The organism is Streptomyces longispororuber, assembly GCF_024448165.1.
Taxonomy (GTDB): Bacteria; Actinomycetota; Actinomycetes; order Streptomycetales; family Streptomycetaceae; genus Streptomyces; species Streptomyces longispororuber_A.
The window spans coordinates 1-56,622 of sequence record NZ_JAMOLN010000039.1 but is presented as its reverse complement, the minus strand read 5'-3'; the positions used below and the strand labels follow the sequence as shown (position 1 = coordinate 56,622).

Genomic DNA, 56,622 nt, shown 5'->3' with positions numbered 1-56,622 from the left:
CACACCCGGCCGCCCGGCGGAAAACCCCTGACGGAGGCGGTGACGCACTGTTGACCCCCGTCGCCCCACCCGCATAGCGTCGACCACGAGGGAAAGCGCTTGCTATACCGGGCGCCCCTTGACCAGGCACCGTCACCGCACCCCGATGGAGTGTTGATCGCGCCCATGCGCAGCACACCCGCACCGGATCGCTCCGGACCCCGTACCCACCGTCTCAAGGCCGCCGTCGTCGGTACCGGCGGCATCGCCCGCGGCAGTCATCTGCCCGCCCTCCGGCAGCTCGCCGAGGAGGGGGAGCTGGAGGTCGTCGCCGCCGTCGACATCGACGACGAGGCCGTCCGCCGGTTCTGCACCGACGGCGGCATCCCGCACCCGTACACCGATCTCGCGCGCATGCTCGACGAGCAGCGCCCGGACCTCGTGACCATCTGCACGCCCCCGACCCTGCACCGCGAACAGAGCGTCGCCGCCCTGGAGTCCGGGGCCTGGGTGTGGTGCGAGAAGCCGCCGACGCCGTCCCTCGAGGAGTTCGACGCGGTCGAGGCCGCGGAGGGGGCCGAGGGCGGGCCGTACGCCGCCATCGTGTTCCAGCACCGGTTCGGGTCCGGCGCCCGGCACGTGCGCGAGCTGCTGGCGAAGGGCGAGGTCGGGCGGCCGCTCGTCGCCCACTGCCAGACCACCTGGCACCGGGACACCGCGTACTACTCCGTGCCGTGGCGCGGGCGTTGGGCCACGGAGGGCGGCGGACCCGCCATGGGACACGGCATCCACCAGATGGATCTGCTGCTCGACATCCTCGGGCCGTGGAGCGAGGTGCGGGCGATGGCCGGGCGGCTCGTGCACGACGTCGAGACCGAGGACGTGTCGACCGCGCTCGTCCGGTTCGAGAGCGGCACCATGGCCACCGTCGTCAACAGCGTCCTCAGCCCGGACGAGGTCAGCCGGATCCGCATCGACTGCGAGCGCGCGACCCTCGAACTGACCCATCTGTACGGGTACGGGAACGCCGACTGGACCGTGACGCCCGCGCGGGACGTGCCCGAGGAACTCGCCGCGTCCTGGCGGGACTTCGGGCCCGACGTGCCCAGCTCCCACCTCGCCCAGCTGCGCGAGCTCGTCGCCTCGATGCGGGCGGGCGAGCGGCCGCGCAGCAGCGGACCCGACGGCCGCACCAGCCTGGAGCTGATCTCCGCGCTCTACAAGTCGGCGTTCACCGACGTCACCGTCCGCTCCGGCGAGATCGGCCCCGGCGACCCGTACTACACCGCCCTGCACGGCGGCGCCCCCGGCTGGGCGCCCACCCAGGAGGCACCCCATGAGTGAAGGTCTGCGCGTCGTCCATGCCCACGGCGACCGGATCACGGTCACCGAACCCACCACCGGCGTCGACCTGTTCGCGTACGTCTACCGGCCCGAGGCGGCGTGGGAGGCACCGAAGCCGTACCTGCACCCGGTCAGGACGCTGAGCGGCGCCGCCGTCACCGACTACCGGCCCAACGACCACCGCTGGCACAAAGGCCTGCAGATGACCGCCTCGCACCTGTCGGGGCAGAACCTGTGGGGCGGCAACAGCTATGTGCACGGCGAGGGGTACCTCCGGCTGCCCGAGCGCGTCGGGTCCATGGCGCACGTCGCCTTCGACGAGGTCCGGGCCGACGGGGACGGAAACCTCGTCATCGCCGAGCGGCTCACCTGGCATCCGCACGACGGCGAGCTGTGGGCCGAGGAGGAGCGCCGCGTCGAGGTGCGCGACGTCGACCCGGCCGCCGGGACCTGGACGCTGACCTGGACCAGCGCCGTCACCAACCGCCGCGCGGAGCCGCTCCGGTTCGGCAGCCCGACCACGCACGGCCGCGAACTGGCGGGCTACACGGGGCTGTTCTGGCGCGGCCCGCGCGCCTTCCGCGACGGCCGCATCCAGACCGCGGACGCCGAGGGGCCGCAGGTCATGGGTGCGCAGGCGCCCTGGCTCGCGTACAGCGGCGAGCACGACGGCAGTGACGGACACGCCACGCTCGTCTTCGAGCACGCCCCGGAGAACGACCACGCGGGGGAGCGCGGCGCCCACCCCGCCCACTGGTTCGTGCGCAACGACCCGTTCGCCGCCGTGGCACCCTCCTTCGCCTTCCACGACGAGCTCGTCCTGGCGCCGGGGGACACCCTCACCCGCCGCTACCGCGTCGTCGTCGCCGACGGCGCCTGGGAGCGGGACGAGATAGCCAAGTACCTGGCGGAGCACCCGTGGTGACCCCGGCCGTGCCCTACGAAGGGCTGCCGGGCGGCGTCGCCGTCTCGCACCTCGCCGTGTACGACTGGCCGGCCGCCGACGGGCTCTGCGGCGGCACCCCGCACCTGCACCTGACGTGCAGCGAGGGGTACGTCGTCACGGCGGGGCGCGGCGCCGTGCAGACGCTCACCGCCTCCGGGTTCGAGCAGACGCCGCTCGCGGCCGGTACCGTCGCCTGGTTCACCCCGGGCACGATCCACCGTCTCGTGAACGAGGGCGGGGGCCTGCGCATCGTCGTCCTGATGCAGAACAGCGGGCTCCCGGAGGCGGGCGACGCCGTGCTCACGCTGCCGCCCGCGTACCTGACCGACCCGGACACCTACGCGGCCGCGACCACCATTCCCGCCGACGCCCCCGAGGCCGAGCAGGAACGGTTCGCGCGGGCCCGGCGCGACCTCGCCGTCGAGGGATACCTGCGGCTGCGCGAGGAACCGAAGGAGCTGGCCGCCTTCCACGAGGCGGCGGCCGCGCTGGTCAGGCACCGGCTGGACGCCTGGCGCACGCGCTGGGAGCGGGGCGCCGCCGCGGCCGCCGCCGCGACCGGGCAGCAGCTCGACCGGCTCGCGGCGGGTGACGCCGGGCATCTCGCGGAAGCGGCCGTGCGGTCCGAAGTCCCGTCCGCGTACGGCAAGTTCGGGATGTGCGGTCGGCTGGACGTGTACCGGCTCGACTGACCGGTGCTACCCGGCGTCCGGCCCCGACGTCGTCCAGCCCGGGGCCTGGGGGTGCGCCTTGAGGTCCTCGTGGCGCACCGCCTCGCCGCAGGCCGCGCAGGTCACCGCGGGCACCAGGTCGTGCCCGCAGCGGTGCTCGATCACCATGGGGCGGTCGCCGTCGCGCAGATGGCGGTCGCCCCAGGCCATCAGCGTCATCAGGACCGGCTCCAGTTCGAGGCCCGCCGTCGTCGGCCGGTACTCGAAGCGCTGCGGCCGCTCCTGGTACGCCACCTTCTCCAGCACGCCCGCCTCGACCAGGCGCTTGAGGCGTGTGGCCAGGACGTCGCGGGGGGCCCCGATGTTGCGCACGAGCCGGTCGAAGCGGCCGTTGCCCAGGCAGACCTCGCGCAGCACGAGCAGGGAGTGCTTCTCCCCGACGACGGCCAGGGTGTCGGCGATCGAGCAGGGGCGGGGGTCCTTGGCTGCAGCGGGCATGCGCCCAGTGTAGAGGCCCGTTCCCGGGTGGGTTTGTTTTTCCAACGCGCAGAGCTATGGTGAGTTGGAAATTCCTACTCGTGCGTAACCCCATCCGCCACGGAGGCCAGCGCCATGCGTGACGCCGTCATCGTCGAAGCCGTACGCACCCCCGTCGGAAAGGGCCGGCCGGGCGTCGGCGCCCTGTCCGGCACCCACCCCGTCCAACTCCTCGCCCACACCCTGCGCACCCTCGTCGACCGGGCCGGGATCGATCCCGCGCTCGTCGACGACGTCATCGGCGGCACCGTCGACCAGGTCGGCGAGCAGGCCATGAACACCACCCGCTACGCCGTCCTGTCCGCCGGTTTCCCGGAGTCGGTGCCCGCCACCACGGTCGACCGGCAGTGCGGCTCGTCCCAGCAGGCCGTGCACTTCGCCGCGCAGGGCGTCCTGTCCGGCGCGTACGACATGGCCGTCGCCTGCGGCGTCGAGTCCATGAGCCGGGTGCCGATGTGGTCCAACGTGCCCGCCGGGGCCGACCCGTTCGGCCCCGGCATCACCGAGCGCTACCCCGAGGGTCTGGTCCCGCAGGGCATCAGCGCCGAACTCATCGCCGCGAAGTGGTCCCTGTCGCGCGAGCAGATGGACACCTACGCCGCGGAGTCGCACCGCAGGGCCGCCGCCGCGTGGGACGGCGGGCTCTTCGACGCGGAGGTCGCGCCGCTGGAGGGGGTGACGCGGGACGAGTCGGTGCGGCCGGGGACCTCGGTGGAGGTGCTGGGCGGTCTCAAGTCCGCGTACTACGACCCCGGGTTCGCGGAGCGGTTCCCGCAGATCGAGTGGAACGTGACGGCGGGGAACGCGAGTCCCGTCAACGACGGGGCATCCGCCGTGCTCATCACGACCAGCGAGCACGCGGCCCGGCTGGGCCTGCGGCCGCTCGCCCGGCTGCACTCCTTCGCCGTGACCGGATCCGATCCGCTGCTCATGCTGACCGGGGTGATCCCGGCGACCGAGAAGGTGCTCGGGAAGGCGGGGCTCGGCCTCGCGGACATCGACCTGTTCGAGGTCAACGAGGCGTTCGCCGCGGTCGTCCTGGCCTGGCTGCAGGAGACCGGGGCGGATCCGGACCGGCTCAACGTGCACGGCGGGGCGATCGCCCTCGGGCATCCGCTGGGCGCGAGCGGGACCCGGCTGATGACGACACTGGTGCACGCCATGCGGGCACGCGGGGCGCGGTTCGGACTGCAGACCATGTGCGAGGCCGGGGGACTGGCCAACGCCACGGTGCTGGAAGCGCTCTGAGGCAGGGACGCCCGACCGGGTTCAGGCGTCGCCGCGGAACGTGTGGCGCTTGAACCAGGCGACCAGGACCCCCGCCAGACCCGTCACCGCGATGAAGCCCATCGCGATCAGGAACGCCGGGGACGTCGGCGTCGACGCGCGGGCGCCCGCCACCACGTACGCCGCCGTGTTCGGGATCGAGCCGAGCGCCGTGGCCAGGAGGAAGGGCAGCCAGCCCATCCGGGAGACCGCCGCGCAGTAGTTCGCCGCCCAGAACGGGACGCCGGGGAAGAGGCGGGCCGCCAGCATCGAGCGGAAGCCGTGCCGGCTGAGCTGGCCGTCCGCCGCCTTCAGCCACCGCCCGCGCAGCAGCGGACGCAGCGCGTCCTGGCCGAGGAGCCGGCCGAGCCCGAAGGAGACGCCCGCCCCGACCACCGTCCCGCCGATCGCGCCCAGCAGCCCGAGCTGCGAGCCGAACAGGGCACCCGCCGCGAGGTTCAGCAGCGGGCGCGGCACGAACGCCACCGTGCACAGCCCGTACGCCACCGCGAACAGCACGACCGCCGCCGCACCGCCCACCTGCGGCGGCCAGCCGTCCGCGAGCAGCCGCTGCGGCTCGAAGAGCAGCACGCCCGTCGCGCCCGCCGCCAGCAGCACCACCAGGAGCGACAGCCGTGACCAGGGGGACAGCAGCACCCTGGTGCAGCGCGCGGCGAGCCCGGCGGGACGGGCGGGGACGGTCTCGAACATCCGGGGAGAGTAACCGACACATACGTAAGATCGCCGTAGGTTGTGTCTCACTTCTCCCGCTGTTCCCGATCGGTCCAGGGAGGGTCACGTGCCCGTCACCGCACCGCCACCCAGCGAGCTCGCCGACACGCTTCTCGCCCGGCTGCCCGCCGTCTACGGGGCCGCCGCCGACGCCGAGCGCGCCGCGCAGATACGCGCCTACATGAAGGACGTCGCGCCCTTCCTCGGCCTCACCTCGCCCGTCCGCAGGGAACTGTCCCGGACCGTCCTCGACGGCACGCCCCGCCCGGACGAGACCGATCTCACCGCCGTCGCGCTGCGCTGCTGGGCGCTGCCCGAGCGCGAGTACGCCTACTTCGCCGTGGACTACCTGCGCCGCCACGTGCGGCGCCTGTCGTCCGGCTTCCTGCCCGTCGCCCGCCGGCTCGTGACGACCGTGCCGTGGTGGGACACCGTCGACCTGCTCGCCGCGCACGTCGTGGGCGGGCTCGTCTCCGCCGACCCGAAGCTCCTCGCCGCCATGGACGCCTGGATCGACGACCCGGACCTGTGGGTGGCCAGGACCGCGCTGCTGCACCAGCTCCGGTACAAGGACGCCACCGACGCGGAGCGGCTCTTCGCGTACTGCCTGCGGCAGGCCGGGCATCCGGACTTCTTCATCAGGAAGGCGATCGGCTGGGCGCTGCGCGAGTACGCCAAGACCGACCCCGACGCGGTGCGGTCCTTCGTCGCCGCGCACCGGGACGTCCTCGCCCCGCTCTCGGTACGGGAAGCCCTGAAGAACGTCGGCCCCTGACCTGCCGGTCAACTGCCCCGCGGGGCGCGGAAAACCATTCGACGCCCGGCGCCAGGTCGGCGATGATCTGCCTCATGTTCCGGTACGCCTTCCTCGCAGCTCCGTCCGCAGTCGCGGACGCGGCTCAGGCTGCCGGTTTCCGCACAGCTCTGCTCGCAGCAGCCGCTGACGGCGCGCGACGCTGACCCTCTCCGGACAATCCGGCGGACCCCGCAGGGGGAGGGTCGGCCGGATTCAGGGGTCCCCGCCTCCCGCCTGGAGGCCCTCACTTCTCTTCTGAAGTTCTTTCAGTTGTTCCGGAAAGGGACCACCCAGCCATGCCCAAGACGGCATACGTGCGCACCAAGCCGCACCTGAACATCGGCACCATGGGCCACGTCGACCACGGCAAGACCACCCTGACCGCCGCCATCACCAAGGTCCTCGCCGACCGCGGCGCGGGCACCTTCGTGCCCTTCGACCGCATCGACAAGGCGCCGGAGGAGGCGCAGCGCGGCATCACCATCAACATCGCGCACGTCGAGTACGAGACCGACACCCGGCACTACGCGCACGTCGACATGCCGGGCCACGCCGACTACGTCAAGAACATGGTCACCGGTGCCGCCCAGCTCGACGGGGCGATCCTCGTCGTGTCCGCGCTCGACGGGATCATGCCGCAGACCGCCGAGCACGTGCTGCTCGCGCGGCAGGTGGGGGTCGACCACATCGTCGTCGCGATCAACAAGGCGGACGCCGGGGACGAAGAAGTCACCGACCTCGTCGAGCTGGAGGTGCGCGAGCTGCTCTCCGCCCACGGGTACGGTGGCGACTCCGTACCGGTCGTACGGGTCTCCGGGCTCAGGGCCCTGGAGGGCGACCCGCGGTGGACGGCGTCCATCGAGGCGTTGCTCGACGCGGTCGACACGTACGTGCCGATGCCCGAGCGGTACGTGGACGCGCCGTTCCTGCTGTCGATCGAGAACGTGATGACGATCAGCGGGCGGGGCACCGTCGTCACCGGCGCCGTCGAGCGCGGGCGCGTGCGGGTCGGCGACCGGGTGCGGGTGTACGGCGCCGAGTCCCTCAAGGAAGGGGAGACCGTCGTCACCGGCGTCGAGACCTTCGGCAAGCCGATGGAGGAGGCGCAGGCCGGTGACAACGTGGCGCTGCTGCTGCGCGGGGTGCCGCGGGACGCGGTGCGACGCGGGCACGTCGTCGCCGAGCCGGGCAGCCTGCGGCCGGCGCGGCGGTTCACCGCACAGGTGTACGTCCTGTCGGCGAAGGAGGGCGGCAGGACCACGCCGGTCGCCACCGGCTACCGCCCGCAGTTCTACCTGCGCACCGCGGACGTCGTCGGGGACGTCGACCTGGGCGAGGTGGCCGTCGCCCGGCCCGGCGACACCGTCGCCATGACGGTCGAGCTGGGCCGTGACGTGCCGCTGGAGTCCGGTCTCGGCTTCGCGATCCGCGAGGGCGGACGGACCGTCGGCGCGGGCACCGTGACGTCGGTCGAGTGAACGACCGTGCGGCCGGGACCCCGGGGTCCCGGCCGCACGCCGGTGCGTCACACTGACCGCGGACACGACGGTCGGGGCGGAGCAGGCGGAGGTCGCGGTGGCGGGCAGGGCACTCGTACTCGGGGGCGGCGGGCTCGCCGGCATCGGCTGGATCTCCGGGATCCTGCACGGCCTCGCCGAGGCGGGCACCGACCTGTGGGACGCCGACACCGTCATCGGCACGTCGGCCGGGGCGGTCGTGGGCGCCCAGCTCACCTCGGGACGGCTGACCCCGCTCTCCCTCTACGAACGTCAGCTCGCCGCCCCGACGAAGGAGCTGACCGGAGACTTCGGGGCGAGCGCGACGTTCAGGTACGCCCGCGCCGCGCTGTCGTCGCGGACCATCGAGTCGTACGGGCGCAAGCTCGGCCGGATGGCCCTGGCCGCCCGCACCCCCGACGAGGCGGCCCGCCGCGCGGTGATCGCGGGCCGGCTCCTGTCCCACGACTGGCCCGACCGCCGGCTCCTGGTCACCGCCGTGCAGGCGCACACCGGGGAGTTCCGGGTCTTCGACGGCACCTGCGGGGCCGGTCTCGTCGACGCCGTCGCGGCGAGCTGCGCGGTGCCCGGGGTCTGGCCGCCGGTGACGCTCGACGGCGCCCGCTGGATCGACGGCGGCACCCGCTCGCCGGCCAACGCACAGCTCGCCGAGGGGCACGAGCGGGTGGTGGTCGTCGCGCCCATCGCGGCGGGCGGCGGCGTCCTGCACGCGGCCCGCACCCAGGCCGCCCGGCTCGCCGACGCCGGCACCCGCGTCACCCTCATCACCCCGGACCGCGCGGCCCGCCGCGCCTTCGGCAACAACAGCCTCGACCCCCGCCACCGGGCCCCCGCCGCCCGCGCCGGCCGCGAACAGGCGGCGGCCCACGTCGCGGCGGTGGCCAGGACCTGGGGGTGAGGGGCGGGCGTCCCGGCACAATGGGTGGGTGAACGCACCCGATCCCGAGCCGATACCCGTCACCCGTGCCGTCGACCACGGCACCGCCAAACTGATGCCCGACGTGGACCGGCGGCGGGCCTGGCTGCTGACGGTGGACGGGGCGCCCCAGTCGTACGTCGACCTCGACGAGCCCGCCCACCTGGAGTTCGAGTACGCGCGACGCCTCGGGCACGTCCTGGACTGCGTCGGCGCGGACGACGGGCCGCTGGACGTGCTGCACCTGGGCGGCGGCGCGCTGACCCTGCCCCGGTACGTCGCCGTCACCCGGCCCGGGTCCCGGCAGGACGTCGTCGAGGCGGACCGGGGACTGCTCGCCCTGGTCACCGAGCACCTGCCGCTGCCGGACGGGGCGGGCATCGACGTGCACGGCGCGGACGCCCGCGCCTGGCTGGAGACCGCACCCGCGGACTCCGTGGACGTGCTCGTGGCCGACGTGTTCGGCGGCTCACGCGTCCCGGCGCACCTGACGACCGAGGCGTACGCGCGGGAGGCGGACCGGGTGCTGCGGCCCGGCGGCACCTACGCGGCGAACCTCGCGGACGGCGCGCCCTTCGCCTTCCTGCGCTCCCAACTGGCCACGTTCTCGACGGTGTTCGAGCACGTCGCGCTGGTCGCCGAGCCCGCGGTGCTGCGCGGCCGACGGTTCGGCAACGCGGTGCTGGTCGCCTCGCAGACGCCGCTCGACGTCACCGAGCTGGCCCGGCGCACCGCCCGCGACGCGTTCCCCGCCCGGGTCGAGCACGGGGCGGCGCTGCGCCGCTTCGTCGGCGACGCGCGGCCGGTCACGGACGCCGCCGCGGTGCCGTCGCCGGAGCCGCCGGGCGGCTCGTTCAGCGTGGGGTGACCTCCACCGGCGCGGCCGACGCCGGCTCCGGCGACGGCTCCGCCGAGCCCGCGACCTTCACGGTCTCGCGCCGCCGCAGGTTCCGTACGTCGGGGACGAACAGCACCGCGCACGTCGCGAGCACGACGAGCGCCGCGCACCCCCACAGCGCCGGGGTCCGCCCGAACGCGGACTCCGCGGGGCCGGCGAGCGCCGTGGCGAGCGGCACCATGGCCACCGAGCCGAACCAGTCGTAGGCGGAGACCCGGGACAGCTTCTCCTCCGGGATCTCCTGGTGCAGGGCTGTGATCCAGGAGACGCCGAAGATCTCGATGGTGACGCCGCTGACGAACATCACGGCGACCAGCACGCCCAGCGGCACCGGCACAGCGAGCGCCGCCGACGGCAGGGCCAGCGAGAACACCGACAGGGTCGCCGCGAACAGCAGCCGCTGCGGTTTCCACCGCATCATCAGCAGCCCGCCGAGGATCGTGCCCACGCCGAACGCGCCGAGCGCGAGCCCCCACGGCCCGGCCCCGCCCAGCTCGTCGCGCGCCACCAGCGGCCCGAACACCGACTCGGCGGCGCCCACCACCGCGACGACCACCGAGAACTGCGCGACGATCGTCCACAGCCAGGGCCGCCCGACGAACTCGCGCCAGCCGTCCCGCATGTCGGCGAGCAGCCCGCCGCCCGCCTCGCGCGGTGCGATGTGGCCCACCTTGAGGAAGCACCGCAGCGCACCCGCCACCGCGAACGCCGCCGCGTCGACCGCGAGCACCCAGCCGGGCCCGATCGCGGCGACCATCGCGCCGCCGAGCGCGGCACCGCCCACCGCCGCGCCCGACATGCCCATCCGGAACAGGGCGAAGGCGCGGCTGGCCTGCTCGCCCGAGACGGAGGCCATCAGCATGCCCTCGGCCGCCGGATTGAAGAACGCCTGGCCCGTGCCGCCGAGCGCGCTCAGCGCCATCATCTGCCACAGCTGCGGCTCGCCCGCGATGACGAGCAGGGCGAAGGCGCCCTGCGAGAGGAAGTTCAGGGCGTTGGCCGCGACCATCACGTGGTGGCGCGGCAGCCGGTCGGCCACCGCGCCGCCCACCAGCAGGAAGACCACCAGGAACAGCGTGCGCGCCGCGGCCACCAGGCCGACGTCGCCGCCGTCCCCGCCGGCGTCGAGCACCGCGAACGCCGACGCGATGAGCGCGCCGTGCGCCCCGAGCGTCGTGACGAACGCGGACACGGCGAGCAGGGTGTAGTTGCGCCCGGCCCAGGCGGGGCGGCGGCGCGAACGTTTCGGCAAGGACGGCGGGGCGGCGGCGGAGGTCACTGAGGGACTATCGCCGCCGCACGTCCATTTGCCAAACCGATTACCCGCGGCTCAGGACGCGGTGGGGTCCTTGAAGTAGCGGACCGAGTCGACGATCTTCTGGATCGTCTCGTCGGACACCTCGCCCTTGACGCCCTTCGCGGCCCACAGGTCCCAGGAGACGTAGTCGCCCTCGGCGTTCTGGAAGGCGAACACGGTCGCCTTGCCCTCGCTGGCGCACTTGCCCTTCTTGGGGTTGTTCTCGGAGTGCGCGGTGATCAGGCTGCCCTTGATGCCCTGGGCGTTGGTGAAGTCCTTCGCCTTGCCCAGCTTGACCGACTTGAGGTCCGGCTCCGTGTACCCGCCGTAGATCCACCACGGCACCCGGTTCTCGGCGGCCTGGGCGGCGGTCTTCGCACCGTTCTCACCGCGCGTGCCGACGCCCGCGAGCGCGGTGTCCTCCTGGCGGCCGTCCTTGTTCGCGTCCTCGGTGCACCACTTGGACTTGAACCACGCGGGTCCGGTCACGGTGGTCCGGCCGCTGTCGCCCTTGTACTTGTACTCGAAGCCGACGCTCTGGTCGGCGCCGCCCGGGTCGACCTCCCAGCCCGGCGGGACGTCGAAGACCGTCTTGAAGTTGGTGTTGACCACGGGCTGCCAGCCCTCGACGACCGGCTTGACCGCGTTGTCACCGCCGCGCGGGTTGTCGTCCGTGGACGCGGTCGGGCTCGGCTGCTGGGTCGCGGACTTCGTCGTCTTGGGCTTCGGCTCGTCGCCGCCCTTCGCGTCGTCGTCCTTGTCCCCGCCGAGCACCAGGAAACCGGTCACCCCGGCCGCGACCACCACGGCCACCGCGGCGACGATCGCGACGAGCTTCGTCCTGTTCCCGCCACCGCCGCTCGGCGGCTGCGGGGCGCCGAGCGGTGTCGTCGGCGCGTTCCAACCCGGCTGCTGCTGGTACGGGTTCGGCTGCTGGTACCCCGGCTGCTGATAGGGGTTGGGCTGCTGGTACCCCGGCTGCTGGTACGGGTTGGGTGTCGGCGGATTGTTGGGATGATTCGGGTTGTTCGCGTCCTGCGGGTTCTGCTCGCCCCCGGGCGGCTGCTGTCCTGGCCACATGGCCGTAAACGATAGAGGGTCGTGGGGCCGCTGACGTCCCGGCCCTGTACCGGACGTGCAACGGTTGCCCCCGCAGCGTCAGGACGCCTCGTCGTCCACCATCCGCACCGTGGCCGCAATCCGGCGGATCGTCCCGTCCGGTACCTCGTCCCGCACGTCCGCCGCCCCGACGAAGCTCCACGAGAGGATGTCGCCGTCCGGGCTCTTGAACGAGAACGTCGTCGCCCTGCCCTCCGTGGCGCACCGGTTCTTCCTGGCCACGCCGTGGGACTCGGCGGAGACGAGGGTGCCGGAGAGGCCCGACGCGGTGGTGAAGGACTCGGCGGTGCCGGTGGTGACCTGGTCGCGCCGCTGCGCGTAGCCGCCGAAGACCCAGTCCGCGGCGTCCCGCCGGGCCGCCGCCGCGGGGGTCCTGGCGCCCTGGCCGCCCCGGGTACCGGCGAAGCCGAGCGGCGAGTCCTCCTTGGTGCCGTCCTGGTCGGTGTCGACCGAGCACCACTTCTCCTGGAGGAAGGCGGGGGCCCGCATCGCGATGAGGAGTTCGGCGTCCGGGTGCGCCGGGTCGCCCACCGAGGTCACCCAGTCCTCCGACTGCGGGGCCCACTCGGGCGGCACGTCGAAGGCGACCTTCGCCTTCGGGTTGACCACCGCCCGCCAGCCCTCGACCGTGGCCGCGACGCCGCCGTCCCGCCGGGGATCGCCGGTCGGGGCCGCGGAGGTGGCCGGTGCGGCGGTGCCGGTGGGGCCGGGCGCGGGGCCGTCGTCCCCGCCGCGCACGACCACGACGCCCGTGACGCACGCCGCCACGACCACGGCCGCCGCGACGACCGCGAGGACGGCGGTCCGGTTGCCGGCGCGCCGGGGCGGGAGAGGGGGCGGCGTCGGCTGCCCGCCGTACGGATCCGGCTGCGGGTACGGATTCGGCTGCGTCGTCCGCGGGTGGTGCGTGCCGTCCCCCGGACCCTGCTCTCCTGGCCACATGGGGAGTCACCCTAAGGGGTGACGCCGGATGCTACTAGCGGGTAACCTGCGCGGCATGAGCGCAGATCAGATGTCCATCGGCGAGATGCTCGCCGCCACGGTTCCGATGGCCCGCACCCTGAACCTCGACTTCGTCGAGACCACCCCGGAGCGGGCGGTCGTCGCGCTGCCCGACCAGGCCGACTACCACAACCACGTGGGCGGACCGCACGCCGGAGCGATGTTCACGCTCGGCGAGTCCGCGAGCGGCGCCATCGTGCTCGCCGCCTTCGGGGAGCAGCTCTCCCGCGCGGTGCCGCTGGCCGTCAGCGCCGAGATCGCCTACAAGAAGCTGGCGATGGGAGCGGTCACCGCGACCGCGACCCTGGGACGCCCGGCCGCCGACGTCGTAGCGGAGCTGGACGCCGGGCAGCGGCCGGAATTCCCGGTGGGCATCGAGATCCGGCGCGCAGACGGCGCGGTGACCGGCGAGATGACCGTCGTGTGGACGTTGCGGCCCAACAGCTGAGGGTGTGACCAGGGACGGAAGGTGCCGGCGTCAGGTGGACGCAGGGCACCTTCTTGTCGCGACTGACCGGCTGTCGGGAACGTCGGCCGGGATGGTCATGGCCTGCTGAGGGAAGGGGCCCGGCGGGGGAGGTGGTCGCTGTGCTGCCGGCTCTGTTCTGGGTGCTGCTCCTCTGGGTGGTGCTGTTCCTGGTGCGCCCGCTGAACTGGGGAACGATCTACATCGGCCTCGTCTTCACGCTGTTCTACCTGGGTGTGCGGCTGGGGCGGCCGTGGGTCGCGGTCGTGGGCGGCATCGGGGTCGTGGCCTTCCTGGCGTGGGGGATCTGACGGCCGGTCTGCCCACGAGGAGATCGGCGAGGGCCACGAAGGTGCCCGCCCTTCTCGTGCACTCCATTGACACGAGTCAACGCCGGACGTAGTTTCCCGCTCGGCCCTCCATCGCCTGACGGGGAGTCAAGTCCGCTTTCTCGCACAGCGCGTTCACGTGTCGAACGAAGGAGTGGTCACTGACATGCGAAGCCACCGCATGCGCACGCTGGTCGCCGCCCTGGTGACCGTGGCCGCCGGGCTCGTCCCGGTGGCGGCCGCCCGGGCCGCGGAGCCCGGCGGCACCCTGGTGCACACGGCGACCGGATGGGTGCGGGGTGAGCGCACCGCCGAGGGGCGGCAGTTCCTCGGCATCCCCTACGCCCGGCCGCCCGTCGGTGAACTGCGCTGGCGCGAACCCCGGCCCACTGAGCGCTGGAGCGGGGTGCGCGATGCGACCGGCTTCGGCAACAGGTGCGTACAGACGGCGAGTTGGGACCCCGGCTACGAGGACCCGACCTACACCGAGGACTGTCTCGACCTCAACGTGTACGCACCCGACGGCTCCGCGGGACGGCCCGTCATGGTGTGGCTGCACGGCGGCGGGCTCACCGCGGGCGCCGGCGCCGACATCGTGCCCGACACCTTCGCCCGCACCACCGGCACCGTCGTCGTCACGGTCAACTACCGCCTCGGCGCGCTGGGTTTCCTCGCCTCGGCCGGACTCGACGGCACGGCGTCCGACGGCGTCTCCGGCAACTACGGCCTCCAGGACCAGCAGGCCGCGCTGCGCTGGGTGCGCGGCAACATCGCACGGTTCGGCGGCGACCCGGCCCGCGTCACCGTCGCCGGCGAGTCCGCGGGCGGCCGCTCCGTGTGCACCCAGCTCGCCTCGCCGACCGCACGCGGCCTGTTCCGGACCGGGATCATCGAGTCGGGGGCGTACGGGGACTGCGCGGCCCGCACCCACCGGGAGGCCCGCGCGGCCGGGGCCGCGTTCGCCCGGAAGCTCGGCTGCGACGGGCCGGACGCCGTGGCGTGCCTGCGGCGCAAGCCGGCCAGGGAGGTCCTCGACGCGCAGGCCGGATTCGACTGGGGGCCGGTCGTCGGCGGGGCCTTCCTGCCCGAGCAGCCGGCCGCCGCGATCGCCGCGGGCCGCTCCGCGCGCGTCCCCGTCCTCAACGGCGCCAACCAGGACGAGGGCCGGCTCTTCGCGTACGGCGCGTACGACGGACAGGGCCGGCCGCTGACGGCCGCCGGCTACCCGAAGGCCCTGACGGACGCGTTCGGGCCGGCGGCCGGGGCGCGGGCCCTGCGGGAGTACCCGGTGGACCGCTACCCGTCGCCCACCCACGCGTACGCCGCCGCGGCCGGTGACCAGCTGATGGCCTGCCCGGCACTCCGCCTCGACGAGCGACTGGCCCGCAGCGGCCTGCCGGTCTACGCGTACGAGTTCGCCGACCGCACCTCGCCGCCGTTCGCGTCGATCAGGGAGGCCGGCCGGACCTTCGACTTCGGTGCCACCCACGTCAACGAGGTGCAGTACCTCTTCAAGCACTTCGGCCTCGCCACCCCGCTCGACGCGGAGCAGCGGGTCCTGGCGCGCCGGATGGTCCAGTACTGGGGCTCCTTCGTCCGGGGCGGCGAACCCCGGGCGCAGGGTGCGCCCGCGATGCCCGACGGGCGGACGCACCCGGGCCGGGTGCTGTCGCTGCGCACTGCCTCCGTGGGCGGGATCACGCTCTCCACGACGGTTCACACCGAACACCGATGCACCTTCTGGGACTCGGTGGCGTCATAGGGAGCAGGTAGGCTGCCCGGCGTGCGTGTTCAGAGGGGGAGCGCACGTCGGGCACACGGATTTTCGGGTACGGGAGGCGACCGCGTTGCACGTCCAGGAATGGCTCGACACGATTCCGGCGGTCGCCATCTACGCGTTGGTGGCCGGGGTCATCGGTCTGGAGAGCCTGGGCATCCCGCTGCCCGGCGAGATCGTGCTGATCTCCGCCGCGCTGCTGTCCTCGCAGCACGGGGACGTGAACCCGCTCGTGCTCGGGGTCTGCGCCACCGCGGGCGCGGTGATCGGCGACTCCATCGGGTACGCCATCGGCCGCAAGGGCGGCCGGCCGCTGCTGGCGAAACTGGGGAGCAAGTTCCCCCGGCACTTCGGTCCCAGCCACGTGGCGACCGCCGAGCGCTCCTTCGAGAAGTGGGGCATGTGGGCCGTCTTCTTCGGCCGCTTCATCGCCCTGCTGCGCATCTTCGCCGGCCCGCTGGCCGGTGTTCTGCACATGCCGTACTGGAAGTTCCTCGTCGCGAACTTCCTGGGCGGCGTGGTGTGGGCGGGCGGCACGACCGCCGTCATCTACTACGTCGGGGTCGTCGCCGAGGACTGGCTGAAGCGGTTCTCGTACGTGGGCCTCGGGGTCGCCGTGCTGATCGGGCTCGCGTCGATGCTGATCGTGAAGCGGCGGGCGGCGAAGATGGCCGCCGAGCACGAGGCCGCCGAGCCGGAGCCGGCCGTCGCGGCCGACTGAGGTCGCCGGCCGCTCCCGCCCGCTCGCCGTGCGGGACGCCTACCGGTACTCGGCCCGGTGGGCCTGGGCCAGCTCCACGTAGACCGTGCCGTTGAGGGTGACGCCCTCGCGCTCCTCCTGCGTCAGTTCCCGCCTGACCTTGGCCGGGACGCCCGCGACCAGGGAACCCGGCGGGACCACCATGCCCTGCGGCACCAGCGCCTGGGCCGCCACCAGCGAACCGGCGCCGATCACCGCGCCGTTGAGGACCGTCGCGCCCATGCCGATCAGGCAGTCGTCCTCCACGGTGCAGCCGTGCAGGACCGCGTTGTGGCCGACCGAGACGCGCTCGCCGATCGTCACCGGGAAACCGGCGTCGACGTGCACGGTGCAGTTGTCCTGGATGTTGCTGTCGGGGCCGAGCACGATCGGCTCGAACTCCGCGCGCAGCACCGCGCCGTACCAGACGCTCGCACCGGGATGCAGGGTGACGTCGCCGATCAGGGCGGACGTCGGCGCCGTGAACGCCGACTCGTCGACCTTCGGTTCCCTGCCGCCGAAGCCGGTGACGAGTGCCTCGTGGGCCGTGTTTCCCATGGGGGTGTCGCTCCCTGTGTGTCGTGCCTGCGTCGCGCCTGAGCGAACCGTACCTGTGGGGTGAAGATCACAGGCCGTCGAGGTGGGGGCGGACGGTACGGGTGAGTAACGTAGCGCCGTGCCGAAGACCTGGAACGCGTTCTCGTCCCGCGGGTCGTCCGTCAAGGGCGGGCTCGCCCACCGTGCCGTGCAGGCGGGCTGGCGCTGGGCGCAGCGCAAGGGCGCGGTCACGGCCGAGCAGCCCGGCGGGCACCGGTTCGGCGCGATCGGGCACGGCACCAAACTCGCGTTCCCGCAGGGCACCGTCTTCGGGGAGCCGTGGATCCGGCTCGGCGCGCACTGCATCATCGGCGAGCAGGTCACGCTGACCGCCGGGCTGATGCCCGACCTGGACCTGGGGTCCGAGCCGATCCTGACCATCGGGGACGGCGTCGTCATCGGCCGCGGCAGCCACGTCATCGCCGACACGACCGTGACCGTCGGCTCCGACGTCTACATGGGCCCGTACGTCTACATCACCTCCACCAATCACTCCTACGACGACCCGCACGAGCCCATCGGCAAGCAGTGGCCCCGGATGGAACCGGTGGCGATCGGGTCGGGCTGCTGGATCGGCACCGGCGCCGTGATCCTGCCCGGCGCCCGGATCGGGCGGAACGTCGTCGTCGCGGCGGGCGCCGTGGTCCGCGGCGCCGTGCCGGACCACGCCGTCGTGGCGGGGGCGCCGGCCCGGGTCGTCCGGACCTGGGACGCCGAGGCGGGCTGGCAACCGCCGCTGCGCACCCCGGCCCCGCAGCCGATCCCGTCCGACGTCACCCCCGAACAGCTCCTCGCCCTGGCCGAGTTGGAGGAGGGCGCGTAGCCGACCCGGTGGGCGGGGCAGGAGGGATCTGGGAGACGGGCCCTAGCCGCGCAGCGCTTGCGCCGCCGCGGTGGTCACCGCCGCCGCGACCGCGGCGAGCGCGGGGGAGTCCAGCTTCCACTGCTGCCAGTACAGCGGGTGGTCGACCGGGCGGTCCGGGGCCAGCTGGACCAGCCGGCCCCGCGCCAGCAGCGGTTCCGCCTGCGCCTCGGGCACCATGCCCCAGCCGAGACCGAGCGCGACGGACTCGACGAACCCCTCCGACGTGGGCACCGCGTGCCGCACCGGGCTCGCCGCGCCCCGGCCGCCGAGCAGTGCGCGCACGAACGCGTCCTGGTGGCCGTCGCTGCGGTCGAACGTCATCACCGGGGCATCGGGGAGCGCGTCCCGCAGCGGGCCGCCGAGGTACCGGTCCACGAACTCGGGGCTCGCCGCGGCGACGTAGCGCATCCGTCCCAGGAGCCGCACCGAACAGCCCGTCACCGGCTCGGGCGACGAGGTCACCGCCGCCATCACCAGGCCCTCCCTGAGCAGTTCCGCCGTGCGGGACTCGTCCTCGCGGTGCAGCTCGAAGCGGAGCCGCGGGATGCCCGACACCCGGGTGAGCGCAGTCAGGAACCAGGTCGCCAGGGAGTCGGCGTTCACCGCCACCGCCACCCGGGTCGGGCCGTCGTCGTCGCTCAGACCGAGCTCGGCGTACGCGTCCCGCTCCAGCCGCGCGAGCTGACGGGCGAATCGCACGACGACCTCGCCCGACTCGGTCGGCCGCACCGGCTTGGTGCGTACGAGCAGCACCCGTCCGGTCCGCTGCTCCAGCGCCTTCACCCGCTGGCTGACCGCCGACGGCGTCAGGTGCAGGGCGGTCGCCGCCGCGTCGAACGTGCCCTCGTCGACCACCGCGAGCAGGGTCCGCACCTGATCGAGCGGGAGCTCAGGAATCATCACGAGCGCTAATGCTACGTAAAAATCTTTAGCTGTACGCGCGGTGATCCGCTGCTTAGCGTCGAGGACATGACCGCTTCACTCACCGCCGCTGCCGCCGGATTCGGCACCGGCCTCTCGCTCATCGTCGCCATCGGAGCCCAGAACGCGTTCGTGCTACGGCAGGGGATCCGCCGCGACGCGGTCCTCGCCGTGGTCGGGATCTGTGCCCTCTCGGACGCGCTGCTGATCGCGCTCGGCGTCGGTGGCGTCGGGGCCGTGGTGGTGGCGTGGCCGGGGGCGGTCACGGCGATCGGCTGGATCGGCGGCGCGTTCCTGATCGGCTACGGCGTTCTCGCCGCCCGCCGCGTCGTGCACCCGGCGGGCTCGCTGCGGGCGGAGGGCGAGGCGGCGGGCTCACGGCGCCGCGCGGTGCTCACCTGTCTGGCGATGACCTGGCTCAACCCGCACGTCTACCTCGACACCGTGTTCCTGCTCGGTTCCGTCGCCGCCGGACACGGATCGAGCCGCTGGACCTTCGGACTCGGCGCGGTGCTCGCCAGCCTGTGCTGGTTCGCCGCCCTCGGCTTCGGGGCCCGGCTGCTGGGCCGCTTCCTGGCCAGGCCGGTCGCCTGGCGGGTGCTCGACGCCCTGGTCGCCACCACGATGATCGCCATGGGGATCATGCTGCTCGCCGGAACCTGAGCAGGCGGTACCCGACGTCCCCGGCCGTACTGCGATAGTGAACCCTGGCATCGAAAGATGTAGCGACCAACCAGGATGACCGACCGGGGACCCGTGGACACCAGCGAGAGCAGCACCGGCACCGAACAGCAGGAGCCGTCCGGACCGTCCCGGCGCGGCTGGCGCCGCTGGGCCATGGACACCCGGCCCCTGCGCATCCCCGCCTACCGGCGGCTGTGGACCTCCACCATCGTCACGGCCGTGGGCAGCCAGCTCACCGCCGTCGCCGTGCCGAAGCAGATCTACGACATCACCGGTTCCTCGGCGTGGGTCGGCGCGGCCAGCATGGCCGGCCTGCTGCCGCTCGTCGTGTTCGCGCTGTGGGGCGGCGCGATCGCCGACAGCATGGACCGCCGCAAACTGCTCCTCGTCACCAACAGCGGGATCGCCGTCACCTCGGTGCTGTTCTGGCTGCAGGCCCTGGTCGGGCTCGACTCCGTGGGCACGCTGATGGTGCTGCTGGCGGTGCAGCAGGCCTTCTGGGGTCTGAACGCCCCGGCCCGCAACGCGTCCATCGCCCGGCTGGTGCCCGAGGGCGAACTGGCCGCGGCCAACGCCCTCGGCTCGACCGTCATGCAGACCGGCCAGGTCGTCGGGCCGCTCCTGGCGGGCGTCCTGATCCCCGTCATCGGCCTGCCCGAGCTCTATCTGATCGACGCCCTCGCGCTGTGCGTCACCGTGTGGGCCGTGTACCGGCTGCCCTCGCTGCCGCCGCTGGACACCACCGTGAAGCGGCGGGCGGGCGTCCGGGAGATCGCGGCCGGTTTCCGCTACATCTCGATGCACAAGGTGCTGCTGCTGTCGTTCCTCGCCGACATCATCGCGATGGTCTTCGGGATGCCGCGCGCCCTGTTCCCCCAGCTCGCCGCCGAGACCTACGCGCCGTACGGGGAAGGGCTCGCGCTCGGCCTGCTGTTCGCGGCGATCCCGATCGGGGCGGTGGTCGGCGGCCTGTTCTCCGGCACGTTCTCGCGGGCGAAGCGGCACGGCTGGATGGTGATCGGGGCGGTCGTCGCGTGGGGCGCGGCGATCACCGGGTTCGGGCTGAGCGACAGTCTGTGGCTCGCCGTGGTGTTCCTGGCCGTGGCGGGGATCGCCGACATGGTCTCGATGGTGTTCCGCGGGGCGATCCTGCTGTCCGCCGCCACCGATGAGATGCGCGGCCGGATGCAGGGCGTCTTCACGGTCGTCGTCGCGGGCGGGCCGCGCCTCGCCGACGTGCTGCACGGCACGGCGGGCTCGGCGTTCGGCCCGCGTGCGGCGGTCGTCGGGGGCGGCCTCCTGGTCGTCGTCGCCATGCTGGGGCTCGCGTTCGCGGTACCGGCGTTGCGCAAGTACCGGATCTGAGGGACGGGTCCCGGGTCCGGGGGACAGGCCCGGCGGATTCCCGGGCCTGAGGGGCGAGTTCCCGGCTCAGCCCGTCGCCAGCAGCACCGTCCCGATCAGGGCGAGCCCGGCGCCTGCGGCCTGCACCCCGCGCAGCCGCTCGCTCAGGACGCCGCGCGCCGCGAGCGCGGTGACGACGGGGTAGAGGGACGCCAGTACGGCGGCCACCGTGACCGGGCCGTGCTGCGCGGCCATCGAGTACGTGCCGTTGGCGGCCACGTCCGCGAGGCCCACGAACGCCAGGGCCGGCAGAGCGCGCACGAGCAGCGCGGGTCCGCCCTCCACCGGCAGCACCGGCGCCCCGCGCCGCGCCGAGACGAGGAGCGCCGCGCCACCCGCCGCCACGTTCGTCACGCGCTGCACGAACAGGGCGAGGAAGAGGCCGGTGAGGGTGGTCGACGCCTCCGCGATCAGGGCCATCACCGCGCCGAAGCCGAACGCCGCCAGCAGCGTGAGCAGCACCGCCTGCCGCTGCACGGGAGCGCCCTTCAGCTGCGGGCCGCCCGCGAGGACCACGCCCGCGACGGCGACCAGGATGCCCGCGAACTGCAGCAGTCCCGGCCGCTCGCCGAGGACCAGCCCGACCCCCACCGGCACAGCGACGCCCAGCGAGCCGAGCGGCGAGACGACCCCCATCGGGCCGAGCGCGAGCGCCTTGTAGAAGGCGAGCATGGCGACGGGACCGACGAGCCCGGCGCCCACCGCGAACCACAGCTGCGGGCCCGCCTCGCTCCAGCCGCCCGTGGCGAGCACGATCGCGCCGAGCACGACCGTCGCGATCGACTGCGAGACGACCACCACCGTGAGGGCCGGCGTGCGCCGCGTGAGCAGCCCGCCGCCGAAGTCGGCGAGGCCCCACAGCAGGCTCGTGGCCAGGGCGAAGAGTGCTGTCATGCCGGACCTCGCAGTACAGTTTGCTGAACGTTCGGGTGCACCACACCGTAGTTCACTGAACTGAACGACGTCATCCAAAATATTGCACAACGGCTAGCCTCGTCGACCCACTCTCATGGACGGAACGTGTCGGACCTCGACCTCCTGACCCAGTCGCTCGCCCGCAACGTGAAGCACTGGCGCGCCGAGCGCGGCTTCACCCTGGACGCGCTGGCCGGCCGGGCCGGCGTCAGCCGCGGCATGCTCATCCAGATCGAGCAGGCCCGCACGAACCCGAGTATCGGCACCGTCGTCAAGATCGGTGACGCGCTCGGGGTCAGCATCACCACGCTGCTCGACTACGAGCAGGGGCCGAAGGTGCGGATCGTGCCGGCCGACCAGGCGGTGCGGCTGTGGTCCACGGAGGCCGGCAGCTACCACCGGCTCCTCGCCGGGACCGAGGCGCCCGGGCCGCTGGAGATGTGGGACTGGCTGCTGCAGCCCGGCGACGGCAGCCCGTCCGATCCGCACCCCCAGGGCACCGTCGAACTCCTCCACGTCACCGAGGGGGAGTTGACCCTGGTCGTCGACGGCGTCGCGCACCAGGTGCCCGAGGGCGCGAGCGTCACCTTCGAGGCCGACGTGCCGCACGAGTACCGCAACGACGGTGCCGTACCGGCCCGGTTGGTCATGGCCGTGTCGGTGCCGTTCGAACGCTGAGACGCCCGGATACGGTGCGCGCGACGCCTGTTAGCGTGCGGCCATGCGCGCACCCATCGGCACCTTCGACCACGTCCTCGCGGCCCCCGACGCCCTCGAACTGCTCACCCGCCCCGTCGCCGACGCCGTGCGGCACTGGCGCGGCCCGGTGCCCGCGCAGGACCTGATCCATGTCGACACCGACCCCGAGTGGGCCGACACCGCGACCTTCGTCGAGCACTACGGCCCCGAACTCCTCGCGCAGTCCGCGAACTGCGTGGTCGTCGCGGGCAAGCGGGGCGGCGAGGCCACGCTCGCCGCGTGCGTCGTGCTGTCCACCACCAAGGTCGACGTCAACGGTGCGGTGCGACGCCAACTCGGCGCCCGCAAGGCCTCGTTCGCCTCGATGGACACCGCGGTCGGCGAGACGGGCATGGAGTACGGCGGCATCACCCCGATCGGCCTCCCCGCGGACTGGCCGGTCCTCGTGGACGCGGCCGTCGCCGACCTGCCGCACGTCCTCATCGGCAGCGGCACCCGCCGCGGCAAACTGATCGTCCCGGGCAAGGCCCTCGCCGAACTCCCCGGCGCGGTGGTCCTGGAGGGCCTCGGCGTCACGGTCTGAACGACCCACCGCCCGGCCCGCGCGGCGCGCGCCCCGTGCTCTCCCGCACCACCAGCCGCGTCGGTACCAGCGTCGTGCCCCGCTCCGCCTCGCTCTCCCTGACCTGGCGCAGCGCGCTCTCCACACAGCGGCGGCCGACCTCCGCGAAGTCCTGGTGGACCGTGGTGAGCGGAGGCAGGAACGAGCCCGAGTCGGGGATGTCGTCGAAGCCGATGACCGAGACGTCCTCGGGGACCCGGCGGCCGCGCTCGTCCAGCGCCCGCAGCAGGCCCAGCGCCATCTGGTCGTTCGCCGCGAACACCGCGGTGCAGTCGGCCTGTTCGGCCAGGCGCAGGCCCGCGCGGTAGCCGGACTCGGCCGACCAGTCGCCCCGCACCGGCGGCGGCACGGCGCGCCCCGCACTCTCAAGTGCCGTGCGCCAGGCGTCCGTTCGGCGCTGCGCCGCGAAGGACTCGGAGGGGCCCGCCAGGTGCCAGACCGTGCGGTGGCCCAGGTCGAGAAGATGGCGCACCGCGTCGCGGGTGCCGCCCGCCTGGTCCGTGTCCACCACCGCGTACCGGTCGCCGGCGTCGGAGTCCGCGACCACCACCTTCACGTGCGGCGGCAGCGTCAGGCTCGCCGAGTCGAGCAGGTGGACCTCCATGATGACGATGACCGCGTCCACGGCCAGTTCGCCGAGGCGGGAGAACGCGCCGCGCACCTCGTCCTGGGTCGGCACCGCGACCGGCAGGAGCGTGACCGCGTAGCCCTCCTGCGCGGCCGAGGTCGCGATGGCCTCCAGTGTGCGCATGTTGCCCGTCGTGGACAGCGTGAACGTGATGACGCCGATCGTGCGGAAGTCGCCGCGCTTCAGCGCCCGCGCCGCGCTGTTGGGGCGGTAGCCGAGGTCCTTCATCGCGGCGAGGACCCGGTCCCGGGTCTCCTCGTTCACCCCGGGGAAGCCGTTCGAGACGCGGGAGACCGTCTGGGACGAGACGCCCGCGACCCGGGCGACGTCGGCCATCGACGCGTTCTGTGTCCGGCGCGTGCCGCGCTGCGGGGCGCGCCCGTTGGTTGTCACCGTGTCCCTCACCGACTCTTGACCGTCGTCCTCGGGGCAGTGTAGACATGCCGCCACCGAATGTTTACGTAAACATAGCAGCCGCCGGACCCTTTGCGCCCAGGGATGTTTACGCAAACATCGAGCCCAGTGACCCATGGACGAGTGAGGGACGCGAGATGACCACGCTGCAACCGCCGGTCGCCGTGAGGCGGCGCCGCTCGTGGACGGGATGGGGGTTCATCGGCCCCTTCGTGCTCGTCTTCGCCCTGGTCTTCCTCGCGCCGCTCGCGTACTCGGTCTATCTGAGCCTCTTCAGGACCCAACTCATCGGCGGCACCACCTTCGTGGGCCTGGACAACTACCAACAGGCGCTCCAGGACAGTCAGTTCTGGGAGGGCGTGGCCCGCGTCGGGCTCTTCCTGCTGATCCAGGTGCCGATCATGCTGGGCATCGCCCTGCTCGTCGCCCTCGCCATCGACAGCGGCCGCCTCTACGGCAAGGACTTCTTCCGCATCACCGTCTTCCTCCCGTACGCGGTCCCCGCCGTCGTCGCCACCCTCATGTGGGGCTTCATGTACGGCACCCGCTACGGCCTGGTCGGCGACCTCGACGACGCGCTCGGCACGAAGCTGCCCGACCCGCTCTCCGCCGACCTGGTCCTCGCCTCCATCGGCAACATCGTGACCTGGGAGTTCGTCGGCTACAACATGCTGATCTTCTTCGCCGCGCTGCGCGTCGTACCGCACTCGCTGTACGAGGCGGCCGAGATCGACGGCGCCGGACAGTGGCGCGTCATCACCGCCATCAAACTCCCGGCGATCCGCGGCGCCCTCGTCATCGCCACGATCTTCTCGGTCATCGGCAGCTTCCAGCTCTTCAACGAGCCCGCGATCCTGCAGAAGCTCGCGCCGAACGCCATCACCACCGACTACACCCCGAACTTCTACACGTACTCGCTGTCCTTCGCGGGCCAGCAGCAGAACTACTCCGCGACGGTCGCCATCGTCATGGGCGTGATCACGATGATCGTCGCCTACGTGGTCCAGCTGCGCGGCATGCGCAAGGGAGCGTGAGCGCGATGACCACCACCACCGGCTCCGTGCGGAACACCGCGCCGCCCAAGTCCCCGGCCCCGCGGCTGCGTTCACCGCGCGCCGCGCGTCCGGGACGGCCCCGCCGCAGCGTCCTGCTGACCGTCCTCACCGGCGTCGTCCTCGTCTACAGCCTGCTGCCGCTGGTCTGGCTCCTGATCAGCGCCACCAAGTCCCAGCAGGGCCTGGCTCGTTCGTTCGGCCTCTGGTTCGACCGGGACTTCGACCTCTGGCACAACATCGGCACGACCTTCACCTACCAGGACGGCGTCTTCGGCCGCTGGCTCCTCAACACCCTCCTGTACGTGGTGGTCGGCGCGGGCGGGGCCACCTTCCTCGCGGTCCTCGGCGGGTACGCGCTCGCCAAGTTCGCCTTCCCCGGCAAGCGCGCCGTGTTCGCCGTCGTCATCGGGGCCGTCGCGGTGCCGGGCACCGCACTCGCCGTCCCCACGTTCCTCATGTTCAGCAAGATGGGGCTCACCGACACCCCGTGGGCCGTGATCATCCCCTCGCTGATCTCCCCGTTCGGCCTGTACCTGATGTGGGTGTTCGCCACCGAGGCGATCCCCACCGAGCTGATGGAGGCCGCCCGCATCGACGGGGCGAGCGAGCTGCGCACCTTCTTCCAGGTCGCCCTGCCGCTGCTCGCCCCCGGCACCGTCACCGTGCTGCTCTTCACCATGGTCGCGACCTGGAACAACTACTTCCTGCCGCTGATCATGCTGAAGGACCCCGACTGGTACCCGCTCACGCTCGGCCTGGACTCCTGGAACAAACAGGCGCAGACGGCCGGCGGCGAGGCCATCCCCCATCTGGTGCTCACCGGTTCGCTGCTCACCATCGTGCCGCTGATCGCCGCCTTCCTGCTGCTCCAGAAGTACTGGCAGTCCGGGCTCTCCGCCGGAAGCGTCAAGGAGTAGGCGCAGCACCGCAGTTCACGCCGTACCCCGGCAGAAACACCCTCCGTAGGACCACGACGAAGTGGAAGCATGCCCATGCCCAAGCACTCCCGCCGCCTGCTGCGCGGCCTCGGTCTCGTCTGCGCCCTCGCCCTCGGAGCCACCGCCTGCGGCGGCTCCGACGACGACTCCGGTGACAAGAAGGTCGGCTCCTCCGACATCCAGTCGGCCCTGAAGAAGGGCGGCACCGTCACGGTGTGGGCGTGGGAGCCCACCCTCAAGCAGGTCGCCGCCGACTTCGAGAAGAAGTACCCGAAGGTCGACATCAAGCTGGTCAACGCGGGCACCAACAACGACCAGTACAAGGCCCTGTCGAACGCGATCTCCGCGAAGAAGGGCGTCCCGGACGTCGCACAGATCGAGTACTACGCGCTCGGCCAGTACGCCCTGACCAAGCAGATCACCGACCTCAAGGCGTACGGCGCCGAGAAGCTGGCGTCCTCGTACTCACCGGGCCCGTGGAACTCGGTGAAGTCCGGCGACGGCGTCTACGGCCTGCCCATGGACTCCGGCCCGATGGCGCTCTTCTACAACAAGAAGGTCTTCGACAAGTACAAGATCGCCGTCCCGACGACCTGGGACGAGTACGTCGAGGCGGCCCGCACGCTGCACAAGGCCGACCCGAAGGCGTACATCACCAGCGACGTCGGCGACGCCGGCCTGACCACCAGCCTGCTGTGGCAGGCCGGATCGCACCCCTACAAGGTCGACGGCACCAAGGTCGGCATCGACTTCACCGACGCGGGCGCGAAGAAGTACACCGACACCTGGCAGCAGCTGATCGACGAGAAGCTCGTCTCGCCCGTCACCGGCTGGACCGACGACTGGTACAAGGGCCTCGGCGACGGCACCATCGCCACCCTGCCCACCGGCGCCTGGATGCCCGCCAACTTCGCCTCCGGCGTGAAGGGCGCGTCCGGCGACTGGCGCGTCGCCCCGATGCCGCAGTGGGAGAAGGGCGCCAACGCCAGCTCGGAGAACGGCGGCAGCTCGCTCGCCCTGCCCGAGCTCGGCAAGAACAAGGAACTCGCCTATGCCTTCGTCGAGTACGCCAACTCCGGCGCCGGCGTGCAGACCCGCATCAAGAACGGCGCGTTCCCCGCGACCACGAAGGACCTGAACTCCCCGTCGTTCCAGAACACCGAGTTCCCCTACTTCGGCGGCCAGAAGGCCAACAAGATCTTCGCCGAGTCCGCGAAGAGCGTGCCCACCGACTGGAAGTACCTGCCGTACCAGGTGTACGCCAACTCGATCTTCAACGACACCGTCGGCAAGGCGTACGTCTCCTCGACCAAGCTCACCGCCGGCCTCAAGTCCTGGCAGGACGCCTCCGTCAAGTACGGCACCGAGCAGGGCTTCACCGTCGAGAAGTAGCCCGCGCCCCCTTTGTGACCGCATCCCTGGAAGGACGTGCATGACCGCCCCCCTCACCTCCCGTTTCCCGTACGCGAAGGGCTCGGACGGCGCCCGGCGCCTCGGCTACGGAGCCGACTACAACCCCGAGCAGTGGTCACGGGAGGTGTGGGCGGACGACATCCGGCTGATGCGCGAGGCCGGGGTGAACGTCGTCTCCCTCGCCATCTTCTCCTGGGCCAGGATCCAGCCCACCGCCGACACCTGGGACTTCGGCTGGCTCGACGAGATCATGGACCTGCTGCACGCGGGCGGCATCGGCGTCGACCTGGCCACCGCCACCGCGTCGCCGCCGCCGTGGCTGACCGCCGCGCACCCGGAGATCCTGCCGGTCACCGCGAGCGGCGAGACGCTGTCGCCCGGCGCCCGCCAGCACTGGCGGCCCACCTCGCCCGTCTTCCGCGAGCACGCGCTGCACCTGGTGCGCAAGCTCGCCTCCCGCTACGCCGACCACCCGGCCCTCGTCGCCTGGCACGTCAACAACGAGCTGGGCTGCCACAACGTCTACGACTACTCCGACGACGCGGCCCGGGCCTTCCGTCTCTGGCTGCGCCGCCGGTACACGACGCTCGACGCCCTCAACGACGCCTGGGGGACCGCCTTCTGGTCCCAGCGCTATAGCGACTGGGAGCAGCTGCTGCCGCCCCGGCTCGCCGCCTCGCACCCCAACCCGACGCAGCAGCTCGACTTCAAGCGGTTCTCGTCGGACGCGCTCAAGGACCACCTGCTGGCCGAGCGGGAGATCCTGCGCGAGCTCACCCCGGACACGCCCGTCACCACCAACTTCATGGTGATGGGCGGCACCAAGGGCATGGACTACGCCGACTGGGCCGCCGAGGTGGACTTCGTCGCCAACGACCACTACGTCATCCCAGGACCGCAGGACCGCGACGAACTCTCCTTCTCCGCCAACCTCAGCAGCGGCATCGCGGGCCACCGGCCGTGGTTCCTGATGGAGCACTCCACCAGCGCCGTGAACTGGCAGCCCGTCAACCTGCCCAAGCAGCCGGGGGAGTTGGCCCGCGACTCGCTGCTGCACGTGGCGCACGGCGCCGATGCCGTCTGCTTCTTCCAGTGGCGCCAGTCCGTGGCCGGCGCCGAGAAGTACCACTCGGCGATGGTCCCGCACGCCGGCGCCGACAGCGAACTCTTCCGCGCCGTCGTCGAGTTGGGCCGCACCCTGGACGCACTCGCCCCCGTCGCGGGCAGTGAGCGCGAACCCGCCAGGGTGGCGATCCTCTTCGACTGGGACTCCTGGTGGGCCGGCGAGCAGGACTCCCACCCCAGCTCGCGCCTCGACTACCACCGCGAGGCCCTCGACTGGTACTCGGCGCTCCTGCGCCTCGGGATCCGCGCCGACGTGGTGCCCGCCCACCGCACCGACCTGTCCGCGTACGACGTCGTCATCGCGCCCGTGCTGCACGTGGTGCCCCAGCCGCTCGCCAAGGAGCTCACGCGGTACGTCGAGGGCGGCGGCCACCTCGTCACCACGTACTTCTCCGCGATCGTCGACGAGAACGACCACGTCTGGCTCGGCGGCTACCCGGGCGCCCTGCGCGACGTCCTCGGCATCCGCATCGAGGAGTTCGGACCGCTGCTCGACGGCGTCACCGTCGACCTGGACAACGGCACCACGGGCAGTCTGTGGACCGACCGGATCTCCGTCACCGGCACGGACGTCGAGGTGCTCGCCGGGTACCGCACCGGCACGTACGCCGCCCGCCCGGCCGTCACCCGGCGCGGCACCGGCCGCGGCTCGGCCGCCTACGTCTCCACCCGCCTCGGCGTCGACGGTCTGACCGTGCTGCTGCCCGAGCTGCTCGCGCCCGCCGGGGTGAGCAGCGAACTCCCGGAGCAGGCGCGGGGTTCGGTGGAGCACGTCGTGCGGCGCGACGCCGGGCACCGCTACCACTTCCTGGTCAACCGGAGCGACGAGGAGGTGGCGGTGCCGGGTCTCACCGGCGACGTCCTCGTCGGTCCCGCGGGCGACGGCCTCGTCCTCGCGCCCCGGCAGGTCGCCGTCCTCCGGCAGCCCGCCTCCGCCTAGAACCACTCCGTTCCAGCACCACCAACACCGCACTCACACCACGACGTCGGGAGCTCACGTTGGCGCGCTTGACCCGCAGACGGTTCATCGCAGTCGCCACGGCCACGGCCGCGGCCGCAGGAACCCAGATCTCGGCCGCACCGTTCCTCGCACCGGCCGCCGCGGCCGACGCGGCGACGGTCACGGTCACCCCCGACCCCTCGTACCGGCAGGACCGGTTCGAGGGGTGGGGCACCAGCCTGGTCTGGTTCGCGAACGCCACCGGGCACTACCCGGACGAGATTCGCGAGCGGATAGCCGACCTCGTCTTCGGACGGGACGGCCTCGCCCTGAACATCGCCCGCTACAACATCGGCGGCGGCAACGCCCCCGACGTGCCCGACTACCTGAGGGCGGGCGGCGCCGTCGAGGGCTGGTGGAAGGCGCCCGAGGGCACCACCCGCAGCGACACCGACTGGTGGGACCCGGACGACGCGGACCACTGGAACGAGGACGCCGACGCCACCCAGCGCTGGTGGGTGGACCGGATCAAGAAGGACATCACCCACTGGGAGACGTTCTCCAACTCGCCGCCCTACTTCATGACGGTCAGCGGCTACGTCTCCGGCGGCTTCGACGCGTCGAAGGACCAGCTGAAGGAGGCGTCCGTCGACGACTTCGCCGCCTACCTGGCCGGTGCCACCCGGCGCCTGGAGAAGGCGCACGGCATCAAGGTGAAGACCGTCGACCCGTGCAACGAGCCCAACACGAGCTACTGGGGCACCCAGCTGGGCGCCGACGGCAATCCGACCGGCGGCCGGCAGGAGGGCTGCCACATCGGCCCCGGCCTCCAGCAGAAGATCGTGCCGGCGCTCGACGCCGCGCTGCGCAGGGCGCGGACCGGCGCGGCCGTCTCGGCCATGGACGAGACCAACCCGACGACCTTCGTCACGAACTGGACCAGCTATCCGGCGGACGTGAAGCGCCACGTCGCCCAGATGAACGTCCACACGTACGGCACCGGCGGCCGCACCTCCGTCCGCGACCTCGCCAAGGCCGACGGCAAGCCGCTGTGGATGAGCGAGGTGGAGGGCGACTGGGGCGACGGCCAGTCCTTCACCGACATGCGGCCCGGCCTCGGCCTCGCCCAGCACATCGTCGACGACCTGCGGGAACTGGAGCCCAGCGCCTGGGTGTTCTGGCAGCCCGTCGAGGACTGGGACAACATGAAGCCGGGCGGTGAGTCCGCCAAGGGCGGCAACTGGGGCGAGATCCAGGTCTCCTTCAGCGCCGGCCCCGACGACACCCTGGAGACCTGCCCGGTCTACACGAACACCAAGTTCGACACGGCCCGGAACTTCACCCACTACATCCGGCCGGGCGACTGCCTCGTCAAGGTCGACGACACGAACAGCACCGCGGCGGTCACCCGCGGCGGCAACGGCGCCACGGTCGTGCACGTCAACGGCACCACGGGCACCCGCACGGTGACGCTCGACCTGTCCAGGTTCGCCGCCGTGCGCCGGGGCGCGACCGTCACTCCGGTCGTGACCAGCGCCGACGGCAAGCTGGCCGAGCAGCCACCGGTCGCGGTGACGGGCCGCACGGCCACCTTCACGGTGCCCGCTCAGTCCGTGACCACGTTCGTGATCAAGGGCGTGTCCGGGGTCGCCAGGGACGCGGCGACGCTGCGCAGGGGACGCTCCTACGAGCTGACGGGCGTGCAGAGCGGCAGGGACCTCACCGTCGCCGACGGCGCCGACACCCTCGTCATCGGTTCCGGGACCGGGGCGGCCGGGCAGCGCTGGCGGCTCGCGCGGATCAGCGGGGACGGCCCGGCGAGCCGCGACCGCCACGTGTTCACCAGCGCCGCCGACGGCAGGCGGCTCGCCGTCCGCGACGGGGTGCCGGTCGTCGAACCCGACACGGACGACCGCGACGCGGCGGCCCAGTGGATCCTGTCGACGACCGGCGACGGCACGTACACGTTCGTCAACGCCGGCACGGGGCGTCTCCTGGAGGTCGGCGGGCAGGCCACGCACGAGGGTGCGCCCGTCGGGACCTGGCAGCCCAACTCCGGCGCCAACCAGCGATGGCGGGTGACCGACGTGACGCCCTGATCACGTCCGGGCGAGGCCGTCGACGAGGGCCGCCGCCCAGCAGGAGTAGTCGTGCCCGCCCCGGTAGACGTTGAGGGAGACGTCGAAGCCGCGGGCCGCCATCAGCCCGTGCAGCCGCCGCAGGTCGTCGGTCATCGTGCCTTCGTTGGAGCCGACGTCCAGCCGGATCCGGACGTCGGAGACCGGCGCCGCCGCGGCCTGTTCGGCCAGCCAGGTGGTGGCCCCGGCCGGCAGTTCGGCCGGGCGCGCGGTCATGCCGGGGCGCCACCAGGTCGACGCCGAGTGGGCGAGCACCGTGCCGAACGCGTCGGGCCGGCGCAGTGCCGCCGCGAGCGCGGTGAGGCCGCCGAGGCTCTGTCCGCACAGCACGGTGCTTCGGGGCCCGGCCCACCGGGGCAGACCTGCGGTCACCGTGGGCAGCAGCTCGTCGGCCAGCATGTCGATGAAGCGCGGGTTCGCGCCGAGCTGCCGCATCCGGGCCGCGGGACCGGACCCCGCCTCGATGCCGATGACGGCCGTCGGCGCGATCCGGCCCGCGTCGACGGCCGCGGTGACCGCCGCCGTGATGCCGTACCGGTCGAACCACCGCTCCCCGTCGCACACGACGAGCAGTCCAGGTGCGGGTCCGCCGTCGTCGGGGGCGGGGACGAACCGGCGTACGCGGTACGTCGTCCCGTCGGCGGCCGGGAAGTCGAAGGCGTCGCTCCTGGGCGCGGGGGAGAGCGTGCGGGACGTGGGCCACTCGGCGAGCGAGGGCGCGCCGGGCAGCTCGATCAGGGAGCCGAACGGGCCGTCGGCACGGTGGTTGAACGGGTCCGAGCGGTCGTCCGGCAGCCCGCGCGAGGAGCCACTGCGGGGCCCGTCCGCCGTCAGCCACGGATCGTCGGGGCCGAACGGATGGACGCGGTACCCGCAGCGCAGCCCGAGGGGCAGCCGTAGGCCGACGTACCAGAGGTCCGTGTCGTCGAGGCGGCGCATCATGCCGTCGCGGGCCCGGTGCTTGTCGGTGACGCGGTTGGCCATGACGTAGACGCCCGTCACGGGCCGGTCCTGGCGCCAGACGACCGTCACCAGACGCTCGTCCGGGGCGCCGGGGACGGGCTCGACCAACGGTCCTCCGGTGTGCGCGAGTTCGCGCCAGAAGTCGTCGAGCGCCGCGCGCCCCCGGGCGCGCAGCTCCCTCGACAGCCGGGCCAGTCGCGGGCTGCCGGATCCTTCCCCGGTCGTCGCTGCGGCCATGCGGTGCTCGTCTCCTTCTCCTCGGTCAGACACGGTGGGCCCGGCGTTCCCGGAGCAGGAGCCAGGCCAGGAACAGTCCGCCGGCGACGCCTGTCACCACGCCCACGGGCATCAGCGCCGAACCGGTCACGCGCTGCGTGATCAGGTCGGCGGCCGTCACCAGCAGGGCGCCCGTCCAGGCGGCGGGCAGCACGTTCGGGCCGGGTGCGCGGGTGACGCGGCGGGCCAGCTGGGGCGCGGCCATCGCCAGGAACGGGACGGGGCCCGCCGCGGCCACCGCGAGCGCGGTGAGGCCGGTGCCCGCGCACAGCAGGACCAGGCGGCTCCGCTCGGCCGGTACCCCGAGCGCGCCCGCCGCGTCGTCGCCCATCTCGAGCAGGGTCAGCCGGCGGCCGTGGACCAGGACCACGGGCGCGCAGACGAGAAGGCCGAGCGCCGCGATCCGGACCTCGGTCCAGCCGCGGTCGTTGAGGGAGCCGATCATCCAGCTCGCCGCCTGGGCCGCCTTGCCGATGTCGGCGCGCACGTACAGGAAGCTGGTCGCCGCGCCGAGCACCGCGGAGACGCCGATGCCGACGAGTACGAGCCGGTAGCCGTGCACCCCGCGGCGCCACGCCAGCAGGTACACCGCGGCGGCCGTGGCGAAGCCGCCGGCCAGTGCGCCGAGCGCGGTCTGCGGCGCGCCCGCGTCGAGGACGACGATGGCGACGAGCGCGCCGGCCGACGCGCCGTTGCCGAACCCGATGATGTCCGGGCTGCCCAGCGGATTGCGGGTGACGGACTGGAACACGGCGCCCGCCATGCCCGTCCCGAAGCCGATCAGGACGGCCACGACGGCGCGCGGCAGCCGCAGGTCGAGCACGATGAACCCGGCCCCCGGAGGCCCGTGCCCGGCGAACGTGCGCAGCACCTCCAGCGGCGACAGCGCGTACGTGCCCGTGCCGACGGACAGGACCACGAGGCACGCCGTGACGACGATCAGCGCGAGACAGACGAGGACGGTGCGCGGGTCGAGGCGGAGCGACCAGCGGCCCGCGCGCAGCACGGTCCCGCGCGTGCCGTGCCCGGCCTTCCGGAGCGTCGTGGGACGGTCGGCGACGCTCACAGCCGGGCCACCTTCCGCCGCCGGACGAGATGGACGAAGACGAGACCGCCGAGGAAGGACGTGACGATGTCGGCCTGGATCTCGGACGGCGCCACCACGACGCGTCCGATCACGTCGGACACCAGCAGCAGGGCGGGCGCGAACAGGGCGCAGAGCGGGAGCAGCCGGCGCGGATCGGGGCCGGTGAACGCGCGGACCGCGTGCGGGACCATCAGGCCGACGAAGCCGATCGGGCCGCACAGGGCGGTCGCGCTGCCGCAGAGCAGCGTGATCGCCACGACGGACAGGACCCGGGTGCGCCGCACCGAGGTGCCGAGCGCGCGGGCGTGGTCCTCGCCGAGCGCGAGCGCGCCGAGCGGCCGGCCGAGCGCGCACGCCAGCAGGGCGCCCGCGACCAGCAACGGCAGGGCGTGGAGCAGGAGTTGAGGGTCCCGCTTGTCCAAGGTCCCCACCGACCAGTGGCGCATCGAGTCGAGCGTGTCCAGGTCCCACAGCTGCAGCCCGTTGACGTAGCCGAACAGGGCCGCGTTCACGGCCGTGCCCGCGAGGGCGAGCCGGACCGGGGTCGCCGCGCGGGTGCCGCCGAGCGCGTTCACGGCGACGGCGGCGACGGCCGCGCCGAGCAGCGCGAACCACAGGTAGCCGGTGAACGACGTGATGCCGAGGACGCTGATCGCGGTGACGACGGCGGCCGACGCCCCCGCGTTCACGCCGAGCAGCCCCGGGTCGGCGAGCGGATTGCGGGTCAGGGTCTGCATCACCCCGCCCGCGAGGCCGAGGGCCGCGCCGACGGCGATCCCGATGAGGGTCCGCGGCACCCGCAGCTCGCGCACGATGTTGTCGAACCGCGATCCGGACGGCGCGAACAGGGCGGACCGGACGTCGTCGAGCGGAATGCGCTCGGTGCCCACGCACAGCGACAGCAGGGCCGCCGCGACCAGCAGGAGCAGGCCGAGGAGCACGCCCAGGGGCAGCCCCGGAGCCCGGTGGGGACCGTCGCGGCCGGGCGCGACGAGCCGTGGTGCTTCTCCGGGGCGGAGGCGTGTTCCAGTGAGCATGTGATTAGCTTAGGCTAACCTAACTACAACTTCTGACAATTGTGTTGACGAAGCTGCTGGAGGAAGAGGAGACATGCGCGTCCAGACGGCGGCCCCCACCGACCGGCCCGCAGCCCTGCCGGACCACCGGCCGGCCCGGGTCACCGGCCCGCGCGTCGCCCGCCTCCTGGAACAGCTGACCGGCGCCGACGACGCCCGACGGGCCCGCTGTGCCGCCGCCTTCTGGCAGGACGTGGCCGGACGCGGCACCCCGCTCGTCGAGGAGATCGACGGCGCGCCCGACCACCGGGTGGTCACGTTCCTGTGGCGGGGACACCGCGCCACCCGGCAGGTGCTGCTCGTGGCGAACCGCCTCGCCGACCGCGACCACCTGGCGGGCTCGCTCCTCGAACCCGTCCCCGGCACCGACGTCTGGCACCTCGGACTGCGGCTGCGCGCCGACCACCGCGGCACCTACCGCATCGCCGCCGACGTCTCCGCCAAGGAACCGCCCACCGACCCCGGCGTCCTCCAGGCGCGCCTGCGCTCCCTCGCTGTGCACGCCACCCGCGACCCGCTCAACCCCCGCTCCCTGCCCACCCGTTGGGGCCCCGCCGAGTCGTCCGTGTTCGCCCTGCCGGACGCGCCCGCCGAACCCCGGCACCGGTCACGGGGCGAGCGCCCGGCGGGCCGGGTCGAACGGCACCGGGCACCCGCGGCGGCGCTCGGCGGCCACCGCGACGTCTGGGTCTATGTGCCGCCGGGCCGCCGCCGCGCGGACGAGCGGCTGCCCGTCCTGGTGCTCGGCGACGGCGACATGTGGCTCGGCCGGACCGGTCTGCAGCACACCCTCGACGTCCTGATCGACGAGGGCAGGCTGGCGCCGCTCGTCGTGCTCGCGCCCGATGCCGTCGACCGCGCCACCCGCGACCGCGAACTCGGCGCGCGCGACGCCTTCGTGCAGTTCCTCGCCGACGAACTGCTGCCCTGGGCGGCCGCCCGCTGGCCCGTCACCTCCGACCCGGCGCGCACCGTCGTCGCCGGACAGGGCCTCGGCGGCGTCACCGCACTGCACGCCGGCCACCTGCGCCCCGGCCGGTTCGGCCACGTCGTCGCCCAGTCGCCGTCGCTGTGGTGGCGGCCCGGGCTCCCGCCGGACGGGCGGCACGAGCACGTCTTCGGCGTGCCGTGGCTCGTCACCCGGTTCGCCACCACCCCGGCGCGGCCCGTCACCGTCCACCTCGACGTCGGACTCCACGAAGGCCCGGCCGCCGAGCACTGCGGAGCCCTCTACGACACCCTGCACTCGGCCCGCTACCAGGTCACCCGGCGCGAGTTCAACGGCGGGCACGACCAAGCCTGTTGGCACGTCGCCCTGGCCGACACCCTGGTCCGCCTGTTCGGCGCGACGCCGGGACCGACCCCCTGAACCCCCACGCACCACCGGTCAACCCCCTTGTCCCTAGGAGCAATACGCACATGTCCTCCCCCCGAACCTTCCGCCGCGCCGCCCTGATCCCCACGACCGCCGCCGTCACGGGGGCCTTGCTCCTGAGTGCCTGCGGCGGCGACGGCGACAGCGGCGACGGCGGCGGGAAGGCGAAGGCGGCGGCGGAGACGACACGACGGATCACCGACGCCCAGGGCCGCGAGGTCGACGTGCCCGGCACCCCGCGCAAGGTCGTCACGCTCAGCGAGCCGACCACCGACGCCGCGCTCGCCCTCGGCGTCGAACCGGTCGGCACGACGGCCGGGCGCGGCCAGCGGGGCGTGTCCAGCTACCTCGCCGACAAGGCGTCGAAGGCACAGGTCGTCGCCACCGTCGCCGAGGCCGACCTGGAGAAGCTCGCCGCGCTGCAGCCCGATCTGATCCTGCTCGACGAGACGACCGGCGCCAAGAAGACCGTCGACAAGCTCCAGGAGATCGCGCCGACCGTCGTCACCGCGAAGCTCAACGAGGACTGGAAGAAGTCCTTCACCGACACCGCCGACGCGCTCAACAAGAAGGCCGCCGCCGAGAAGTGGCTCACCGACTTCGACGCGCGGGTCGCCGCCACGAAGAAGCAGCTCGGCGCGAACGCCGGGAAGTCCGTCTCCGTGATCCGCTGGCAGGACGGCGCGCCGTCGGTCGTCGGCAAGGGCGACGGCGTCGTCGGCTCCACCCTCCAGGCGCTCGGCCTCACCCGGCCGAAGGACCAGCAGGGCGCGAGCACCGGACACAGCGAACCGGTCTCGCTGGAGAAGCTCGACACCATCGACGGCGACTGGCTGTTCCTCGGCACGCTCGGCGACCGGGCCGACGGCGAGAAGGCGTACGGCGAGGCCCGCAAGGCCACCAACTTCGGCTCGCTGCGCGCCGAGCAGGACGGCCACGTCGTGGTCGTCGAGGGCTCCGCGTGGAACAGCGCCGGTGGCCCGCTCTCCGCCCGGATCGTCCTCGACGACGTCAAGGAGGCGCTGGCCGGGTGATGCCGACGGAGGCACGGGGCATCACGAACCGGTCACGGATCCCACCCGTACGTAGGTTCCCGTAGATGCTCCCTCCATGACCGAATTCGCCGCCGCCCCCATCGAGCTGACCCACCAGCAGATCGACGACGCCTCGCACGGCCACGAGGCGCCACTGCTGCGCGTCACGCTGCCGCAGACCACCACCCCGGTCTGGCTGGCCACCCGGTACGACGTGGTCAAGACGGTGCTCGCCGACCCCCGCTTCGTCCGCGACCTCGCCAAGGTGCCGGGACAGGACGGGGGCGGCCTCGGCGCGGAACTCCTCGACGAGGCGGGGCTGCCGCCCGAGTACCGCCTCTACCTGGAGATCCTGGTGATGGTCGACGGGCCCGACCACGCCCGGCTGCGCACCCACGTCATGCGCGCCTTCGCGCCGCGCCGGATCGCCGCCCTGCGCCCGCGGATCCAGCGCGTGGTGCGCGAACTCGGTGACGAACTCACCGCGAGCGGCGCCGAGTTCGAGTTCCTGACCGGCTTCGCCTACCCCGTCGTCACCGAGGTCATCTGCGACATCATCGGCGTCGACGAGGCGGACCGCGGCAAGGTCGCCGGCTGGATGCGCGACTACGAGTCCGGCGAACCGGACCGCTTCCTGCCCGGCATCGACCGCCTCGCCGAGTACATCGACGGCCTCCTCGACCGCCGCGCCGCAGCCCCCGGCGAGGACCTCGCCTCCGACCTGCTGCGCTCCGACGCGGAGGCGGCGCCGGACCAGCGCCTCAGCCGGCAGGAGATGATCGCGCTCGTCTTCCTCCTCATCAACACCGGCATCGCGCCGCCCGCCTTCTTCCTCACCGACGCCGTCCTCACCCTCCTCGACCACCCGGACGAGACGGCCCGGCTGCGCACCGACCCCGATCTGCTGCCGCGCGCCGTGCAGGAGTTGCTCCGGCACGTCTCCGCCGTGCACGTCGGCGCCACCCTCTACGCCACCGAGGACGTGGAGCTCGGCGGCGTCCGGGTCCGCCGCGGCGAGGGCGTCACCAGCGGGCTGCTCGCCGCCAACCGCGACCCCGGGACCTTTCCCGAGCCCGGCCGGCTCGACCTGGGCCGCGAACCGGCCCGCGGCACCGGCCACATCGCGTACGGGCACGGCGCCCACCGCTGCATCGGCGCGGCGCTCGCCAACCTGCAGACCGAGGTGCTCGTCGAGGAGCTCTGGCTGCGCCGCGACGGCCTCACCCTCGCCGGCGGCCGGGACGCCGTCCAGCGGGTGGGCTTCGCCGGGGACGGCTCATATCCGGTGGGGCTGCCGGTCCGTTTCTGAGTAGCGTGGCGCGGATGACCGACACCGAGCGGGAACGGCTGCGCCGCACCTTCACCCAGGACGCCGAGATCTACGACCGCGCGCGGCCCGGCTACCCGCCGGGCATGTACGACGACCTCGCTGAACTCGCGGGGACCGGGCCCGGCTGCCGGATCCTCGAAGTGGGCTGCGGCACGGGCAAGGCGACCGTGCCGCTGGCCGAGCGCGGCTGCCGGATCGTCGCCGTCGAACTCGGCGCCGAACTGGCGGCCGTGGCCCGCCGCCGGCTCGCCGGACACCCCGGCGCCGAGGTCGAGGTGGCCGCCTTCGAGGACTGGCCGCTGCCCGCCGAGCCGTTCGACGTGGTCCTCGCGGCGACGTCCTTCCACTGGATCGACCCCGCCGTCCGCGTCGCCAAGTCCGCCCGGGCACTGCGCCCCGGCGGGACGCTCGCGACGGTGTCGACGCACCACGTCGCGGGCGGCACGGAGGACTTCTTCGTGGCGGTCCAGGGCTGCTACGAGCGCTTCGACCCGGCCACCCCGCCCGGCCTGCGCCCGACGCCCGCAGCCGACATCCCGTACGACAGCCAGGAGGCGCCGAACCGGCACGTCGCGCAGGGCAATGCCACGTTGCCCGGCGCCGACCGGTTCGAGCCGCCCGTCTTCCGGCGCCACGAGTGGGACATCACCTTCACCACGGAGGAGTACCGCGACCTGCTGTGCACCTTCTCGGGCACCCGCGACCTCGAACCGGCCGCCCGCTCCGGCCTGCTGGACTGCGTCGGCGATCTCATCGACCGCCACTACGGCGGCCGGGTCACCAAGCGGTACCTGACGGAGCTGCGGGTGGCCCGCAGGAAGAGCGTTGACCGGACATAGAGTTGACGCCATGAGTGAACAGAGCACTCCCGCAGCCCCCGCCGACAAGCTGACCGTGAGCGTCCTCGGCACCGGGATCATGGGTGCGGCGATGGCCCGCAACATCGCGCGCGCCGGGCACACCGTCCGCGCCTGGAACCGCAGCCGGGACAGGGCCGAACCGCTGACCGCCGACGGCGTGCACGTCACCGACACCCCGGCCGAGGCCGTCACCGGCGCCGACGTCGTGCTGACGATGCTGTACGACGGGCCCGCCGCGCTCGACGTGATGCGGCAGGCCGCGGCCGGGCTGCGGCCCGGCGCCGCCTGGCTGCAGTCCACGACCGCGGGCATCGAGGCGATCGACGGCCTCGCGGACTTCGCCGCCGACCACGGCCTGGTCTTCTTCGACGCCCCGGTCCTCGGCACCCGGCAGCCCGCCGAGGCCGGTCAGCTGCTGATCCTCGCGGCGGGCCCGGGAGAGCACCGGGACGCGGTGGCGCCGGTCCTCGACGCGGTCGGCGCGCGCACCGTGTGGACCGGCGAGGACGGGGCGGCGGGCTCCGCCACCCGGCTGAAGCTGGTGGCCAACAGCTGGGTGCTGGCGACCACGAACGCCGCCGGGGAGGTGCTCGCGCTGTCCCGGGCGCTCGGCGTCGACCCGCAGTCGTTCTTCGACGCCATCGCGGGCGGTGGCCTCGACATGCCGTACCTGCGGCTCAAGGCGGGCCTCGTCCTGGAGGACCGGCTCACCCCGGCCCAGTTCGCGGTCGACACGGCGGCCAAGGACGCCCGCCTCATCGTCGAGGCGGGCCGGGCGAACGGGGTCCGCCTCGACGTCGCCGAGGCGAGCGCCGCCCGCCTGGCCCGCGCCGCCGAGCAGGGCCACGGGAACGAGGACATGGCCGCCGCCTACTTCGCGTCCTTCGACGAGGGCGCCGACGGGGCGGCCGGCGCCGCGGGCCCGGTCAGCTGAGCCGCGGGATCTCGATCGCCGGGCACTTGTCCATCACCATGGCGAGCCCGGCGTCCCGGGTCCGGTCGTACGCGTCCTCGTCGGTCACGCCGAGCTGGAACCACACCGCCTCGGCGCCGATCGCGACGGCCTCGTCGGCGACCTGGCCCGCGAGGTCGCTGTTGACGAAGACGTCGACCACGTCGACCGGGAACGGGATGTCGGCGAGCGAGGCGTACCCCTGCTCGCCGTGCACCGTCTCGGCCTTGGGGTGGACCGGCACGACCCGCTTGCCGAAGCGCTGCAGGACCTCCGCGACGCCGTACGCCGCCCGCCCCCGGTTCGAGGACAGGCCGACCACCGCCCAGGTGTCACCGGTCCCGGTGAGGATCTTGCGGACGGTTTCCTGATCGCCGTACATGGACGCCTCCTGCGGCCGGTGGGTCGTTCTCCTCCACGTAACCACCGGCGCCCCGGCGGGATTCCTGTCAGGCGGCGCCGAGGAGCTCCGGGGGGACGAACCCCTCCTGTGCGAGCCGCCGCCACAGCTCGTCGGGGACGGGGAAGCGGGCGGCGGCCGCGTTCGCGGTGACCTCGGCCGCCGAGCGGCAGCCGACCACGACCGAGGTGACGGCCGGGTGCAGGTAGGGGAACTGGAGCGCGGCGGCGGGCAGCGGCACGTCGTACGCCTCGCACAGCTCCCTGGCCCGCCGCGCCCGGGCGAGGGCCTCCGACGGGACGGGCCCGTAGTTGAACATCGCGCCGGGGGACGGATCGGCCAGCAGCCCCGTGTTGAAGACGCCGCCGACGACCACCGCGGTGCCCCGCTCGGCGCACAGCGGCAGCAGCGTGCCGAGGGCCTCGTGGTCGAGGAGCGAGAAGCGGCCCGCGACGAGCACGACGTCGACGTCGAACTCCGTCACGTACGAGGCGAGCGGTGCGCTGTGGTTCATGCCGAAGCCGATCGCCCGGATCAGCCCCTCGTCGCGCAGCCTCCGCACCGCCGGATAGGCCGTGCGGCGGACCTCCTCCGGGTAGGCGTCGGGGTCGTGCAGGTACAGGACGTCGACGCTGTCGCGGCCCAGCCGGGTCAGGCTCGACTCCAGGGACGCGCGGATGCCGCGCTCCGTCCAGTCGGTGACCACCTCGCCGGGGGAGCCGTCCGGACGGGGGCGCAGCAGCCAGCCCGTCTTCGTGGAGATCACCGGATCGGTGATCCCGGCCGGGCCGAGCAGCCGGCCGAGGCGCTGCTCGGCGAGGCCGTGGCCGTAGCGGGGCGCCGTGTCGAAGTACGTGATGCCCTCGGCGGCGGCGGCCTTCAGCGTCGCCGCCGCGTCGTCCTCGGTCACCTCCTCGAACAGGCCGCCCAGCGGGGCGGTGCCGAGGCCGAGCCGGGGCAGGGCGAAGGGCAGTCGGGTCGTCATGCCGTCTCCCACGGGGAGGCACAGGCCGCGCGGCCGCCGCGCAGCGTCATGGTCAGGGTCAGTTCGATCCGGGTGTGGCCGGGCAGGTCGACCCGGCAGTACGGTCCGTCGACCGGCTGCTCGGGGCCGTCGTCCACGCGCACGGAGGCCACGTGGTGCTCGGCGAACGAACCCGCCTGCACCAGCAGCGACCGGGCGGCGGCGCCGAGGTTGACCAGTTCCACCACCGTGTGGTCGGGGCGGATGTCGGGGACGAGCGCCGCGACGTCCGGCGGCAGTCCCGGCCGGCGGGCGTCCAGGTCGTGGTAGCGGACGTGCAGCTGGGCGAGGCCGCCGTTGTAGAGGACCTGCGGGGAGCCGGTGGTCAGTTGCAGCAGGGCCTCGGTCACCACGGGGTTGAGGTGCTGCCAGTGGTGGATGTCCAGGGCGTCGGGGCCGACCGCGGGATCCACGGTGTCGTGCTCGATGGCCGCGACCCGCTCGGCGCAGCTCGCGAGGGCGCTGCTCAGCATCCGCTCGGGGAAACCGGGGTTGCGGCCGTGCAGGAACTCGTACCAGGGCTCCTCGTGCCCGGCCTCGTCCTTGATGCGCTGGGTGTGCACGGCCGTCCAGTCCCAGCCGGCCCCGGCCCGCAGCCGCTCGATGCGCTCCCGGTCGCCCTCCTCCCGGCTGAAGTGCCAGAGGGACAGGGGGAGTTGTCCCGGCATGACGGTGAAGTCGAACCAGCCCGCGTCGTTGTGCCGCTGCGGCACCATCAGCGTGCGCCCGGCGGACATGGCCGCCAGGTGCGGTGCCCAGCGCTCGCCCAGCGTGCCCATCCCGTCGGCGCCGCGCTGCTCGGCGTGGCGCAGCACGGTGTCGAGCGGGTTGCGGGCCAGGTCGAGATAGCCGCGGTCGCCGGTGAGGAGCGTCGCGTTGGCGGCGCCGACGAGCGTGGAGCTGCCGACGGGGGACAGGCCGTGCGGCCAGGACCAGCCGTAGTGGCCGCCGTACCAGCGGCCGTCCAGATACTCGCCGACCACCCCGCCCAGACCGGCGTTGTCGGGCACGACCTCGCGCCCGGCGAGCCGCTCCTGCCACACCCCGACGTACTCGGCGACCCAGTCCGCGTACCGCTGGTCCCCGCTGAGCAGGAACGCGTTGGTGGCCAGGCCGGTGGCGCCCAGGTTCGCGATCGTGTCGCCGCGGCCCATCCGGTCCCACATCGCCCGGCCGTACGCGCGGGCGAGGTCCGGTGACGCGACCAGGTCGTCGAAGGACGTGACGCCGTCGAACCCGTCGAGCGGCAGCCCGTACGGGTGCAGCGCCAGGCTCCACGGGAAGTACGCCTCCTCGTCGCTGAACCCGTAGCGCGGGCCCGCCGCGCCGTTGTGCGGGGCGCGCAGGACGCGGTGCTCCGCGTCGTAGTTCGGGCCGCCGGGGAGGTAGAAGTCGGCGAACCGGCAGGCGAGTTCGCGCAGTTCGGGATCGTCCGGGTCGGCGAGGCAGAGCCCGTAGAACAGCAGCAGGCCCTCGCCCTGGTGGAACCAGTCGTAGCCGCGCTCCAGACCGTCGACGAGCATGCCCATCTCGGTGAGCTGCGCGGTGACCCCGCGCCAGTGCCGGCGCGCCGCGGTCAGCAACTCGGCGCTGCCGCCCAGCAGGTACAGCGTCGGCCAGTTGAAGAACGGCTCGTAGAAGTCGTCCACGCCGTCCCGGCCGTCCATCCCCTCGCCGAGCGCCTCGCGGAAGACGAGCCGGCCGTCCTCCTCGGTGTACCGGTCGGCGAAGAGCCGCCACGCCTTCTCCTGGGCGGCGAACAACTCCCGCTCCAGCAAGGCCCATCGGGGCTGTTCGGTGAGGGTCCGGCGCGCTGTCAGCCGGGGTCCGAACGCCTCGCCCTCCGTCTGCGCGCCGCCGGTCCGGTCAGGCCTGAGCATCGAGAACACCCGCTCCCTCGTCACCTACGTGACCTACGTCTTGAACAATCGCCCATCGATAGACGATGGTTAGAGTCACCGGCGGGGAGCCGACGTGTCAATACTCGGGAGCGGGCCGTGATCGACTGCCATGTCCATCTGTGGGACCCGGCCGAGGGGTTCGGCTGGATCCGCCCGGACAGCGCCCACCACCGCGCCTTCGACACCGCCGACCTGGCGCGATCGGGCTCCGGGGTACGGGAGTTGGCGGGCGCCGTCCTGGTCGAGGCGTCGCGCGGCGACCAGGACGAGACCCTCGCCCTGCGCGCACTGCGGCTGCGCCGCCCGGACCTGATCGCGGGCTACGTCGCGAACCTGCACGTCCACGGCGCCGGCGGACCCGGCCGGCTGCGCGCCCTGCTCGACGAGTGGGGCGCGTCAGGACCCAACGGCATGCGGCTCGGCGGTGCGCACTGGGCCGACACCCCCGAGTCCGCCCGGGCGCTGGTCCCCGTCCTCGCCGAGCGCGGCGTCGTCCTCGAACTCAACCTGCACCGGGGCGCGTTGACCACCGCGGCCGAGGTCGCCGCGCGCCACCCCGGCCTCACGGTCGTCGTCGACCACCTCGGCAACGCGCCGGGCCTGGCCACCCGGGACCTGGGGGACTGGTACCGCGACGTCGAGCGGGCCGCGGCCGCCCCGCAGGTGCTGGTGAAGATCTCCGGGCTGCTCACCCAGCAGCACGGCGCCGAGCCGCACCAGGTCGCGCACCTGGTGCGCCACGTCGTCGACACGCTCGGCCCCGGCCGCTGCCTGGTCGGCTCCGACTGGCCCATCTGTCTCCCGCGCGGCTCACGGGCCGACTCGCTGGCCCTGTCCCGCACGGGACTCGACCACCTCACCGCCGACCGGCGCGAGCTGGTGCTGCACACCAACGCGGTCCGGGCGTACCGCCTGAACCGCTGACCACACCCTGTCCCGCACCCTTCACGGAGCTGCCCCATGGCCCAATTCGACCTGCCCCTGGACGAGCTGGAGCGCTACCGCCCCGACATCCCCGAACCGGACGACCTCGACGCGTTCTGGCGCGAGACGCTCGCGGCGCAGGAGGAGTTCGCCCTCGACGCCACGTTCGAGCCCGTGCACAACGGGCTCGCCACGATCGACACCTTCGACGTGACCTTCGCGGGGTACGGCGGCCACCCCGTGCGCGGCTGGCTCCAGCTGCCCGCCGTCCGCACCGGACCGCTGCCCGTCGTCGTCGAGTACCTCGGCTACGGCAGCGGACGCGGCGTACCGCACGAGAAGCGGCTGTGGGCCGACGCGGGTTACGCGCACTTCGTCATGGACACCCGCGGCCAGGGCGCCGAGACCCCGGACCCCGACCCGGCCACCGGGGACGTCGCCGCCCCCGGCTTCCTCACCCGCGGCGTCCTCGACCCGGACCGCTACTACTACCGGCGCCTGTACACGGACGCGGTCCGCGCCGTCGCCGCCGCGCGCAGCCACCCCGACGTGGACCCCGCCCGTGCCGTGGTCACCGGCACCAGCCAGGGCGGCGGCATCGCCCTCGCCGCCGCGGGCCTCGTCCCCGACCTGGTCGCCGCCCTGCCGGACGTGCCGTTCCTGTGCCACTTCCCGCGCGCCACGACGATCACCGACGCGCCGCCGTACGGCGAGGTCACCCGGTTCGTGAAGCTGCACCGCGAGCACGCGGCCACGGTGGCCCGCACCATGTCCTACTTCGACGGCGCCACCCTGGCCCGCCGGGCCAACGCGCCGACGCTCTTCTCGGTCGGCCTGATGGACCACATCTGCCCGCCCTCCACGGTGTACGCGGCGTTCAACCATTACGGCGCGCTGCGGAATGTGGACCAGGCCGACAAACAGATACGGGCCTATCCGTTCAATGACCACGAAGGCGGCGGACCCGATCACGAGGTCGTCAAATTGGAATGGCTCGCCAAGCAGCTGGAATCCACCGTGTGATTCCATCGATAGGCGATGGATGCGTATCATGGTCCGACAATGGAGCAACTGACGTGCCCCGGCGCGGGATTGGGAATTCATGGCATCTGACGCCTCGGGTGGATTCGTCTCCACGCTGGCCACCAACAAGGACCGGTTCCGCAAGACGCTGATCTCGGACCAGGTGTACGAGCTGCTGCGCCAGGCGGTCGTCGACGGTGATCTCGGCCCGAACGACCGAGTGGTCGAATCGGAGATCGCGCGGCGGCTCGGCGTCAGCCAGGCCCCGGTGCGGGAGGCGGTGAAGCGGCTCGCCCGCGAGGGCCTGCTCATGCACGTGCCGCGCCGTGGCCACTTCGTCGTCGAGATCTCCTCGCAGGACGCCGAGTACGCCCGCCAGGTGCGTGAGCCGCTGGAGCGGCTGGCCGCCCAGCTGGCCGTCGAGCACGTCACCGACGACCAGCTCGCCGAGCTCGACGCGCTGGTGGAGCGGATGCACGAGGCGGTCGCCGCGAGCGACGTCAGCGGCTTCCGGGACGCCGACATCGAGTTCCACACCCTGGTCAGCCAGTTCGCCGGCAATCCGTTCCTGGCCCGGATGTGGGAGGTCATCGAGCCGAGCCTGCGCACGCTGCGGGCCATCTCCGACCCGCTCTTCGACGGCGACTGGCGGGCCATGGCCGATGAACACGGCCGTCTCGTCGACCTGTTGAGGTCGGGGGAGCCCGACAAGGCGGCCGCGGCGTTCGCCGACCACGCGGCGGGACGCGGGCCCGTACCGGACGCGCGCGAGGTGCCGAAGCCGCGCCGGAAGGCCGCCGCGAAAAAGTCCTGACGACCGAATAGTGGGGGCCCAATGCGGAATTCCGCATTGGGCCCCCACTATTTTGCAAGTGAGTTGCAGAGACGGCAGGAATCAGGGGAATTATCGGCGGGCGCCCGCCGTCCACTTCGGTGCGCCGTACTGGTACGCGCCCAGACTCGGCGTCGGGTCCGTCGAACCGTCGTTGATCCCCGGCAGCGGGATCGCCGCATTGCGCGCGGGAGATGCCGCGGTCAGCCGGAAGTCGTGGTTCGCGGCGTCGACGAAGAGCGGATCGGTCTCGGCGGGCAGGTTGTTCGACAGCACGAGACCGCCGTCGGTGGCGCCGGTCAGGCCCCGGATCGTGCCGACGTTGTTGTAGATCCTCGTGCCGGTCGACGCGTTCGGCTCCTTCACGTAGAACAGCGTCATCCCGCCGGTGTTGTTGGCGACGAGGTTGTCGTGCGACCCGGTGCCGAGCCCGTTGAGCATGACCGTGCCCTCGCGGTTGCCCCAGCCCACGTTGTTGTGGATCCGCAGATCGCTCTGGCCGTTGTCCGCGTAGACGCCCGAGATACCGAACGTGCTCGACGTCGTCGTCGGCGCCGGGTCGTGCAGCACGTTGTGGTCGATCGACGAGCCCATCATGTACGCGCTGCAGCAGGTGTAGATCGCGGCGACGTCCAGGCTGAGCCGGGCGTACCCGGAGATGTCGTTGGAGGCGATCACGTCCTTGCCCGGCTCCAGGCCCTCCACGGTGTTCCACTGGAGGTTGATGCCGCTGCGCCCGACGCGGGAGATCGTGTTGTGGGTGACCGTCTGGCTGTTGCCCTGCACGGCGACGCCCGCCGCGTAGGTACCCATGTAGTCGACGTCGTGGATCACGTTGTCGGTGGCGGTGTTGTTCTGGCCGCGCAGCGCGATGCCGTTGCCGGCGCTCAGCGACAGGTCGCTGTTGACGACCTTGTTGTCCGTGCCGTCGATGACGAGGCCGGTGTCGGCGACGCCCCGCGTCACGGTCGACCCGCAGTCCGTCGCGCCCCGGGTGATGTCCGTGTAGTGCGACAGGTACTGGCCCTTGATGCCGTCGAGGGTGACGCCGGTGCTGGTCGGGCCGGTCTGGATCGTGGTGCCGAACAGGGCGAGGCCGGCCACCTTGGTGTGACTGGTCTTCGTCAGGTCGAAGCCGAGCGTGCGGCGCTTGGCCTCGATGGTGTGGGAGGCCGGGGAGTCGGTGCTGTACACGTACAGGCGCTTGGCGGCCGGGTCGTAGAACCACTCGCCGGGGTGGGCGAGTTCCCCGATCTTGCCGGAGAGCGCGTACCTGGTCTCCTTCGGCACGACCTTGTGCACGCACGGCGGCGCCACGTCCAGCGTCACCGAACCGGCGGCCGAGCTCTTCACCGTGCCGGTGGCCGAGACGTACCAGTAGCCGGTGAGGGCCCGCGCGCCGTCCCAGTAGCCGGCCGGGCGGGTCAGGTCCGCGTCGGCGATCGTGGCGTCCGCACTGCCCTCACCGGCGTACTGGAGCGAGGGGGCGAGAGGGTCGAGGCCGGGATAGGGCCACTGGGCCTCCACGCCCATCTTCCGGTCGGTGAACACCTGCACGGTGCTCACGTCCGAGCCGAGGTCGACGTCCGTGCTGTAGACGTTCCCCGCCGCCACCGCGGCGCTGAACTGCGAGTCCTGCGCGAACGGGTCGGCCTTGGCGATCTCGGTGACGTCGGCGGCGGTGACCGGCCGGAAGCCGCCGAGTCTGGAGGTGCCGCTGACGGTCACGTCCGCGCCGGGCGCCGCGCGGTACGTGATCGGCAGCTCGGCGTTGCCGGACCGGGCGGGCACCACCGTCTCCTCGTAGCGGCCGGACACGATCTCGCAGGTGTCGCCCGGCACCATCACGTCCGCGCACTTCTGGATGTTCCGGAACGGGGCGGAGGCGTTCGTCCCCGCGTTCCCGTCGGCGCCGTACGGCCCGACGTAGTACGTCTTGCCCGCGCGGGACTTGTCCGGATGGGCGACGGCCGGGTGCCCGGCCGCGACCACCGCGAGGGAAGCGAGCAGGGCGGCTGCGCAGCGATGTCTCCATCTCCTGGTCACTCCGTGATCCTTTCTTCCGATCTGCTGAGGTGGTGGTTCAGCCCTTCACGGCACCGACCGTGAGGCCGCTGATGATGTGGCGCTGCATGTAGATGAAGAAGATGACGACGGGCGCGACGGCGAGCAGCAGGTTGGGGAACACCTTCGTCAGGTCCGTCGAGTACTGGCTGATGCCGGCGTAGATCGCCGTCGTCACCGTGTAGTGCCCGGAGGACGGGCTGAGCAGGATCTGCGGGGACACGAAGTCGTTCCAGATCCCGATGGAGTTGAGGATCAGGACCGTCACGACCGCGGGACGCATCAGCGGGAAGATGATGGTCCAGAAGGTGCGGTAGCGGCCCGCGCCGTCGATCGTCGCCGCGTGGTCGATGTCCACCGGGATCGTCCGGATGAAGCCGACGAACAGGAAGATGCTCACCGGCAGCGTCGACGCCACGTCGTGCGCGATCAGACCGGTGACGGTGTTGGCCAGGCCGACCTCGCGCAGCACGTAGATCACCGGGATGATCACGGCCGCGCCCGGGATGAACGTGCCGGCGAGGAAGTACAGCAGCACCAGCTGCGTGCGCTTCTTCAGGCTGCGCGCGATCGCGTACGCGGCCGGGCCCGCCAGCAGGATGCAGAACACGTCGACCATCACGACGAGGAACAGCGTGAAGCCGTAGCCGCCGATGACGTTGAACTGCGGGCTGCTGATCGCCGCCGACATGTGCTCGAAGGTCAGCCCGCCCAGCGGGATCGAGAACGGGTTGTCGAGGATGTCCTGCTGCGACTTGAACGCGTTCACGACGAGCAGATAGATCGGCACGACCATGACGACGAACAGCACGCCGAGCAGCACCCAGCGCACGGGCGAGCGGGACTCCTCACGGTCCGCGCGCGGCACGTCGTCGTCCTTGAGCGACGCGGGTACGACCTTCGGCCGGTCGTCGGCCTTTGCCTCCAGTGTCACCACTACCGGCTCCTAACTCCCTGTCGCGGCTTGGTCTTGACGGTTGCGCAGCGCCGTCACGAGGAGGGCGAGCACGGCGGACACCACCATCAGGAACACCGCCTGCGCGGTCGCGTAGCCGACCTTGGTGCCCTCGAAGGACCGGGCGAGGATGAGGTACGTGAACGTCTGCGTCGAGCCGGCGGGACCGCCGCCGGTGAGGCTGACCACGATGTCGTACGCCCGGATGAGCCCGACCAGGTTCAGTACCGTCGCCACGGTCACCACGGGCGCGATCATCGGGATCACGACCCGCAGGTTGATCTGGCGCTTGCTGGCCCCGTCGATCGCGGCGGCCTCCAGCAGCTCGGCCGGCACGGTCTGCAGGGCGGCCACGAACAGGACGACGTTGAAGCCGAAGCCCGCCCACACGATCACCGCGATCAGTGAGACCAGCGCGAACTGCTCGTCGAAGAGGAAGCCCACCGGATCGATGCCGAACTTGGCGAGGGTGTTGTTGATCGCCCCGTTCGTGCCGAGGATCGCCGCCCACAGGTAGCCGAGGATCAGCGCGCTGATCACGTGCGGGAAGTAGGCGACGGCCCGGAAGAAGGAGTTCGTGCGCGACTTGGCCTTGAGCGCGAGCGCGTAGACGAGCCCCAGACCCACCATGAGCACCGTGCCCGCCACGGCGATCAGCGCCGTCACGTACCAGGCGTCCGTCGAGCTCGGGTCGTCGAAGAGGTGCTGGTAGTTGTCGAGCCCGATGAACGCCGCCGTGGAGAAACCGTCCCAGTCGGTGAGGCTCAGGTACACGGCGACGACGACCGGCACGACCGTCATCACCGTGTACAGGAGGACGGCCGGGCCCATCATCCCGAGGGAGACCGCGGTCTCCCGCAGCCGGGCCCGGTTCCTGCCGCGCCGCTGTGCCTCGGTCAGCCCTGCGAGTTCCACCACTTGTCCAATCCCTCGGCGACGGCCTTGGGCGACGCTCCGGAGTACAGGGACTGGACCTGCTTGTTGAGCTCGTCGCTGAACCCGGCGACCGGCTGGTTGGCACCGGACTTCACGATCACCGACGGCGCCTTGTCGAGGATCTTCTGCACCGACGTGCCGAGGCTCGACATCGGGTACGAGAAGCCCGTGCGCATGTTGCCGTCCGAGGCCAGCTGGCTCTTGATGGCGGCCGGATCGGTGGTCGCCCACTTCACGAAGTCGATGGCCTCGGCCTTGTGCGGCGACTTGTTCACCACGACGTACGGGTTGGAGATGTTGCCGAACTGGCCGGACGGGTACGCCCCGTCGGTCGGCATCGAGAACACCCCGATGTCGTCGCTCTTCTTCGCGGCGTCCGCGGCGGGCACGAAGAACGAACCCATCACGTACATCGCCGACTTGCCGTTCAGGAACGCCGTCTGGCCGTCCGCGTAGGTGACGCCGAGCGCGCTCTTGTCCAGGTAGCCCTTGTCGATCCAGCCCTTGTAGTCCTTGAGGTAGTCGAGGTAGCCGCTGTCGGCGAAGGAGACCTTGCCGTCGTTGCGCTTGGCGGTCCACCGGGGGTCGGCGGTGAGGACGCCCGCGTCGGCCATCATCGAGAACTGGCCGCCGGTGACCCACTGACCGGCCGTCTGCAGCGGCTTGTACCCGGAACTCTTCAGCTTGCCCATGGCGGCGGTGAGGTCGTCCATGGTGCGGATCTTCGACGCGTCCAGGCCGGCCTTCTCGAAGGCCGCCTTGTTGTAGAAGACGAGTGACTGGATCTGCTCGCCCACGCCCACCATGTAGCGCTTGCCGTCGACGGCGTACTGGTCGGCCAGTGGCGTCTTGGCCGTCCAGGACTCGTCGGTCAGGTCGGCGAAGAGCGAGGCGGTGTCCGCGTTCGGCGTGATCTGCTGCACGACGTCCGGCGGGTCGCCCGCCGCCAGGTCCTGGCGCAGCTTCGCGTCGGCCGCGATGGTGCCGGTCAGCTCCAGCTTCACCGTCACGCCCGGGTGGGCCTTCTCGTACCTCGCGAAGAGGTCGTTCCAGTACTTCTCCGTCAGGTTCGGCGTGATGTTGACGATGACCCGGAGGGTCGTGCCCTCCGCGGCCTGGTCGGACCCGCCACCACAGGCGACGGCCGACGCCATCACCAGGGGAGCCACGGTGAGCCCGCAGGCACGGCGCCACATTGTTCTCATCGGACACGCTCCGTTGCGTAGTCGTGTTGCTCAGTCGTGAATAATCGATAGCTGATGTTCAGCCGTGTGGTTCCCGGTGGAGCAGCGGTGCGCGGGGGAAGTGAGGCGGAAGGGAGGCGGGGCTGGGCCCTCGCCTCGACGACTATCGTCTATCGATTGCTGATGCTAGGGGCGGCACTTCGCTTGTTCAAGAGTCGTGCAGCGACCAACCGCCTTGCGGGGCACCGGTCTTCGGGCCGGGCCCCTCACTCGCCCTCGGCCAGCTCCAGCTCGATGACCGGGAGCAGCACGTCGGGGCGGGCGATCGGCAGGTTCAGGGTGAGGGTGCCCGCGGGCTGTCCGGGCGGCGCCAGGTTGTTGTGCTCGTGCCGGGCGCCGTCCGTCTCCTGGAAGCCGATCTCCGAACCGTCGTGCAGGAGTTGGGCGTAGCGCACGCGGCCGGCGAGGCCCGGCAGGTGGAGGTGCTTGAGCGGCCAGGCCAGCAGATGCAGATAGAGGTGCCGGCCGCTGCGGGTGTAGAGGGCGTTGGCGGGCGCCTCGAACGCGGCAGGCCCGGCCCCGTGCACGGACCGTCCGTGCAGCTCGGTCCACTCGCCGATGGCCCGCAGGGTCGCCCGGGCCCGCGGGTCGAGGGCGCCCCGGCCCGTGGGGCCGACGTTCAGGATGAGGTTGCCGCCGCAGGCGACGGACTGCACCAGCATCCGGACCAGCAGGGCCGGGTCCTTGTAGTCGTGGTTGTCGCGGTCGTACCCCCACGAGCCGTTGAGCGTGTGGCAGGCCTCCCAGCGGACCGGTACGCCGTCCCGCTCCAGCGGCCGGTCCGGTTGGTACTGCTCGGGGGTCACGTAGTCGCCCGGCACGCCCATCCGGTCGTTGACGAGGATGCCCGGCTGCAACTCCCGCACCATGCTCATCAGTTGCCCGGCGCCCCACGCCTCCGGCCCCTTCGCCGGATAGCTGAAGTCGAAGAAGAGCAGGTCGATAGGGCCGTAACCGGTGAGGAGCTCGCGCACCTGCCCCTCCATGTACGAGCGGTAGCGCGCCATGTCGCGGGGCTCCCGCTCGGCCGGGGTGCCGCGCAGCGGATGGTGCTCGTCGACCGTGAAGTCCGGGTGGTGCCAGTCCAGCAGCGAGTAGTAGAGCCCGACCCGCAGCCCCTCGGCGCGCATCGCGTCGACGAACTCGCGCACCAGGTCGCGCCCGGTCGCGCGCACCGATGTGTAGTCGGTGAGCGCCGAGTCGAAGAGGCAGAACCCGTCGTGGTGCTTGGTGGTGAGCACTGCGTAGCGCATGCCCGACTCTCGCGCCGTGCGCGCCAGTTGCCGCGCGTCGAACAGGTCCGGGTCGAACCGGTGCAGATAACGGTCGTACTCCTGCTGCGACATGGCCTCCCGACTGCGCACCCACTCATGCCGGGCGGCCAGGCTGTACAGCCCGAAGTGCACGAACAGTCCGAAGCGTGCCGCCTCGAACCACCCCGGGGAATCGGGGAGTTGAGAGGCGTCGGGGGAAGCAGCGGCCACGGTGGATCTCCTGACGGACGCATTGACATCACTAATCGATTGGCTGTTATCTACCATCGATAGGCGATGATGTCACTGGCGTTGCGTGCGACGAGCGCGCGGAGAGGCACGTGCATGCACCCGACTGGGGATCAGAAAGCGCCGTCGACGGGGGAGACCCGTGTCAACGGGACGGGGGAGGCCCGCCCCTACGGTTCGATGAGAGCCGCCGTCCACACCTCGACCTACGAACGCCCCACCGCACAGATGGTGGAGGCCCTCCAGGGCGTCAGCGCGGCGACGGCCTGCGCGAAGCTGCACCAGATGGGCATCACGCGGACGTTCATCGACGGCCCCGTACCACTGCACAGGGAACCGGACGTCAAGATCACCGGCGGCGCGGTGACCCTGCAGTTCCTGCCGCAGCGCGAGGACGTCTTCAACGGCGCCGAGCAGGAGGACATCGAGCGCAAGACCCCGCTGTGGGGCGTACTGGAGTCGATCGAGCCCGGCGACGTGCTCGTCGTCTCCGCCCACGGCAGTCACTTCACCGGCTGCCTCGGCGACATGCTCGTGCGCTACTTCAAGCTGCGCGGCGGCGCCGGGATCGTCGTCGACGGACGGGTCAGGGACGCGGCCCGCATCCGCGCGCTCGGCGTCCCCGTCTGGTGCACCGGCGTCACCCCGCACTACGCCTCGCAGACCGAGCTGTTCCCGTCCGCGTTCAACGTGCCGGTCGGCGTCGGCGGCTCCCTGGTGACCCCCGGCGACCTGATCGTCGCCGACGAGGACGGCGCCGTCGTCGTGCCCCAGCACAAGGCGGTCCCGCTCGCCGAGGACTCGCTGCTGCACCAGGACCGGGAGGCGTTCGCGCGCCGCCGCCTCGACGAGGGCGGACGCCTCTCCGACTACTACCCGCTCACCGGCGACGGTCTGACCGAGTACCTGGCGAGCCGGCCCGCCGCCACCTGAGCCCTACGGGGTGTGCGCCACCACCTCGACCGTCAGGTGCTTCATCAGCGGCTGGTCGCTCTGCGGGCTGAAGTCCCCGATCGCGCACAGCGAGTTGAGCTCCGGCATGTAGCCGACGGCGCTGCCCCGCGGCACGTCGTACGTCACCGCGCGGTACCCGCGCACCGTGCGGCGCGTGCCGTCCCTGGCGATCGAGGTGATGTCCACCGGATCGAGGTCGGCCAGGCCGCGGTCGCGCATGTCGGTGGCGTTGAGCAGGACGACGGTGCGCAGGTTGTGCAGGCCCCGGTAGCGGTCGTCGGACGAGTAGATCGTGGTGTTCCACTGGTCGTGGGAGCGGACCGTGGCGAGCGTCAGGAGGCCCTCGCCGGGGCTCGGGTCGGGCAGCGGCGCGAGCGAGAACTCGGCGCGGCCCGACGCCGTCCGGAAGACCCGCTCCCGGGCGGGCTGGCGCAGCCGGAAGCCGTGCGGGCCGCGCACCCGGCGGTTGAAGTCCTCGAAGCCGTCCAGGGCCCGCTGCATGGTGTCGCGGATCCGGTCGTAGTCCTCGACGTACCCCTCCCAGGGCGTCGCGCTGTCCGGGAGCGCGGCCCGCGCGATGCCCGCGATGATCGCGGGCTCGGAGCGCAGGTGCGGTGACGCGGGGCGCTTCATGCCGCGCGACAGGTGGACCATGCTCATCGAGTCCTCGACGCTGACCGACTGCGCCCCGCCGGCCTGCACGTCCTTCTCGGTGCGGCCCAGACACGGCAGGATGAGCGCCCGCCGCCCGTGCACCAGGTGCGAGCGGTTCAGCTTGGTGGACACCTGGACGGTCAACTCGCAGTTCCGCAGGGCCTGTTCGGTGTACTCGTGGTCGGGCGCGGCCCGCACGAAGTTGCCGCCCATGCCGACGAAGACCGTCGCCCGGCCCTCGTGCATGGCCTGGATCCCGTGCACCGTGTCGAGGCCGGGCGCGCGCGGCGCCGTGATCCCGCAGACCTCGTCGAGACGGTCCAGGAACGCGTCCTTCGGACGGTGGTCGATGCCGCAGGTGCGGTTGCCCTGCACGTTGCTGTGGCCGCGGATCGGGCAGGGGCCCGCGCCCTCGCGGCCGACGTTGCCGCGCAGCAGCAGGAGGTTGACGATCTCGCGCACGGTGTCGACGCCGTGCTCCTGCTGGGTGATGCCGAGGCACCAGGCGACGATCGTGCTGCTCGCCTCGGTGTACACGCGGGCCGCCCGCCGCATGTCGCGTCGGGTCAGCCCCGAGGCCTGCTCCAGGTCCTCCCACGGGGTGGCCGCGCACAGGTCCCGGTAGGCGTCGAAACCCTCGGTGAAGCGCTCCAGGAACTCCCGGTCGACCGCCTCCGGCTCGTGCTCGGCGCTCTCCAGGACCGCCTTGGCGACGCCGCGCAGGAACGCGAGGTCGCCGCCGATCCTGGGCTGCAGGTTCATCGTGCCGGTGGGCGTGGACCGGAACGTGGCCATCGCGGCGAACTCGTGCGGCACGATGGTCCGCCCCGCCGCGGCCTCCACCAGCGGATTGACGTGCACGACCTGTGCCCCGCGGCGACAGGCGTGGGCCAGTGTCGTGATCATGCGGGGGACGTTCGACGCGGCGTTGACGCCCATCACGAACAGCGCGTCCGCCGTGTCGAGGTCGTTCAGGTCGACGGTGCCCTTGCCGGTGCCCAGGGACGCCGTCAGCGCCCGGCCGCTCGCCTCGTGGCACATGTTGGAGCAGTCCGGCAGGTTGTTGGTGCCGTACTCGCGGGCGAAGAGCTGGTACAGGAACGTGGCCTCGTTGCTCAGCCGCCCCGACGTGTAGAACAGCGCCTCGTCGGGCGAGCCCAGGCCGCGCAGCACCTCGCCGACCAGGGCGAACGCGTCCGCCCAGGAGATCGGCAGATACCGGTCGGTGTCCGGGTCGTACGACAGCGGTCCGACCAGCCGGCCCTGGTCCTCCAGGTCGAAGTCGGCCCAGGAGGACAGCTCGGTCACCGTGTGCGCGGCGAAGAAGTCCCGGTCGACCCGCTTGGGCGTCATCTCCCAGGTGGCGTGCTTGATGCCGTTCTCGCACAGGTCCAGGTGCAGCCCGTGCTGGTCGTCGGGCCAGGCACAGCCCGGGCAGTCGAAGCCCCGGTCCGGGTGGTTCATCGTGACCATCAGCCGGGAGGCGTCCACCGGCTCCTTGGCCCGCGCCACGACCTTCGCCACGGACTTGGCGGCGCCCCAGCCCGCCGTCGGGTGGTGGTAGGGC

53 protein-coding genes (1 of these 53 only partly in view) are annotated in these 56,622 nt (G+C 72.4%); 32 read left to right on the top strand and 21 right to left on the bottom strand.

Annotation, left to right across the window (positions count from 1 at the left end; genetic code table 11):
* The 4 genes from M4J07_RS14130 to M4J07_RS14115 all read left to right on the top strand — a co-directional run.
* The coding region annotated (locus M4J07_RS14130) for an MFS transporter (RefSeq protein ID WP_255971656.1) crosses the window boundary (this coding region is incomplete at its 5' end): on the top strand, positions 1 to 31 show 31 of its 1,191 nt. 1,160 nt of the annotated region lie to the left of the window's left edge.
* Between the two features lie 134 nt (positions 32 to 165).
* Positions 166 to 1,323, top strand: a complete 1,158-nt coding sequence (locus tag M4J07_RS14125; RefSeq protein WP_255971655.1) for a Gfo/Idh/MocA family protein — start codon at positions 166 to 168, stop codon at positions 1,321 to 1,323.
* Positions 1,316 to 2,248 carry a DUF6807 domain-containing protein gene (locus tag M4J07_RS14120; protein WP_255971654.1) on the top strand — a complete coding sequence of 311 codons (933 nt, stop codon included), beginning with the start codon at positions 1,316 to 1,318 and terminating at the stop codon, positions 2,246 to 2,248. Before M4J07_RS14125 ends, M4J07_RS14120 begins: the two co-directional genes overlap by 8 nt.
* Positions 2,242 to 2,961 (top strand): cupin domain-containing protein, encoded by a 720-nt coding sequence (locus tag M4J07_RS14115; RefSeq protein WP_255971653.1) that lies wholly within the window; start codon positions 2,242 to 2,244, stop codon positions 2,959 to 2,961. Before M4J07_RS14120 ends, M4J07_RS14115 begins: the two co-directional genes overlap by 7 nt.
* 6 nt (positions 2,962 to 2,967) lie before the next feature.
* Here the strand turns inward: M4J07_RS14115 and M4J07_RS14110 are convergent, their stop codons facing one another.
* Entirely contained in the window at positions 2,968 to 3,438 is a 471-nt protein-coding gene (locus M4J07_RS14110) for a winged helix-turn-helix transcriptional regulator (RefSeq protein WP_255971652.1), read from the bottom strand.
* 114 nt (positions 3,439 to 3,552) lie between these two features.
* On the opposite strand from M4J07_RS14110, the gene M4J07_RS14105 reads away from it, so the two are divergent.
* A complete protein-coding gene (locus M4J07_RS14105; RefSeq protein ID WP_255971651.1) occupies positions 3,553 to 4,725 on the top strand; it encodes a thiolase family protein in 1,173 nt (390 codons plus the stop codon).
* 21 nt (positions 4,726 to 4,746) lie between these two features.
* On the opposite strand, the gene M4J07_RS14100 is transcribed toward M4J07_RS14105, so the two are convergent.
* A complete protein-coding gene (locus M4J07_RS14100; protein ID WP_255971650.1) occupies positions 4,747 to 5,454 on the bottom strand; it encodes a TVP38/TMEM64 family protein in 708 nt (235 codons plus the stop codon).
* A gap of 88 nt (positions 5,455 to 5,542) precedes the next feature.
* Here M4J07_RS14100 and M4J07_RS14095 point away from each other — a divergent pair, with 88 nt between their 5' ends.
* The 4 genes from M4J07_RS14095 to M4J07_RS14080 all read left to right on the top strand — a co-directional run bounded on the left by M4J07_RS14095 (position 5,543) and on the right by M4J07_RS14080 (position 9,572).
* Positions 5,543 to 6,250, top strand: a complete 708-nt coding sequence (locus M4J07_RS14095) for a DNA alkylation repair protein (protein ID WP_255971649.1) — start codon at positions 5,543 to 5,545, stop codon at positions 6,248 to 6,250.
* 317 nt (positions 6,251 to 6,567) lie between these two features.
* Entirely contained in the window at positions 6,568 to 7,749 is a 1,182-nt protein-coding gene (gene tuf, locus M4J07_RS14090) for an elongation factor Tu (protein ID WP_255971648.1), read from the top strand.
* 97 nt (positions 7,750 to 7,846) lie between these two features.
* A complete protein-coding gene (locus M4J07_RS14085) occupies positions 7,847 to 8,686 on the top strand; it encodes a patatin-like phospholipase family protein (RefSeq protein ID WP_255971647.1) in 840 nt (279 codons plus the stop codon).
* A 94-nt stretch (positions 8,687 to 8,780) separates the two neighbouring features.
* Positions 8,781 to 9,572, top strand: coding sequence for a spermidine synthase (locus tag M4J07_RS14080; RefSeq protein ID WP_255971660.1), 792 nt, complete (start codon positions 8,781 to 8,783; stop codon positions 9,570 to 9,572).
* On the opposite strand, the gene M4J07_RS14075 is transcribed toward M4J07_RS14080, so the two are convergent.
* From M4J07_RS14075 to M4J07_RS14065, 3 genes are all read right to left on the bottom strand, one after another.
* Positions 9,559 to 10,881, bottom strand: a complete 1,323-nt coding sequence (locus tag M4J07_RS14075; RefSeq protein WP_255971645.1) for an MFS transporter — start codon at positions 10,879 to 10,881, stop codon at positions 9,559 to 9,561. The two genes, M4J07_RS14080 and M4J07_RS14075, sit on opposite strands and share 14 nt — an antisense overlap.
* A gap of 51 nt (positions 10,882 to 10,932) precedes the next feature.
* On the bottom strand, positions 10,933 to 11,979 hold the full coding sequence (locus M4J07_RS14070; protein WP_255971643.1) for a hypothetical protein: 1,047 nt from the start codon (positions 11,977 to 11,979) through the stop codon (positions 10,933 to 10,935).
* A 78-nt stretch (positions 11,980 to 12,057) separates the two neighbouring features.
* A complete protein-coding gene (locus M4J07_RS14065) occupies positions 12,058 to 12,960 on the bottom strand; it encodes a hypothetical protein (protein WP_255971641.1) in 903 nt (300 codons plus the stop codon).
* 70 nt (positions 12,961 to 13,030) lie between these two features.
* Between M4J07_RS14065 and M4J07_RS14060 the strand changes: the two genes are divergently transcribed.
* The 4 genes from M4J07_RS14060 to M4J07_RS14045 all read left to right on the top strand — a co-directional run bounded on the left by M4J07_RS14060 (position 13,031) and on the right by M4J07_RS14045 (position 16,313).
* Entirely contained in the window at positions 13,031 to 13,468 is a 438-nt protein-coding gene (locus M4J07_RS14060) for a DUF4442 domain-containing protein (RefSeq protein WP_255971659.1), read from the top strand.
* 140 nt (positions 13,469 to 13,608) lie between these two features.
* Positions 13,609 to 13,797 carry a hypothetical protein gene (locus M4J07_RS14055; RefSeq protein ID WP_255971639.1) on the top strand — a complete coding sequence of 63 codons (189 nt, stop codon included), beginning with the start codon at positions 13,609 to 13,611 and terminating at the stop codon, positions 13,795 to 13,797.
* A 184-nt stretch (positions 13,798 to 13,981) separates the two neighbouring features.
* Complete coding sequence (locus M4J07_RS14050; RefSeq protein WP_255971637.1) at positions 13,982 to 15,577, top strand: carboxylesterase/lipase family protein; 1,596 nt, start codon at positions 13,982 to 13,984, stop codon at positions 15,575 to 15,577.
* 85 nt (positions 15,578 to 15,662) lie between these two features.
* Entirely contained in the window at positions 15,663 to 16,313 is a 651-nt protein-coding gene (locus tag M4J07_RS14045; protein ID WP_255971635.1) for a DedA family protein, read from the top strand.
* Positions 16,314 to 16,352: 39 nt separating this feature from the next.
* On the opposite strand, the gene M4J07_RS14040 is transcribed toward M4J07_RS14045, so the two are convergent.
* On the bottom strand, positions 16,353 to 16,889 hold the full coding sequence (locus M4J07_RS14040; protein ID WP_255971632.1) for a gamma carbonic anhydrase family protein: 537 nt from the start codon (positions 16,887 to 16,889) through the stop codon (positions 16,353 to 16,355).
* 118 nt (positions 16,890 to 17,007) lie between these two features.
* Between M4J07_RS14040 and M4J07_RS14035 the strand changes: the two genes are divergently transcribed.
* The gene (locus M4J07_RS14035) at positions 17,008 to 17,751 is read left to right on the top strand and encodes an acyltransferase (RefSeq protein WP_255971630.1); all 744 of its coding nucleotides are present in this window, start codon (positions 17,008 to 17,010) and stop codon (positions 17,749 to 17,751) included.
* 42 nt (positions 17,752 to 17,793) lie between these two features.
* Here the strand turns inward: M4J07_RS14035 and M4J07_RS14030 are convergent, their stop codons facing one another.
* A complete protein-coding gene (locus tag M4J07_RS14030; RefSeq protein ID WP_255971658.1) occupies positions 17,794 to 18,693 on the bottom strand; it encodes a LysR family transcriptional regulator ArgP in 900 nt (299 codons plus the stop codon).
* Positions 18,694 to 18,762: 69 nt separating this feature from the next.
* Here M4J07_RS14030 and M4J07_RS14025 point away from each other — a divergent pair, with 69 nt between their 5' ends.
* Entirely contained in the window at positions 18,763 to 19,377 is a 615-nt protein-coding gene (locus M4J07_RS14025; RefSeq protein WP_255971628.1) for a LysE/ArgO family amino acid transporter, read from the top strand.
* 93 nt (positions 19,378 to 19,470) lie between these two features.
* Positions 19,471 to 20,763 (top strand): MFS transporter, encoded by a 1,293-nt coding sequence (locus M4J07_RS14020; RefSeq protein WP_255971626.1) that lies wholly within the window; start codon positions 19,471 to 19,473, stop codon positions 20,761 to 20,763.
* A gap of 66 nt (positions 20,764 to 20,829) precedes the next feature.
* Here M4J07_RS14020 and M4J07_RS14015 read toward each other — a convergent pair whose 3' ends face one another.
* Positions 20,830 to 21,696, bottom strand: coding sequence for a DMT family transporter (locus M4J07_RS14015; RefSeq protein ID WP_255971624.1), 867 nt, complete (start codon positions 21,694 to 21,696; stop codon positions 20,830 to 20,832).
* Positions 21,697 to 21,822: 126 nt separating this feature from the next.
* On the opposite strand from M4J07_RS14015, the gene M4J07_RS14010 reads away from it, so the two are divergent.
* Complete coding sequence (locus M4J07_RS14010) at positions 21,823 to 22,395, top strand: helix-turn-helix domain-containing protein (protein ID WP_255971622.1); 573 nt, start codon at positions 21,823 to 21,825, stop codon at positions 22,393 to 22,395.
* 43 nt (positions 22,396 to 22,438) lie between these two features.
* A complete protein-coding gene (locus M4J07_RS14005) occupies positions 22,439 to 22,999 on the top strand; it encodes a YbaK/EbsC family protein (RefSeq protein ID WP_255971620.1) in 561 nt (186 codons plus the stop codon).
* Here the strand turns inward: M4J07_RS14005 and M4J07_RS14000 are convergent.
* Complete coding sequence (locus M4J07_RS14000; protein WP_255971657.1) at positions 22,989 to 24,002, bottom strand: LacI family DNA-binding transcriptional regulator; 1,014 nt, start codon at positions 24,000 to 24,002, stop codon at positions 22,989 to 22,991. The two genes, M4J07_RS14005 and M4J07_RS14000, sit on opposite strands and share 11 nt — an antisense overlap.
* Before the next feature lie 215 nt (positions 24,003 to 24,217).
* Here M4J07_RS14000 and M4J07_RS13995 point away from each other — a divergent pair, with 215 nt between their 5' ends.
* From M4J07_RS13995 to M4J07_RS13975, 5 genes are all read left to right on the top strand, one after another.
* A complete protein-coding gene (locus M4J07_RS13995) occupies positions 24,218 to 25,114 on the top strand; it encodes a carbohydrate ABC transporter permease (protein ID WP_255971618.1) in 897 nt (298 codons plus the stop codon).
* Positions 25,115 to 25,119: 5 nt separating this feature from the next.
* A complete protein-coding gene (locus tag M4J07_RS13990) occupies positions 25,120 to 26,052 on the top strand; it encodes a carbohydrate ABC transporter permease (protein ID WP_255971616.1) in 933 nt (310 codons plus the stop codon).
* A 75-nt stretch (positions 26,053 to 26,127) separates the two neighbouring features.
* Positions 26,128 to 27,465 (top strand): ABC transporter substrate-binding protein, encoded by a 1,338-nt coding sequence (locus M4J07_RS13985; RefSeq protein ID WP_255971614.1) that lies wholly within the window; start codon positions 26,128 to 26,130, stop codon positions 27,463 to 27,465.
* Between the two features lie 40 nt (positions 27,466 to 27,505).
* The gene (locus M4J07_RS13980; protein WP_255971612.1) at positions 27,506 to 29,551 is read left to right on the top strand and encodes a beta-galactosidase; all 2,046 of its coding nucleotides are present in this window, start codon (positions 27,506 to 27,508) and stop codon (positions 29,549 to 29,551) included.
* 59 nt (positions 29,552 to 29,610) lie between these two features.
* Positions 29,611 to 31,650 carry an RICIN domain-containing protein gene (locus tag M4J07_RS13975; RefSeq protein WP_255971610.1) on the top strand — a complete coding sequence of 680 codons (2,040 nt, stop codon included), beginning with the start codon at positions 29,611 to 29,613 and terminating at the stop codon, positions 31,648 to 31,650.
* Here the strand turns inward: M4J07_RS13975 and M4J07_RS13970 are convergent, their stop codons facing one another.
* Genes M4J07_RS13970 through M4J07_RS13960 form a run of 3 tightly spaced genes read right to left on the bottom strand, consistent with a single transcriptional unit; the run spans position 31,651 to position 35,052 of the window.
* Positions 31,651 to 32,889, bottom strand: coding sequence for an alpha/beta hydrolase-fold protein (locus tag M4J07_RS13970; protein WP_255971608.1), 1,239 nt, complete (start codon positions 32,887 to 32,889; stop codon positions 31,651 to 31,653).
* Positions 32,890 to 32,914: 25 nt separating this feature from the next.
* Entirely contained in the window at positions 32,915 to 33,994 is a 1,080-nt protein-coding gene (locus tag M4J07_RS13965) for a FecCD family ABC transporter permease (RefSeq protein ID WP_255971606.1), read from the bottom strand.
* Positions 33,991 to 35,052: a FecCD family ABC transporter permease gene (locus M4J07_RS13960; protein ID WP_255971604.1), complete on the bottom strand. Its 1,062-nt coding sequence runs from the start codon at positions 35,050 to 35,052 to the stop codon at positions 33,991 to 33,993. Before M4J07_RS13960 ends, M4J07_RS13965 begins: the two co-directional genes overlap by 4 nt.
* 73 nt (positions 35,053 to 35,125) lie before the next feature.
* Here M4J07_RS13960 and fes point away from each other — a divergent pair, with 73 nt between their 5' ends.
* The 5 genes from fes to M4J07_RS13935 all read left to right on the top strand — a co-directional run bounded on the left by fes (position 35,126) and on the right by M4J07_RS13935 (position 40,624).
* A complete protein-coding gene (gene fes, locus M4J07_RS13955) occupies positions 35,126 to 36,460 on the top strand; it encodes an enterochelin esterase (RefSeq protein WP_255971602.1) in 1,335 nt (444 codons plus the stop codon).
* 50 nt (positions 36,461 to 36,510) lie between these two features.
* Positions 36,511 to 37,500 carry an ABC transporter substrate-binding protein gene (locus M4J07_RS13950; protein WP_255971600.1) on the top strand — a complete coding sequence of 330 codons (990 nt, stop codon included), beginning with the start codon at positions 36,511 to 36,513 and terminating at the stop codon, positions 37,498 to 37,500.
* A 76-nt stretch (positions 37,501 to 37,576) separates the two neighbouring features.
* Positions 37,577 to 38,809, top strand: a complete 1,233-nt coding sequence (locus M4J07_RS13945; protein WP_255971598.1) for a cytochrome P450 — start codon at positions 37,577 to 37,579, stop codon at positions 38,807 to 38,809.
* Between the two features lie 14 nt (positions 38,810 to 38,823).
* Positions 38,824 to 39,669 carry a class I SAM-dependent methyltransferase gene (locus tag M4J07_RS13940; protein ID WP_255971597.1) on the top strand — a complete coding sequence of 282 codons (846 nt, stop codon included), beginning with the start codon at positions 38,824 to 38,826 and terminating at the stop codon, positions 39,667 to 39,669.
* Between the two features lie 10 nt (positions 39,670 to 39,679).
* Complete coding sequence (locus M4J07_RS13935) at positions 39,680 to 40,624, top strand: NAD(P)-dependent oxidoreductase (RefSeq protein ID WP_255971596.1); 945 nt, start codon at positions 39,680 to 39,682, stop codon at positions 40,622 to 40,624.
* On the opposite strand, the gene M4J07_RS13930 is transcribed toward M4J07_RS13935, so the two are convergent.
* The 3 genes from M4J07_RS13930 to M4J07_RS13920 all read right to left on the bottom strand — a co-directional run bounded on the left by M4J07_RS13930 (position 40,617) and on the right by M4J07_RS13920 (position 43,946).
* The gene (locus M4J07_RS13930; protein ID WP_255971595.1) at positions 40,617 to 41,024 is read right to left on the bottom strand and encodes a CoA-binding protein; all 408 of its coding nucleotides are present in this window, start codon (positions 41,022 to 41,024) and stop codon (positions 40,617 to 40,619) included. The genes M4J07_RS13935 and M4J07_RS13930 overlap by 8 nt on opposite strands.
* A gap of 67 nt (positions 41,025 to 41,091) precedes the next feature.
* Positions 41,092 to 42,027, bottom strand: a complete 936-nt coding sequence (locus M4J07_RS13925; protein ID WP_255971593.1) for an aldo/keto reductase — start codon at positions 42,025 to 42,027, stop codon at positions 41,092 to 41,094.
* Entirely contained in the window at positions 42,024 to 43,946 is a 1,923-nt protein-coding gene (locus tag M4J07_RS13920; protein WP_255971591.1) for a hypothetical protein, read from the bottom strand. The genes M4J07_RS13925 and M4J07_RS13920 overlap by 4 nt, the downstream gene beginning before the upstream one ends.
* Before the next feature lie 117 nt (positions 43,947 to 44,063).
* Between M4J07_RS13920 and M4J07_RS13915 the strand changes: the two genes are divergently transcribed.
* The 3 genes from M4J07_RS13915 to M4J07_RS13905 all read left to right on the top strand — a co-directional run bounded on the left by M4J07_RS13915 (position 44,064) and on the right by M4J07_RS13905 (position 46,728).
* Complete coding sequence (locus M4J07_RS13915) at positions 44,064 to 44,891, top strand: amidohydrolase family protein (protein ID WP_255971589.1); 828 nt, start codon at positions 44,064 to 44,066, stop codon at positions 44,889 to 44,891.
* Between the two features lie 36 nt (positions 44,892 to 44,927).
* Positions 44,928 to 45,914, top strand: coding sequence for an acetylxylan esterase (locus tag M4J07_RS13910; RefSeq protein ID WP_255971587.1), 987 nt, complete (start codon positions 44,928 to 44,930; stop codon positions 45,912 to 45,914).
* A gap of 79 nt (positions 45,915 to 45,993) precedes the next feature.
* The gene (locus M4J07_RS13905; protein ID WP_255971585.1) at positions 45,994 to 46,728 is read left to right on the top strand and encodes a GntR family transcriptional regulator; all 735 of its coding nucleotides are present in this window, start codon (positions 45,994 to 45,996) and stop codon (positions 46,726 to 46,728) included.
* Positions 46,729 to 46,818: 90 nt separating this feature from the next.
* On the opposite strand, the gene M4J07_RS13900 is transcribed toward M4J07_RS13905, so the two are convergent.
* The 5 genes from M4J07_RS13900 to M4J07_RS13880 form a co-directional block, all read right to left on the bottom strand.
* Positions 46,819 to 48,792: a right-handed parallel beta-helix repeat-containing protein gene (locus tag M4J07_RS13900; protein WP_255971583.1), complete on the bottom strand. Its 1,974-nt coding sequence runs from the start codon at positions 48,790 to 48,792 to the stop codon at positions 46,819 to 46,821.
* Between the two features lie 37 nt (positions 48,793 to 48,829).
* The gene (locus M4J07_RS13895) at positions 48,830 to 49,744 is read right to left on the bottom strand and encodes a carbohydrate ABC transporter permease (protein WP_255971581.1); all 915 of its coding nucleotides are present in this window, start codon (positions 49,742 to 49,744) and stop codon (positions 48,830 to 48,832) included.
* A gap of 12 nt (positions 49,745 to 49,756) precedes the next feature.
* The gene (locus M4J07_RS13890) at positions 49,757 to 50,683 is read right to left on the bottom strand and encodes a carbohydrate ABC transporter permease (protein WP_255971579.1); all 927 of its coding nucleotides are present in this window, start codon (positions 50,681 to 50,683) and stop codon (positions 49,757 to 49,759) included.
* Complete coding sequence (locus tag M4J07_RS13885) at positions 50,662 to 51,906, bottom strand: ABC transporter substrate-binding protein (protein ID WP_255971577.1); 1,245 nt, start codon at positions 51,904 to 51,906, stop codon at positions 50,662 to 50,664. The genes M4J07_RS13890 and M4J07_RS13885 overlap by 22 nt, the downstream gene beginning before the upstream one ends.
* Positions 51,907 to 52,151: 245 nt before the next feature.
* A complete protein-coding gene (locus M4J07_RS13880) occupies positions 52,152 to 53,429 on the bottom strand; it encodes an alpha-L-fucosidase (protein ID WP_255971575.1) in 1,278 nt (425 codons plus the stop codon).
* A 198-nt stretch (positions 53,430 to 53,627) separates the two neighbouring features.
* Here M4J07_RS13880 and M4J07_RS13875 point away from each other — a divergent pair, with 198 nt between their 5' ends.
* Positions 53,628 to 54,380: a ribonuclease activity regulator RraA gene (locus tag M4J07_RS13875; protein WP_255971573.1), complete on the top strand. Its 753-nt coding sequence runs from the start codon at positions 53,628 to 53,630 to the stop codon at positions 54,378 to 54,380.
* Between the two features lie 3 nt (positions 54,381 to 54,383).
* Here the strand turns inward: M4J07_RS13875 and M4J07_RS13870 are convergent.
* A partial coding sequence (locus tag M4J07_RS13870; protein WP_255971571.1) for an FdhF/YdeP family oxidoreductase occupies positions 54,384 to 56,622 on the bottom strand: 2,239 nt, incomplete at its 5' end.

Excerpts from the sequence above, each read along its gene's own strand:
- M4J07_RS13910 (WP_255971587.1), top strand. The coding sequence starts at position 44,928 with ATGGCCCAATTCGACCTGCCCCTGGACGAGCTGGAGCGCTACCGCCCC.
- M4J07_RS14070 (WP_255971643.1), bottom strand. The coding sequence starts at position 11,979 with ATGTGGCCAGGACAGCAGCCGCCCGGGGGCGAGCAGAACCCGCAGGAC.
- M4J07_RS13905 (WP_255971585.1), top strand. The coding sequence starts at position 45,994 with ATGGCATCTGACGCCTCGGGTGGATTCGTCTCCACGCTGGCCACCAAC.
- M4J07_RS13960 (WP_255971604.1), bottom strand. The coding sequence starts at position 35,052 with ATGCTCACTGGAACACGCCTCCGCCCCGGAGAAGCACCACGGCTCGTC.
- M4J07_RS13940 (WP_255971597.1), top strand. The coding sequence starts at position 38,824 with ATGACCGACACCGAGCGGGAACGGCTGCGCCGCACCTTCACCCAGGAC.
- M4J07_RS13945 (WP_255971598.1), top strand. The coding sequence starts at position 37,577 with ATGACCGAATTCGCCGCCGCCCCCATCGAGCTGACCCACCAGCAGATC.
- M4J07_RS14025 (WP_255971628.1), top strand. The coding sequence starts at position 18,763 with ATGACCGCTTCACTCACCGCCGCTGCCGCCGGATTCGGCACCGGCCTC.
- M4J07_RS13980 (WP_255971612.1), top strand. The coding sequence starts at position 27,506 with ATGACCGCCCCCCTCACCTCCCGTTTCCCGTACGCGAAGGGCTCGGAC.
- M4J07_RS13925 (WP_255971593.1), bottom strand. The coding sequence starts at position 42,027 with ATGACGACCCGACTGCCCTTCGCCCTGCCCCGGCTCGGCCTCGGCACC.
- M4J07_RS13930 (WP_255971595.1), bottom strand. The coding sequence starts at position 41,024 with ATGTACGGCGATCAGGAAACCGTCCGCAAGATCCTCACCGGGACCGGT.
- M4J07_RS14120 (WP_255971654.1), top strand. The coding sequence starts at position 1,316 with ATGAGTGAAGGTCTGCGCGTCGTCCATGCCCACGGCGACCGGATCACG.
- M4J07_RS13935 (WP_255971596.1), top strand. The coding sequence starts at position 39,680 with ATGAGTGAACAGAGCACTCCCGCAGCCCCCGCCGACAAGCTGACCGTG.
- M4J07_RS14000 (WP_255971657.1), bottom strand. The coding sequence starts at position 24,002 with ATGGCCGACGTCGCCCGGGTCGCGGGCGTCTCGTCCCAGACGGTCTCC.
- M4J07_RS13990 (WP_255971616.1), top strand. The coding sequence starts at position 25,120 with ATGACCACCACCACCGGCTCCGTGCGGAACACCGCGCCGCCCAAGTCC.
- M4J07_RS14040 (WP_255971632.1), bottom strand. The coding sequence starts at position 16,889 with ATGGGAAACACGGCCCACGAGGCACTCGTCACCGGCTTCGGCGGCAGG.
- M4J07_RS13920 (WP_255971591.1), bottom strand. The coding sequence starts at position 43,946 with ATGCTCAGGCCTGACCGGACCGGCGGCGCGCAGACGGAGGGCGAGGCG.
- M4J07_RS14005 (WP_255971620.1), top strand. The coding sequence starts at position 22,439 with ATGCGCGCACCCATCGGCACCTTCGACCACGTCCTCGCGGCCCCCGAC.
- M4J07_RS14065 (WP_255971641.1), bottom strand. The coding sequence starts at position 12,960 with ATGTGGCCAGGAGAGCAGGGTCCGGGGGACGGCACGCACCACCCGCGG.
- M4J07_RS14125 (WP_255971655.1), top strand. The coding sequence starts at position 166 with ATGCGCAGCACACCCGCACCGGATCGCTCCGGACCCCGTACCCACCGT.
- M4J07_RS13885 (WP_255971577.1), bottom strand. The coding sequence starts at position 51,906 with ATGAGAACAATGTGGCGCCGTGCCTGCGGGCTCACCGTGGCTCCCCTG.
- M4J07_RS14105 (WP_255971651.1), top strand. The coding sequence starts at position 3,553 with ATGCGTGACGCCGTCATCGTCGAAGCCGTACGCACCCCCGTCGGAAAG.
- fes (WP_255971602.1), top strand. The coding sequence starts at position 35,126 with ATGCGCGTCCAGACGGCGGCCCCCACCGACCGGCCCGCAGCCCTGCCG.
- M4J07_RS14080 (WP_255971660.1), top strand. The coding sequence starts at position 8,781 with ATGCCCGACGTGGACCGGCGGCGGGCCTGGCTGCTGACGGTGGACGGG.
- M4J07_RS14100 (WP_255971650.1), bottom strand. The coding sequence starts at position 5,454 with ATGTTCGAGACCGTCCCCGCCCGTCCCGCCGGGCTCGCCGCGCGCTGC.
- M4J07_RS14050 (WP_255971637.1), top strand. The coding sequence starts at position 13,982 with ATGCGAAGCCACCGCATGCGCACGCTGGTCGCCGCCCTGGTGACCGTG.
- M4J07_RS13985 (WP_255971614.1), top strand. The coding sequence starts at position 26,128 with ATGCCCAAGCACTCCCGCCGCCTGCTGCGCGGCCTCGGTCTCGTCTGC.
- M4J07_RS13995 (WP_255971618.1), top strand. The coding sequence starts at position 24,218 with ATGACCACGCTGCAACCGCCGGTCGCCGTGAGGCGGCGCCGCTCGTGG.
- M4J07_RS13970 (WP_255971608.1), bottom strand. The coding sequence starts at position 32,889 with ATGGCCGCAGCGACGACCGGGGAAGGATCCGGCAGCCCGCGACTGGCC.
- M4J07_RS14030 (WP_255971658.1), bottom strand. The coding sequence starts at position 18,693 with ATGATTCCTGAGCTCCCGCTCGATCAGGTGCGGACCCTGCTCGCGGTG.
- M4J07_RS14110 (WP_255971652.1), bottom strand. The coding sequence starts at position 3,438 with ATGCCCGCTGCAGCCAAGGACCCCCGCCCCTGCTCGATCGCCGACACC.
- M4J07_RS14015 (WP_255971624.1), bottom strand. The coding sequence starts at position 21,696 with ATGACAGCACTCTTCGCCCTGGCCACGAGCCTGCTGTGGGGCCTCGCC.
- M4J07_RS14060 (WP_255971659.1), top strand. The coding sequence starts at position 13,031 with ATGTCCATCGGCGAGATGCTCGCCGCCACGGTTCCGATGGCCCGCACC.
- tuf (WP_255971648.1), top strand. The coding sequence starts at position 6,568 with ATGCCCAAGACGGCATACGTGCGCACCAAGCCGCACCTGAACATCGGC.
- M4J07_RS13875 (WP_255971573.1), top strand. The coding sequence starts at position 53,628 with ATGAGAGCCGCCGTCCACACCTCGACCTACGAACGCCCCACCGCACAG.
- M4J07_RS13950 (WP_255971600.1), top strand. The coding sequence starts at position 36,511 with ATGTCCTCCCCCCGAACCTTCCGCCGCGCCGCCCTGATCCCCACGACC.